40 protein-coding genes and 2 pseudogenes (2 of these 42 cut by a window edge) are annotated in these 57,671 nt (G+C 47.0%); 3 read left to right on the forward strand and 39 right to left on the reverse strand.

Translation table 11 applies throughout. The annotated features are described in order from the left end of the window. From P364_RS0117490 to xylA, 10 genes and pseudogenes are all read right to left on the reverse strand, one after another. Positions 1-3,636: the 5' portion of an LPXTG cell wall anchor domain-containing protein gene (locus tag P364_RS0117490; RefSeq protein WP_024631381.1), read on the reverse strand. 819 nt of this gene lie to the left of the window's left edge; only the first 3,636 of its 4,455 coding nucleotides appear in the window; it begins with the start codon at positions 3,634-3,636; its stop codon lies beyond the left edge, outside the window. 177 nt (positions 3,637-3,813) lie between these two features. Continuing rightward, a complete protein-coding gene (locus P364_RS0117495; protein ID WP_024631382.1) occupies positions 3,814-4,941 on the reverse strand; it encodes a transglutaminase domain-containing protein in 1,128 nt (375 codons plus the stop codon). A 203-nt stretch (positions 4,942-5,144) separates the two neighbouring features. Next, on the reverse strand, positions 5,145-7,544 hold the full coding sequence (locus P364_RS0117500) for a YcdB/YcdC domain-containing protein (RefSeq protein WP_024631383.1): 2,400 nt from the start codon (positions 7,542-7,544) through the stop codon (positions 5,145-5,147). 202 nt (positions 7,545-7,746) lie between these two features. Further along, complete coding sequence (locus P364_RS0117505; RefSeq protein ID WP_024631384.1) at positions 7,747-8,697, reverse strand: alpha/beta hydrolase; 951 nt, start codon at positions 8,695-8,697, stop codon at positions 7,747-7,749. Positions 8,698-8,858: 161 nt separating this feature from the next. Beyond that, positions 8,859-9,491, reverse strand: a pseudogene (locus P364_RS35430) (bifunctional 4-hydroxy-2-oxoglutarate aldolase/2-dehydro-3-deoxy-phosphogluconate aldolase). A gap of 290 nt (positions 9,492-9,781) precedes the next feature. After that, positions 9,782-10,852: a glycosyltransferase gene (locus P364_RS38745; RefSeq protein ID WP_029881061.1), complete on the reverse strand. Its 1,071-nt coding sequence runs from the start codon at positions 10,850-10,852 to the stop codon at positions 9,782-9,784. A 423-nt stretch (positions 10,853-11,275) separates the two neighbouring features. Then, positions 11,276-11,842: pseudogene (locus P364_RS38750) on the reverse strand (hypothetical protein); the annotation flags it as partial. Beyond that, complete coding sequence (locus P364_RS0117520; RefSeq protein ID WP_024631386.1) at positions 11,766-12,482, reverse strand: glycosyltransferase family 2 protein; 717 nt, start codon at positions 12,480-12,482, stop codon at positions 11,766-11,768. The pseudogene P364_RS38750 and the gene P364_RS0117520, both read right to left, overlap by 77 nt. Before the next feature lie 309 nt (positions 12,483-12,791). Further along, the gene (xylB, locus tag P364_RS0117530) at positions 12,792-14,285 is read right to left on the reverse strand and encodes a xylulokinase (protein ID WP_024631387.1); all 1,494 of its coding nucleotides are present in this window, start codon (positions 14,283-14,285) and stop codon (positions 12,792-12,794) included. 422 nt (positions 14,286-14,707) lie between these two features. After that, entirely contained in the window at positions 14,708-16,024 is a 1,317-nt protein-coding gene (gene xylA / locus P364_RS0117535; protein ID WP_024631388.1) for a xylose isomerase, read from the reverse strand. Between the two features lie 200 nt (positions 16,025-16,224). On the opposite strand from xylA, the gene P364_RS0117540 reads away from it, so the two are divergent. Then, on the forward strand, positions 16,225-17,391 hold the full coding sequence (locus P364_RS0117540) for an ROK family protein (protein ID WP_024631389.1): 1,167 nt from the start codon (positions 16,225-16,227) through the stop codon (positions 17,389-17,391). Between the two features lie 145 nt (positions 17,392-17,536). After that, positions 17,537-17,734, forward strand: coding sequence for a hypothetical protein (locus P364_RS0117545; protein ID WP_024631390.1), 198 nt, complete (start codon positions 17,537-17,539; stop codon positions 17,732-17,734). A gap of 271 nt (positions 17,735-18,005) precedes the next feature. Here P364_RS0117545 and P364_RS0117550 read toward each other — a convergent pair whose 3' ends face one another. Both P364_RS0117550 and trxB read right to left on the reverse strand, forming a co-directional pair. Beyond that, positions 18,006-18,236, reverse strand: a complete 231-nt coding sequence (locus P364_RS0117550; RefSeq protein ID WP_024631391.1) for a glutaredoxin family protein — start codon at positions 18,234-18,236, stop codon at positions 18,006-18,008. A gap of 57 nt (positions 18,237-18,293) precedes the next feature. Further along, the gene (gene trxB / locus P364_RS0117555; RefSeq protein ID WP_024631392.1) at positions 18,294-19,235 is read right to left on the reverse strand and encodes a thioredoxin-disulfide reductase; all 942 of its coding nucleotides are present in this window, start codon (positions 19,233-19,235) and stop codon (positions 18,294-18,296) included. A gap of 253 nt (positions 19,236-19,488) precedes the next feature. On the opposite strand from trxB, the gene P364_RS0117560 reads away from it, so the two are divergent. After that, positions 19,489-20,220 carry a ZIP family metal transporter gene (locus P364_RS0117560; RefSeq protein ID WP_024631393.1) on the forward strand — a complete coding sequence of 244 codons (732 nt, stop codon included), beginning with the start codon at positions 19,489-19,491 and terminating at the stop codon, positions 20,218-20,220. Between the two features lie 147 nt (positions 20,221-20,367). On the opposite strand, the gene P364_RS0117565 is transcribed toward P364_RS0117560, so the two are convergent. The 27 genes from P364_RS0117565 to P364_RS0117700 all read right to left on the reverse strand — a co-directional run. Next, entirely contained in the window at positions 20,368-21,183 is an 816-nt protein-coding gene (locus P364_RS0117565; RefSeq protein ID WP_024631394.1) for an alpha/beta fold hydrolase, read from the reverse strand. 243 nt (positions 21,184-21,426) lie between these two features. After that, complete coding sequence (locus P364_RS0117570) at positions 21,427-23,439, reverse strand: heavy metal translocating P-type ATPase (protein WP_024631395.1); 2,013 nt, start codon at positions 23,437-23,439, stop codon at positions 21,427-21,429. 338 nt (positions 23,440-23,777) lie between these two features. Continuing rightward, entirely contained in the window at positions 23,778-25,085 is a 1,308-nt protein-coding gene (locus tag P364_RS0117575) for a homocysteine synthase (RefSeq protein ID WP_024631396.1), read from the reverse strand. 249 nt (positions 25,086-25,334) lie between these two features. After that, a complete protein-coding gene (locus tag P364_RS0117580; protein ID WP_024631397.1) occupies positions 25,335-26,180 on the reverse strand; it encodes a sugar phosphate isomerase/epimerase family protein in 846 nt (281 codons plus the stop codon). Positions 26,181-26,215: 35 nt separating this feature from the next. Beyond that, complete coding sequence (gene kduD / locus P364_RS0117585) at positions 26,216-26,968, reverse strand: 2-dehydro-3-deoxy-D-gluconate 5-dehydrogenase KduD (protein ID WP_024631398.1); 753 nt, start codon at positions 26,966-26,968, stop codon at positions 26,216-26,218. A gap of 83 nt (positions 26,969-27,051) precedes the next feature. Beyond that, on the reverse strand, positions 27,052-27,810 hold the full coding sequence (locus tag P364_RS0117590; protein ID WP_024631399.1) for a DeoR/GlpR family DNA-binding transcription regulator: 759 nt from the start codon (positions 27,808-27,810) through the stop codon (positions 27,052-27,054). Between the two features lie 267 nt (positions 27,811-28,077). After that, positions 28,078-28,917: a 5-dehydro-4-deoxy-D-glucuronate isomerase gene (gene kduI / locus P364_RS0117595; RefSeq protein ID WP_024631400.1), complete on the reverse strand. Its 840-nt coding sequence runs from the start codon at positions 28,915-28,917 to the stop codon at positions 28,078-28,080. A 173-nt stretch (positions 28,918-29,090) separates the two neighbouring features. After that, entirely contained in the window at positions 29,091-30,074 is a 984-nt protein-coding gene (locus tag P364_RS0117600; RefSeq protein WP_024631401.1) for a zinc-dependent alcohol dehydrogenase family protein, read from the reverse strand. Positions 30,075-30,450: 376 nt separating this feature from the next. Next, on the reverse strand, positions 30,451-32,094 hold the full coding sequence (locus P364_RS0117605; protein ID WP_024631402.1) for a glycoside hydrolase family 13 protein: 1,644 nt from the start codon (positions 32,092-32,094) through the stop codon (positions 30,451-30,453). Positions 32,095-32,129: 35 nt separating this feature from the next. Beyond that, positions 32,130-32,828 (reverse strand): beta-phosphoglucomutase, encoded by a 699-nt coding sequence (gene pgmB, locus P364_RS0117610; protein WP_024631403.1) that lies wholly within the window; start codon positions 32,826-32,828, stop codon positions 32,130-32,132. 19 nt (positions 32,829-32,847) lie between these two features. Continuing rightward, the gene (locus tag P364_RS0117615; protein ID WP_024631404.1) at positions 32,848-35,049 is read right to left on the reverse strand and encodes an alpha-L-rhamnosidase-related protein; all 2,202 of its coding nucleotides are present in this window, start codon (positions 35,047-35,049) and stop codon (positions 32,848-32,850) included. Between the two features lie 56 nt (positions 35,050-35,105). Then, positions 35,106-35,948: a carbohydrate ABC transporter permease gene (locus P364_RS0117620; protein ID WP_024631405.1), complete on the reverse strand. Its 843-nt coding sequence runs from the start codon at positions 35,946-35,948 to the stop codon at positions 35,106-35,108. 14 nt (positions 35,949-35,962) lie between these two features. After that, positions 35,963-36,859, reverse strand: coding sequence for a carbohydrate ABC transporter permease (locus P364_RS0117625; protein WP_024631406.1), 897 nt, complete (start codon positions 36,857-36,859; stop codon positions 35,963-35,965). 59 nt (positions 36,860-36,918) lie between these two features. Continuing rightward, on the reverse strand, positions 36,919-38,205 hold the full coding sequence (locus tag P364_RS0117630; RefSeq protein ID WP_024631407.1) for an ABC transporter substrate-binding protein: 1,287 nt from the start codon (positions 38,203-38,205) through the stop codon (positions 36,919-36,921). Positions 38,206-38,232: 27 nt separating this feature from the next. Next, entirely contained in the window at positions 38,233-40,563 is a 2,331-nt protein-coding gene (locus tag P364_RS0117635; protein WP_024631408.1) for a glycoside hydrolase family 65 protein, read from the reverse strand. Between the two features lie 156 nt (positions 40,564-40,719). Next, a complete protein-coding gene (locus P364_RS0117640) occupies positions 40,720-41,736 on the reverse strand; it encodes a LacI family DNA-binding transcriptional regulator (protein ID WP_024631409.1) in 1,017 nt (338 codons plus the stop codon). A 201-nt stretch (positions 41,737-41,937) separates the two neighbouring features. Then, positions 41,938-42,267, reverse strand: coding sequence for a cytochrome o ubiquinol oxidase subunit IV (gene cyoD / locus P364_RS0117645; protein WP_024631410.1), 330 nt, complete (start codon positions 42,265-42,267; stop codon positions 41,938-41,940). Further along, entirely contained in the window at positions 42,268-42,894 is a 627-nt protein-coding gene (cyoC, locus tag P364_RS0117650; RefSeq protein ID WP_024631411.1) for a cytochrome o ubiquinol oxidase subunit III, read from the reverse strand. It abuts the gene before it with no gap. After that, the gene (locus P364_RS0117655; protein ID WP_024631412.1) at positions 42,895-44,865 is read right to left on the reverse strand and encodes a cbb3-type cytochrome c oxidase subunit I; all 1,971 of its coding nucleotides are present in this window, start codon (positions 44,863-44,865) and stop codon (positions 42,895-42,897) included. Positions 44,866-44,886: 21 nt separating this feature from the next. Further along, positions 44,887-45,852: a ubiquinol oxidase subunit II gene (gene cyoA, locus P364_RS0117660; protein WP_024631413.1), complete on the reverse strand. Its 966-nt coding sequence runs from the start codon at positions 45,850-45,852 to the stop codon at positions 44,887-44,889. A gap of 317 nt (positions 45,853-46,169) precedes the next feature. Continuing rightward, on the reverse strand, positions 46,170-46,433 hold the full coding sequence (locus P364_RS0117665; RefSeq protein ID WP_024631414.1) for a hypothetical protein: 264 nt from the start codon (positions 46,431-46,433) through the stop codon (positions 46,170-46,172). Positions 46,434-46,781: 348 nt separating this feature from the next. Continuing rightward, positions 46,782-48,131: a GH1 family beta-glucosidase gene (locus P364_RS0117670; RefSeq protein WP_024631415.1), complete on the reverse strand. Its 1,350-nt coding sequence runs from the start codon at positions 48,129-48,131 to the stop codon at positions 46,782-46,784. A gap of 16 nt (positions 48,132-48,147) precedes the next feature. Further along, positions 48,148-50,529 (reverse strand): glycoside hydrolase family 95 protein, encoded by a 2,382-nt coding sequence (locus tag P364_RS0117675; RefSeq protein WP_024631416.1) that lies wholly within the window; start codon positions 50,527-50,529, stop codon positions 48,148-48,150. A gap of 269 nt (positions 50,530-50,798) precedes the next feature. Continuing rightward, positions 50,799-52,496, reverse strand: coding sequence for an extracellular solute-binding protein (locus P364_RS0117680; protein WP_442952279.1), 1,698 nt, complete (start codon positions 52,494-52,496; stop codon positions 50,799-50,801). Between the two features lie 328 nt (positions 52,497-52,824). Next, positions 52,825-54,525, reverse strand: a complete 1,701-nt coding sequence (locus P364_RS0117685; RefSeq protein WP_024631418.1) for an ABC transporter substrate-binding protein — start codon at positions 54,523-54,525, stop codon at positions 52,825-52,827. Between the two features lie 393 nt (positions 54,526-54,918). Further along, positions 54,919-56,607 carry an ABC transporter substrate-binding protein gene (locus P364_RS0117695; protein ID WP_024631419.1) on the reverse strand — a complete coding sequence of 563 codons (1,689 nt, stop codon included), beginning with the start codon at positions 56,605-56,607 and terminating at the stop codon, positions 54,919-54,921. 184 nt (positions 56,608-56,791) lie between these two features. Continuing rightward, a protein-coding gene (locus P364_RS0117700) for a carbohydrate ABC transporter permease (protein ID WP_024631420.1) crosses the window boundary here: on the reverse strand, positions 56,792-57,671 show its 3' portion. The gene runs 23 nt beyond the window's last position; the window shows 880 of its 903 coding nt (coding positions 24-903); the start codon falls outside the window, past its right edge; the stop codon is at positions 56,792-56,794.

The following is a 57,671-nucleotide window of genomic DNA, read 5'->3' on the forward strand; positions in this document are numbered from 1 at the left end:
TACTGGTTTGGTAATCGGTACAGCCGTTTCAGGTTGTTCAATAACGAAACCTTCTGCCTTGGTCTCTACCAATGTATAGGGGCCATACGGCAAGCTGTCAAACTCAATCACTCCGTTAAGATCCGTCACTTTTTTGGCAATCACATCCGCGTTACTGTCACGCAGTTCAAATTCAATTCCGCTTAATACGGACTGATCCTTGGCATTCACTTTTGTAACGACCAGCTTGCCACCCGAGCCCTGCACATTCGTATGAGATAGGGTGAGTATCTGGGTTTGATTCGCTGCAATTGTAAACGGAACTGGTGTTGCATCCAATTGATAGTACGCAGGCGCTTCCGTTTCTATCAATTCATAGTCCCCTGGTTCGAGATTTCCTTTGGCGATCCTTCCATCATCACCTGTCGTTAACTCCGCAATTTTATCTCGGGACAGACCATTCTTCAAATACAATTCAAATGTTGCACCTTTCAAAGTCTTCGATGAATCCACAGAGTCCACTTTCGTTAATTCGAAGCCCTGTCGAATTTTTTCATTTTTAATTTCAAAGCGTTGATCAGGGTCTTTGAAATCAATGGTTTTCCCTGTGGAAGCTCCATACTCTAGATCAATTAAATAGCCATTCGGTGCTGATACTTCCTTTAACTTGTATGGCAGACCATTGGTTTGATCGTTAAATCTGTATTTTCTGGAGGTCTCGACCTCTCCATTGACATCTGTTGGTTTCAACGTTTCCAGAAGCGTCGTTCCGGACGCATTATAGATAGCGAATATCGCTCCCTCAAGCGGAAGACCTGTATCATCTACTTTATAGATCTTCATTTTACCGACACCTGTAGATGCCCCTCCGCCTGCTCCAGCCATGGAAACTCGAATGCCTGTCTGATGATCTGACCCCGTTACCGACGAAGACTGGCCTGCGAATTCAACTTTATTTCCTATTCTTTCCCCGCTATCGGCATTAATAAAGGATTGATACTCCAATATAAAAGCGGTCTTCATATCATTCTTAAAGGTAAAAATAAATGTATTGCCTTCCACAATCAGTTCATACTCACCAGCATCAACCAAACCAGCCTTGGTAGACACATTCCCTGAGTTGTTCGCAGGCAGATCGGTCATATATAGCTTTAACGTATCTGCAAGCAAAATCTGATTATCTGATAGCGTATCCGTTAATACGGAACCTGCGGCTATATAAGATTGGCTTGGGTTGATATTTACAGTCCAGGAAGCTTTATCACTTGAACCTAGTTGCTGTCCTGTTTTGTGTACGTAGACGCCACCGTGTTCAGGTATGACCGACACTGACTTTTCAAAACGTACCGCTCCCCCCTCACCATCCGTCAAGACAGCATGATTGGAATACGTACCCTCTACTGCAAAATTCCCATCCAAACTGGTTTTATACACAACCCGATAGGCAGCCTTTCCAATGTTTCCGAGGTTTAATGCAAAGCCTTTACCGTCCGCGTTCAATTGGAATTGCCCAGGTAACAGTGCAACTTCGTCACCAATGGCAATGACATTATTCGCTCCCGCTAGTGTAAGCTTATTTACTTTCAAAGAGCCATCTACATAAGATTGATTACCTGTGTACGCATCCTTAAGAATAGCGTTCTGGATATCATATAAATTATAATTCACATCAATCGTCCAGGTAATCGTCTTGTCCTTCGCGCTGTACTCGCCCTTCTTGTTGCCGTTCTGTATCGTATAATCTTGCGGTTTGACTACAGCCGATTTGGTAATCGAAGCTTGTGGTACATTCGACTCCTTCCAATTCAAAGTAGCCTGGTTACGATATTCATTGTTGGTTGGCATACCTGCCGTTGGATCAAAGCTGGTCTTATAAGTGATCACATGCTCTTTATTGATCATACCGTCAGCCTTCAATTGAATAGAGAACCCTTCTTCAAAGTTCATATCATTTGGATCAGCTACTGGCTCAAGTTCAAACTGATCCCTTTGATCCCCACTAATTTGAAGACTGCCCGGAATGAGCTTCATATGTCTTCCAGCGTAATTGTCCGTAATGACGATATCCGTCATCTCCTTCAAATCACGGTTCAGAACAATCTTCCACTCGATCTCCTTGGTATTAAAATTTTCACTTTGAACACTTTTCGCAAAAATGATTTCCTGAATGTCCTTTTTGCCTTCTTTTTCTGTACCGTCATACATATTGACCGTATTCGTTACCGTAGCATCTGTATAGACACGATTTATCGTTTTGGTTTGATATTCAATTTCATAAGCCTTGGTGATGTCATTTTTAAATTGTAATTTAAAGCCATCATCAAAGCCTGTGCTCACTCCTGTGAGTGTATATTCATTGGAATTCACTAAAGTAGTACCCACTGGCTTGCCATCACTGTCGATGTCTACTTGATGTACTTTTACCGAACCATCAACCAACTCATGTTTCGTTGTGTCAAAATGATCTTCAATCCATGCGTTCGCCTGCGTAATCTCTTGTTGATTGTAATTGTATTGCACTTTCCATGTGATCGTCTGGGTCACTGGATTGTATGCACTCTCTTGTCCGGATTTTTTCAAAGGCTCATTAAAACTCACCCTCACGCTACCGATGTCAGTTTCATCTTGTTCGCTCTGATCACCTGTAAGAACCACCTTATTTTCATACAAAACGTTCGTAAAAGGTGCAGTTGTTGGTGCTTTGATACTCGTTGTATACTTCACGCGGTATGCCTTATCGATATTCCCCAAAGCGATCGGAAACTGAGTTTCTGTTCTAACTGTACTTCCTTCTTTGACAGATCCGTCTAGTTGAATATGCAATTCACGAATCTCAATATTCCCCTTAAGTGGACCTGCCGCGAGCGTATCATTCAGAACGGCATTGTTAATGCCCTTCTCTCCCTGGTTGAAATCGACAGTCCATTCAATCTCATCCGAGTTGAAATTGTTCTTATTTGCGATCCCCGATTTCGTGAGTTTATCTATAGCTGTATTCTGAAAATGCACATTAATGATGCCTTGTCCAACGGAACTAAAGTCTATTGGCTGTTTCAAGCCGCCATCCATCTTGCTCTCATCGAACTTGATCCAAACGTAGAAATTCCCCTCCAGCTTCTCACCTACGATACGGTCATTAAACGTAAACGTGATCTCTCCATCCGGATTGACGACATATTCCCCAACTCCACCATCCAAATTCCCTTTTAGTTGCGATCCAATTTTGAATTTGTCTGGTAAACGAAAAGTAAAAGTGGAACCATCACTATAAGCATGGGCATCGTTTGGAAGCCCCCATGTGAAGACCACAGCCACCTCATCCTTAACGCTAGGTCGTATATCTTCGATACGCTCCCCTTTTATATTCATATTTCCATTTCCATCGTACTCCGGTATTTGATTATACATTTGAACACTTGTAATTAAATTTTCCTTTATGACTTCCGCAGATTCATTAGACTCGGGAGAATCCATTGACACTCCATTATCACCATTCCCCGCGACAGGCTCAACAGAACCTTCTTCTGATGCTGTATCCATAGTTACAATTGCTGTCATATCATCCTGAGCATGCATGGTTGGTGTAAACATCCATCCTTGCATCATTTGCGTGATCAGCAACAAAGCTATGATCACCATGCTCACTTTTTTGTTCATTTTTTGCAATTCCTCCTCTTGCATAATGTTGGCATACACCAACAAAAAGAATAACAAAGAGACATATACAAAAAATAGACAACGCCCTAATCGACGTTCTTCTAACACAAAAAAGAACGCTTCTCAACGAAGCGCCCCTGTCTTAAAACACATATAAATTCATCATTCCAGCTGCTGTCACATGGTCCAGGTAATCTTCACACGCAGATCGACGGTATCCTGCATGTTGGACACGTAATACGATATCGACTTCATGCCAAGCTGATACAAATCCTGCAAATCCTCTACTAGTCCTGTTTCAGTACCCTTGTATCTGAAAGTCAGCGAGGTTCCGCCATCCTTAAGCACACTCTGAACTTTTGTTTTCAGCGCGGAATGACCACTAATCGCATCGCTTTCGTCGTATAGCGAATATTCCAGCGCATGATACAGCTTCTGATACGCGGTTGCTTTGCTGCCTCCTGCCTTCACCAACGTTTGCAAAGCTTCACGATAGGGGGCAGATGCAGCAGGATACTTGCCTTTAGCTGTCCAGACATGGTCACGTGCCATCTCATTATCACTGAGCAAATAATAACTGTGACTTACCTTCCCTTTGCGATCAGGAGTAGGATCATCCCATGTCGTGTCCATATGGTACCACTTGCCGTCCAGCTTGACGAGATTCCAGGCATGTAATTGATCACCAGCCGTTCCTTCCACAATCCGGTTATCTATACCCACCTGCTCCAGCATGCGATAAGCCAGCAAAGAATACCCTTGGCATACGGTGCTGCCGGTAACAAGTCCATCGTATGCAGTATATTTCTGCAAGGATGTATCGTAGGAAAGGTTAAGCACAATCCAGTCATGAATGGCTTTGACCTTCTCATGATTCGTCATACCCGGCACAATAATTTCTTTCAGCACATTGGTCACCTTGCGGTTCACAAAATCGGTCTGTTCTTTGGTTTCCCGATATGCCAGCTTCACATGTACCTCTGCGGATACATTGGAGCCTTTATAGTTAAATGCGTAACTTTTAACGGTATATTGAATATAGGGATCACTGGTCATTGCTTCGTCAATGGAGCTCTGCAACTGTTTCTTGAGGCCTTTCACATTGCCTTTGTATGTAAAAACAAGTTCCTCCGTTCGCTGGGACATCGCGGTAAGCAACGTCTCACGCAGATCCGTATTCGTGGATATGTCCGATGTTCCCGACGCCGCGTATAGCTGATCCAGATCGACCGCATGTGGCAGTGCCACAGCGACGAGACAGCCAGCCAATAGCAGGGTTATCACTCGTTTTCCGTGCTTGCCCATGAAAGGATACCACCTCTCTTTGCAAAGTTCTCATGCCTCATTGTATCACAAAAGGGATTGACGGCAGGCTTCTAGTTTTGTCGAAAAGCATCAAAAGAGACCCTCCGCAGAAGGTCCCTCTGTCTTCAGAAAATAAACCTAACCTACCCGTTATTCTCATCATATGACGCCTCCGGGTATTTATGCAACAAAACAAACTCTGCTCAATATAAGCGATTGCCGCTCATAAAGGTATCCGTCTTGCCCTGAAGCTTGGCCAGACGCTCCAATACCTGAGCCGCTTCCGCAACCGTCACTTTACGTGCAGGCATGAAGCGACCTTCAATTGAAGGCAGTAATCCCAGCTTGATGCTAAGGGAGACAGCGCCTTTGTTGTTGACTGCACTGGCATCTGCCAGGTTGGGAAGGTCCGATGGCAATGTGTAGAATCCAGCTAATTTCTCATAGCGCAAAATGCGCACGAGCAATACTGCTAACTCTTCACGAGTCATCTCTTCTTCAGGATTTAGCTTCGTTTCAGGGTCGGCACCCGCTAACCATCGCTGATCGATCAATGTCCGCACAGCTTGGTAATAAGGGCTCTCCGGAGTGATGTCAGCATATAGATTGCCATCCCCATCACCGCTATAATACACATCCATATTCGGATTAACTGCTCTTGCCAAATAGGTAAACCAGTCTCCCTTGGTGATGACCCGATCCGGGAATACTCGTCCCTGTTCATCTGCAAGAAGTACACCATGTTGCACCATGTTCTGCAGAGGTGATTCAGCCGCGTGCCCCGTAATATCGCTGCTTGTAACTTGAACTGCTCCAGTCATACTTCCGTACATCGACTTCCATTCTCCCGTGTTGGCATCAAGCACTTCATAGGTCATGCCAGTCAACGGACTGTCCGTACGAGTAGGCATATAGGCTAGCTTGACACCCGCAGGAACGGCTTCACCGTTCCCCATGCCGAAACCTCCATAACGCGAGTAGGCCAGTACCAATTTGAATTCTTCAAGGTAGGTAGCTCTGGCTTTCTCATAGCTGATGGCTGGTTTGATATCCGTCGGCAGTTGCTCTGGCGATGCAGCAACCATCGAATAAAATTCGTTGATCGTTCCATCATTCGAAATTTGTACCTGAACCGTATCATCCTTAACCACAATTCCGTTTAAATATCGCTGGAATATAAATGTTCGTGCATCGTCCAATTCAAGCACCGTTGAAAGTCGGAATTGCTTACTTGCATCCGGCACAAGTGAGATGATTGTATTGACAGCCAGCTTCTCGGCTTGAGCTTTGGTTACGGTCTTGCCTTTTACTTCCGTCTCCGACTTTTCCTGCTCCATGCCCGGCATCATGCGCTGATAAATGTTCACACTGTAGATCTGTCCGGTTGCTGCATCAACCTGAGCCGAAATGTCTCTCATAAACATGTAAGATACACTTGCATTGCGATTGCTCCAGCTCAGGCTCCAGACCTGATTGTTTGGACTTGCAAAACTCCCTTTGGTTAACTGGCTATAATCCAATTGATAACCTTCCGGTATAGTAAAACTCTTTTTGACCAGCTTCTCTGCCTGCTGCGCATTCAATTTCGATCCAGTATTCGGTGTAAAAGCAGCTACACTGCCTTTCAGCGGTTTGTCCTCTTGGGAATCTTCCTGGACAATGGCTTCACCTGTCATGCTGTTGATTCGATCCAGTGTATTCGCATCAAGTGGCGTAACACTTGAATTCTTCGGCGTATACCCCAAGTAGTACTTCGGGCCTTTACGAGAAGAATAACGATCTTCGCTAATATAGGCCAGCTGAATATCGAACTGTTCCTCGAACTTCTGCTGTGCCTGCTGCGCTGAAATTGCCGCCTCAGATGTTGGATATTCAGCTCCAATGGTAGTTCTTGAATATCCCGTCACTAAACCGCTTTGATCCACACTTATGTAGGCTGTTTCCGCCTCGGAGACCAAGCCTTCATGCTTCATTTGGTAGCTGTAAGTATATTCTGTTCGGCCAAACAGGGATTGCTGCGCATTGTTTACATACCGATCATCAACGGCAACAAAACCACTTTCCTTCAAATTCGGAATCGCCTTGTACAAGAACTCATCTGCCTGCTTTCTCGCTTCGGTTTTCGTTAATTTCGTCTCCGAATTCGAAACCTGCTTTTCCAGCAACTCAGAAGGCAAATGTACACTCAGCACTTCCCCTGTAACCGCATGTACCGATGCGCTGAATCCAGTGGAACGGTTTCCTTCACGCAGTTCAAATCCGATATCCCACGCCTTATAATCCGGTGGTGGAAAAGAGTTCGGTGAATCAAATCGTGCGGATGAGATCGTCGCCTTTTTTAGCAATGGAAATAATTTCAGTATATTCTCGCTGGCTTGCTTGGAGGAGATTTTGGCTCCTTCAGGCACCTCGTTGTCTGTTACTCCAAGTTGTTGTTCCGTTTCCCCCGCAGCGGATTCTGTTACCCGTTCCGCTGTCGCTGCCGACGCGCTGCCTGCAAACCCTGGTGTCTGTGATGCCAGAAGCAATGTTGCCATGGCTGCTGTAGCCGCTTTGGCTGTGAACATTTTGAATCGTCCATTAAAATTCCAATCAAAACTCAAATCTGGACCTCTCCCTTCAATTTCATACAAGGATGCATGCAAAATAACCTCGCATGAATATTGCCAGTCTATTCTATGATACCATAAGCTTCCTTTTTAATCGTCATTTTCCCAACAATTTTACAAATGTGAATTTCTGCATATTGTATAGAAAAAGCAAAAAACGCCAACCAGGTTGGCGTTTCAACGATCAGCCGGAGTATTAAATAGGCTGAATTTTCTCTATATTGACATTCGGTAGAACAGATTCGTTGGACTGAGCCTGCACCTGTACATGATTTTTCAAAAACGGAATCACCGTATTCCAGAACGCAGGATCTTCTTCTGAGCAGCTATGCCCTCCGCTATTGACCCATAGATGCTCCACAGGCGGATCCGCTTTGGACATAAAATATTCAAGTTCGCTTGGTGGAATAAAGTTATCCCCTTTGGAATGTACCATAAGCATCGGCAGCTGCATTCCCTTGCGCCGTTCATTCAGCAGCATCACGGGATCGCGCTGGCGATACGTTTTCAGAGATTCACCAAGCCGCCAGAACCAGATTCGCGGAATCAGCTGGGCCAGCGGAAATAAAGGCAGACGACGCCGTCTCAGCTCCGCACTGACGATAACCTCGAATTGGGATGGCATGGAGTCTGTAATCACCGCGGATACAGGAATGCCCTCCGTCACAGCAAGGATCGTCCCTAAACCGCCCAAGGAGTGTCCAAGCACACCGATCGCCGCAGAATCAATTTCCGGCCGTGACGATGTATATCGCAAGGCTGACAGCAGATCGTCGCGGAACAGGTAAGCTGAAGCCGCTTTAACCGGATCGCTGGCTCCATGGCTTCGAACATCGTACATAAAGAGAGCATAACCTGCTTCCCAAATGGGACGTGCATAACGGAGGACACGTGATCGGTTGGAGCCCCAACCATGTGCAATAATAACCAACGGCCAAGGCTTCGGGACATGAGCTCCGGCCGGAATGAACCAGCCATGAACTCTCCTGCCTCCGCTCTCGAAGGTTATATCCTCAAATGGCATGGGCGGTGTGAGCGTAATCGGAATCTTTTTGGGGGTCTGGCTATTTACGGCTGCCTTCCATAAACCACCCGCAGTTACCGCGGCAACAGCAATCATCCCGCCAATCATCGTTTTAGCTTTCACTGGTGTCACTCCTCTCCGTTTTCTGGCTAACTCCATCATACGGCATCAAGATCAACAGGACGTTAATCCACATCACTTCTTATATTATCTATGGATACAGAATCTCTCCTTACATATATCCCGATGAGTCTGGTCCACTTCCGTTCGGTTGGTTTTCTGTTTCAATCTTCGATTTTCGCTATGTCCACAAATGCACGTGTGCAAGCAGCAATCTGCTCATCATTCCCTGCTGCAAGTGCTTCTCGTGGCAGAAGTGCACTTCCAAGGCCCACTGCTGCTGCACCCGCAGCATAATAATCTGTAATGTTATCCAGAGTGGCTCCTCCTGTTGCAAGCAGCGGAATATGATTCAGTGGAGCCTTGATTTCACGTAGATATGGAATGCCTAGACTGGCCATTGGGAACAGCTTCACCACTTTGGCTCCTGCTTCATATGCAGCCACAATCTCCGTTGGCGTCATCGCCCCGGGCCAGATCTCCACTCCATGTTCTACAGCATATTCAATAACAGAAAGATCGACATTCGGAGACACGAGAAATTGGGCACCCGCTGCAACGGCTTCTTTTGCCATCTGCACATTCAGTACCGTACCTGCTCCAATATAAGCCTTACCCTCATGTCATTCGCGCCAATCTGCAATAATATCGTGTGCACCCGCTGTGTTTAGCGTCACTTCCATCAGACGGATTCCCCCATCTGTCATCCCCTGCCCTGCTGCCTGAGCAGATTCCCTGCTAATACCACGAACAATGGCTACCAGTCTCGATTCTAATAATACTTCCGTCAGATTCATGCCAACTTCCCCTTGTTTCATAGATTCGGCAGCCGAAGACAAGTATTCGTTATCACCGCTTTTCCGTTAGTCACTATTGTAAAGCATATCGTCCCCTGGATGAAATCATTTGATCCAATTTCTTGTGAGAGAGAGTGCATCAAAGTCTCCGGTTTTTACAGTGAAAAGAAAACGAAAAAACCTCTCCAAGGAACAGGGTGTAAACCACACCATCCATTCCGTTAGAGAGGTTCTATGTTCTACATATCCATTAGATCATTTTCAACTAACCTTGAATTTACATATAAACTCTAAGCCTTTTCCAGCACACTATCCTTCTCCAGATCCTTAAAATACTTATCATTGTACAACATGCTGGGATGTGTCGGATGATACATCAAAGCAATATCATTATGCTCTTTGGCTTTTGCCCGATTGCCCATCCGGTCATAACATACACACAATTGTAGATGCGGCATCCATGTCCAAGCAGCTTCGTTCAATACGACCATCGGATCCGTCGGGCGTATGGCGCGGGTAGCCTGTTCATACCAGTATAATGCTTTGCGATAATCCGTACGGTCTGCAAAATATCCACCCAATCGGCAGCAAATCTCTGCCCTCGGCAAATCAAAGGCAAAGGACCTCAGCAATGCCGAGACTTCCTTTTCTGAATGTTCAAGTGCTGCCTCGCAATCCGCTATCTTCTGGCATGCTGCAATCTGATCCTCCACCCATCCCAGCCCGGTGTCCAGGAATTTCCCGTAGTAGTTCACTGCATCCTCAAAATGCCCGTGGTCTTTCAGTTCATTGCCAAAATAATATAAGTCACGCGGGGAGAATTCCTCCCCTGCCTGTTCGCGTTTGCGATAAATCTTTAGATTGCGATCCGTGTATTCCTTATCCTTCTTATGCGTGACAGCCACATCACTATGCAGCAGATGACCGGCCACTTCCAGATATTCATGTACTGCACCAATCCAGCGATAATTCCGATCCCGGCGCACCAGTCGGTTCCGCCGCAGACGGTATGCCACCTTACCCTCCGCCGTAAAGGACAGATGATAATCCATTGTGACACTGTCCACAGCAGGGTCCAGGGAACGCTTCAGTTCAATAAGCTTCAACCTGTCGTCCGGTTCAAACACATCATCTGCATCCAGCCATAATATATATTCACTTGTTGCCTGTTCAAAGGCAAAGTTCCTTGCTGCCGCAAAATCATCCACCCATTCAAAATCGATGATGCGTTCCGTATAACGAGCTGCAGTCTGGCGTGTCTGGTCCGTGGAACCTGTATCCACGATCACAATCTCGTCAGCGATTCCGTTAACCGAGTCCAAACATCTGGCGAGGGAAGCCTCTTCATTTTTGACAATCATACACAGCGAAATACTGATCGATTCCTCTCCGCGTATAGCTCTGCGATTAAAAGCAGCTACTCCAGGCAATTCCGATAGTCGATAGATGTGATAGGCCGGAAAATGGGTGTCCACGTATAAACGGAAGCCCAGTGCCTGAGCACGAATGCAAAAATGGCGATCTTCCCCCCAGAAAGATACATTGGGAATCTGGTCATAGGAAACCCCGGCCGCCAGAACGTTCCTGCGAATAAGGGTGCACGCGCCAAGTCCTCCCACTTCATAACAACCCGGTGTACGCAATTGCCTCAGAAACGTATCCGTTTGTGTACTCTCGTCCTCCACTTCCGCCCCTGTAACAGGTTTACCTCTCTTGCGGAATAGCGCGTACTCATCCTGCAACCAGACTTGCGGCATTTCCCTTGTGCCCGGCTGCCATCGTGTCCAAAAGATATTGGAGACAATTTCCTTCCCGCTGGATACGAGTTGTTCCAATGTCCGAGGGTGCAGGACGAGATCGGAATCAATCAGAAATACAGCATCGTACTGCTGATCACGGGCATAGGCCAATATACGATTTTTCAAACCTGCTACCCGCCAGATCTGTTCGTCCCGCCAATAATGCCCACCCTCGTCCTTGTTGTATATTCCTTTCCCCTGATTGGCATCCGTTTCCTTCACATCTGCATCGATAAGGCTCCCTTCATGCTGGAGTACAAACTCACGGAGCATATTGGATGCTGCTTCCTCTTCATTGTCGTTCACAAACAGATAGTCTGTCGTTACCGTCTTTCGCTCAAGCGATTCCAGGGACTGAAGAAATTCACGGAGTACCGCAGCCGTCTGCCGAACAGGACTTGCGATAAGAATCTTTTCCTTTGGCTCTTCTTTACCTTTTTCTTTTTCCTTCTTCAAATGGATTGTCCTCCTTCCCTTATTCCGACCATTGCAGGAGTCTTGGCTCTGTATCCAAAATAGATTCGTACTGTTCCTTCCAGCCATACCTCGCATCCGGGTCCAATGCCTGGTAACGCTCGTATTTACGAATTCGGTCCTCTGCACGTGCCCAGCCATAATGCTTCACCCGAGGGGAGTGGCATCCATAGGCAAAATGCTGAATAGTTAGTGGAAAACGGCCGCAGTGCTGCGGGGTTTCCTTCCATTCATAGCTCCATTCCGGGCGGTATCGCACCAGAAATGGCCGATAATACGCATGAGCCTGCCAATATTCGTCATCCCGGTAATGCGTCTCGCTCCACATATCAAACAACCTGAAATAAATGGCGTCCTCGGTCCCACCCAACAGTTGATTCCGAACAATGCCAAAATCGGTCGTCAGAATTTCATCCGCGTCCAGGTTCAAAATCCATTCCGGTCCGGTAGCCACCGTGGTCTCCCACTGCTGCTTGCGTAAACTCACCTCATCTGCAAACAGGGAGGCCGGGTTCACAATCAACGTAAGGGGAATACCCTCCAGCATTTCCTGGCATAAAGCAACGGTATTATCCGTACTGCCGTCGTCAATAATCACCGCACGATCAATCCACGGCCGGTGAGTCTCCAACGCCTGTCTGAGATACCTGTGTTCCTCATTGCGGACAATCATGGACAAGGTGACATGCGGCCTCGTGGTTCCTTCACAATCTTCCAAATCCCCACCTCCAGGCTGAGTCTGTCACGCGTTATAACTGATGTGATATGGCTGTTTAATTTGGCTGAACCCCTGTTAAGCTCAATATCTAATCTATGCACGTCTGGAAGAGGGTTATGTCTGGCATGGAGACCTTTCATGACGTTTAAGAAACTTGAGCATATGATATGTGCCTCTTCACGAGCAACAACAAAAAAGGCACCCGCTTCGGCAGGTGCCTCCCTAATAAACTATTTCATTGGTTTAATATTTAATGATCTATTGAGATGTCGATCTGGTGAGATGTCGATCTGGAAAAAGTCTGAATAATCAACGATATGCTGCCAGTCGATCATTCAGGCTGCGTGTTTGCCCATATACATCCTGATACAATGCAAACAGTCCATCATATACGGCAACCGTTTCCGGATTTGGGGCATAGGATTTGGCTGGACGAATGAACGCCGCCGCACATTCCTGCAAGGATGGGAACCAGCCACAGCCATAAGCTGCCAGCATCGCCGCGCCCATTGCTGGTCCCTGTTCACTTTCCAATTTCACAATAGTTGCATTGAAAACATCGGCCTGCATTTGCAGCCATGCTTCATTTTTGGCGCCTCCACCAATGGAGATCACTTCATTGACCGTTTTGCCAGCATTACGCAAAATATCGATGGACTCACGCAGCGAGAACGTAATGCCCTCCATCACAGCACGTCCAAAATGCTCCAACTTATGTCCGGCATCCATGCCGATAAAGCTGCCGCGAATGTTTGCATCTGGATGCGGCGTGCGCTCACCAACGATATAAGGCGTGAACAGCAATCCGTTGCTTCCAGCAGGAATCGCATCAATGCCCTGCAAGAGTACATCGAATGATTTGTCAACAGCAAATGTATCTTTGAACCAGGACAGGCTGTACCCAGCCGCAAGGGTTACCCCCATAATATAGAAGGCATCTTTCTCGCCGTGGTTAAAAAAGTGCACTTTGCCTTCGAAATCGAGATCCTTGCGCTCTTCATAGGAAAGCACAACCCCGGACGTTCCGATGCTGCACATCGTCTGTCCTTCACTCAGAATGCCTGCGCCAATGGCTCCGCATGCATTGTCCGCACCACCTGCAAATACTTTGGTTGCCGCTGCAAGTCCTGTTTGATCCGCAATCTCAGGCAGCAATGTGCCCACTTCCTCAAATGACTCTACAAGACGTGGGCACAAGGATACCGGCAGTTCAAAAGCTTCCGAGATCTCTGTGCTCCACTGCTTGCCTGCAACGTCCAGCAGCAATGTGCCCGCTGCATCCGAATAATCCATGGCATAATCACCTGTCAGGCGATATCGCACATAGTCCTTCGGCAACAGAAACAGGGCCGCTTGTTGCAGCAATTCCGGCTCGTTCTCCTGTACCCAAAGGATTTTCGGCAAGGTGAATCCTTCCAGCGCACGGTTACGAGCGATGCTCAGCAGTTTGCCATCCAGTACTTTCTCGATGCGACGGCACTGAGCGGTTGTCCGCGTATCGTTCCACAGAATGGCATTACGCAGCGGTTTGCCCTCGGCGTCCACCAGCACCAATCCATGCATCTGCCCGGAGAAGCTCAGTCCTTCGATTTCCGAAGGCTGTACACCGGACACTTCCAGCAATTTGCGTAGCGAAACAATCGTCTGCTCTACCCAATCCTCGGGATTTTGTTCACTGTATCCAGCCTTGGGCTGGTACAACGGATAAGCCTCGGATGCTTCAAACGCTACTTTCCCATCACGGTTAACCAGCACAGTTTTAACTGCGCTTGTTCCGAGATCGACACCAATTACGTAACTCATGGATATCCCTCGTTTCTTTCATGGTTGTATAAATGAAGCTTGTTTAGCATGAAGTCACTCCGTGATCAGAAAACCCTCGGATCGCCGTTACCCCCGGATTTCCTTTATCCCCTTTAGCAAGGTTGAAATCCGGGGATAAATGCGACCGCTTCGCTTCCTCGGGTCCTTTCTGCTCACTTCGTTCTGCATGCAAATAATTCATTTATATCAAAAATTTAAAAACCGTTTAGTTTGTTTAATCAAAAAACCGTCCCCGTCTTCCCATGGGAAAGTCGGGGACGGTCCGAATGTCATGCTTGTTCAGGCGTTCCGTGGTACAAGCTGGTCCCGCACAGTGCAGGCGAAGATCTGTTTCAGCCACACCCGAGTATTCTTCTCAGGTAGGCTGATATCCCTTCATCCTGCATTTTGCTTGACTTCTATTAGTCAGCCAGGATGTATTGGTTGAGTTTCGCTCTCAGCAATTCCTGACGTCCGGATTGGTTTTTGCGTGGGCTTTCGTTGTTCAGCGCGTACTCTGCAAGGGAAGCCAGTGTTGCTTTACCCGCAACCACATCTGCACCGATACCTTCGCTGAAGCTGCTGTAACGTTTTTCGATGAAGTCATCGAATACGCGATCTTCAATCAATTTCGCTGCCACTTTCAGACCTTTAGCATACGTGTCCATACCTGCGATGTGTGCCAGGAACAGATCGTCTGCTTCGAAGGAACCACGACGTACTTTGGCGTCGAAGTTCACACCACCACGGCCGATACCGCCGTTTTTCAATACTTCATACATCGTCAATGTAGCATCGTACATATCCACCGGGAATTCATCCGTATCCCAACCGATCAGCATGTCGCCTTGGTTGGCATCGAGGGAACCAAGCATGCCGTTTGTGCGGGCAACGCGGATCTCGTGATCGAAGGTGTGACCAGCCAGTGTAGCATGGTTAGCTTCCAGGTTCAGTTTGAAATGTTTGTCCAAACCGTATTTTTGCAGGAATGCAATGGAAGTTGCTGCATCATAGTCATATTGGTGTTTGGTTGGCTCTTTCGGTTTAGGCTCGATCAGGAATTGCGCATCAAAGCCAATTTCTTTCGCGTAGTCTACTGCCATGTGGAACATGCGGGCAATGTTGTCTTGCTCCAGCTGCATGTCTGTGTTGAGCAAAGTGTCATAACCTTCACGACCGCCCCAGAACACATAGTTTTCTGCGCCCAGACGTTTACCCACTTCCAGACCTTTCTTGATTTGCGCTGCAGCATGAGCGTACACGTCTGCGTTGCAAGTGGAAGCTGCACCAAACATAAAGCGCGGGTTGGAGAACATGTTCGCTGTGTTCCAGAGCAGTTTTTTGCCGCTGGATTTCATGTGACCTTCAATCAGGTCTACGATTGTATCGATGTTGCTGTAGAACTCACGCAGGCTGTTGCCTTCTGGTGCGATGTCTACATCGTGGAAACAGAAGAACGGGAGATTCATTTTTTCCAAAAATTCAAATGCCGCTTCCACGCGTACTTTCGCGAGGTCCAGACCGGAGTATTTATCCCAAGAACGAACAGCAGTTTCCGCACCAAACGGGTCACTACCGCCCGCTGTTAATGTATGCCAGTAAGCCATGCCGAAACGGAAGTGCTCTTCCATTGATTTCCCAGCGACAACTTCTTCCGGATTATAATGTTTAAAAGCAAATGGATTCGTGGAATCTTTACCTTCAAATGCAATTTTATTAACGGATTCAAAATAGGCCATGTAGAATGCCTCCTCAATAGTTTTAAAAGTAATCGTTTACAACGTTATCCTATCACATCGGTTATACTTTGTCTATTGGTTAAACAAAGTAAAAATAAAAATGTTTTTTGCGCGTTTGTTTACGCTATAATAGTCGAATAGCTTGTTTACGGATAACGGGTCTGAACCCTTTTATAGAAGAATAGGAGTGCCTTATGGATATGAAAATTACCGGAGACCAGATGCTGGTCAAAAAAATAAACAAGTCGATCGTCCTGGATACGATTCGTCGTCATGCCCCCCTCTCCCGTGCTCGGGTATCCGAAATTACAGGACTGAATAAAGCCACGGTATCCAATCTGGTTGCCGATCTGATCAATGATGAACTCTTGCAGGAGATTGGGCCTGGGGAATCCAGCGGTGGACGCAAACCTTTGATGCTGCTATTTCGTGGTACAGCGGGATATGCCGTAGGTTTGGAGCTCAGCGTGACCCACTTAAAGGGTGTGCTTACTGATCTGGAAGGTCATATTATCACAGAGTACGCCGTTAAGCTGGAACATCATGATGTGTCCTCTGTATTTGAACAGTTGAAGCTTGCCGCAGAACATCTGATACATGCGGCCCCTCCCTCCCCTCATGGCGTGATCGGCATGGGTATTGGAGTGCCGGGTATGGTGGACGAAGATGGAACGGTGCTGTTTGCACCCAACCTGGGGTGGGAGAAGGTCCCCCTGCGGGCCATGCTGGAAGAAGCATTCGAACTGCCAGTGACAATCGATAATGAAGCCAATGCAGGTGCGCATGGAGAATTAAATTTTGGTGCAGGCATCGGAGTACGTCATCTGATTTATATCAGCGCAGGCATCGGGATTGGTTCAGGCATTATGGTGGATGGCGAGCTGTACAAAGGAGCCTGGGGATATGCGGGAGAAACAGGCCATATGTCCATTGAAGCAGAGGGCAGACCTTGCTCCTGTGGCAATCGTGGCTGCTGGGAGTTATATGCTTCGGAGAAAGCTTATGAGCACCCCGATCATCAGTTGATTTTGCCAGCACATACTACACGGGAATTAATTGATTATGCACAGCAAGGCCATGAAGATGTATTGAAGCTGTACCAAGAAATCGGTCGTAAACTAGGCGTGGGCATTACCAATATTGTCAACAGCTTCAACCCGGAGCGTATCATTATCGGTGGTCCTCTTTCTGAAGCAAGACCATGGATTGAAACGGCGCTCAAACAAGTGGTGGAGGAGCGTACGTTGCCCTATCATCGCCGCAGTTTGCAGATTGAATGGGCAGCCTTGGGTAGTCGGTCCACACGTGTTGGTGCCGCTTACTCAGCCATTTCCCAATTTTTAGGCAAAATAAGAGTTTCCGTCTAATAATCGATGAAAATTGACATCATTTTGCCCCATTTCCTCCCTTTTTGTTAAAGAAATCCAGAGGTATAATAGGGTTATGTGATTTTTGTCATCGCGGCATGAATGTCGCTGTGTTAATTCCGATAACGAAACGGAGTGAAAATTCGTGACCTACGTGGATACTTCAGATATCTCGGCGCAAATGTTTGTCACCGTACTCCTGTTCCTGATCGTGCTTGCGCCGCTGTTCAGCCTTGGCATACTTCGATTGTTTCAGAGCAAAAAGAAGGCTGGTTTCATGTACATGCTGTCAGGCGTACTGGTGTATGTTGTATTTCAGACCATTATGAGTATCTTTTTTTAGATAAAATAGGTATGGTTTTAACGTCAAATCCCCTTTCACAGCCACAAACAGAAGTTCATGAAACATGCACTCTGTTGTAGCTAATGGAAGGGGATTTTTCATCATACAGACGGGTTGAATTTCACTAGACCATTCAGTGTGATGAACTACCTAATTCAAATAAAAGAAGCCTTAGTCCAGATCTGGACCAAGGCTCCCCCAATATATATTCAAACGGCTCGCGCGAACCGGAATAGCTCCATGTGACTTGAACTTACCCTATGAGGGTAAATTAAGCGTCCAGCGCTTTGGCAAATTGGGTTTTGTTCATACCCAGAATGCGGTGTTCACCAATAACAGTCAGAGGCACGGCACGTACGCCCATATCCCATACTTGTTGAGCGAACTCGTCGCTTGTCTCGATATTGCGCTCTTCATAAGAGATGCCTTTGTCAGCCAAGAAGCTTTTTACCGATTTGCAGTTTGGGCAGTTGGTTGATGTGTATACAATTACGTTCTCCATGTTTATTCACCTCATATTTTTTTATAGACTAATCTATTGATATATACAGTTCTTCCCTTACAGGACTACTGCGCTGTGCTCCAAGCTTTCAATATATTTCTCTGTATCCATCGCAGCCATACATCCACTACCTGCTGCTGTAATCGCTTGTTTGTAACGGGTATCCTGTACGTCACCACAAGCAAATACGCCTGGGATATTCGTCTCGGATGTTCCCGGTGTAGTCAGAATATAACCGTGCTCATCGGTTGTGATCTGTCCGCCCAGGAATCCAGTGTTTGGTGTGTGACCAATCGCTACGAATACACCACTAGCCGGAATGATTTCTTCTACACCTGTTTCGTTGTTCAGTACTTTCAATCCAGTTACGCCGTTGTCGCCAGCCAGCACTTCAAGAGGGGTACGGTTCAATGCCATCTCCACTTTCTCGTTGCTGCGTGCACGATCCTGCATGATTTTGGAACCACGCAATTCTTCACGACGGTGTACCAGGGTTACTTTGGAACCGAAACGGGACAGGAAGCTCGCTTCCTCCAGCGCGGAGTCGCCACCGCCAATAACGATGATTTCTTTGTTGCGGAAGAAGAATCCGTCACATGTCGCACAAGTGCTGACACCACGGCCCACATTCGTTTCTTCGCCAGGAATACCGAGGTATTTAGCAGAAGCACCTGTAGACAGGATCAAGGTTTCCGATACAAGCTCACCCATGCCTTCAACCTGAACCTTGAATGGACGCTCGCTCATATCGATGTTGTTTACCCAGCCTGTACGGAATTCTGCACCGAAGCGTTCTGCTTGTTTGCGCATATTGTCCATCAGTTCAGGACCCATGATGCCGTCAGGGAAACCTGGGAAGTTCTCCACTTCGGTTGTTGTTGTCAGTTGGCCACCAGGTTGCGGTCCTTCAATAACGAGTGGATTCAAGTTGGCACGTGCCAGATAGATTGCTGCTGTCAGCCCTGCAGGGCCTGTTCCAATAATAATTGATTTATACATGTATAGTTCCTCCCCCGGGTTCTGCAAAAAGGTCAGGCTCTCCGGCATCAAAAGCAATTGCTTTTGCATACACTAGAACAAAAGCCTAGATCATGTCCACTTGACCTGCCTATTATGACAATTAACCTATGCAGAAACGGAATTCTAATTTATAATCATTCTAATCTGTTGTTCATTATGAGCGCTTTTATGTACGGTGTCAATGCTCGGCAGCGATTATGAAGAAGTCTTCATCAGGAGGGAAAATGGAAGCATGAACGATGCACTCATTGGCAGCTTTATCTCAGCCATGTCTACCGGCCTTGGGGCCATACCTATTCTATTTATGCGCAAAGTAACCCACCGTCTGCGTGATATTTTGCTTGCTTACGCAGCAGGCATTATGACCTCTGCCTCGGTGTACAATCTCATTCCGGAAGCGCTCGGGCAATCCAATCTGTTCGTACTAGCCCTCGGTATTATGCTCGGCAGCATGGTCCTGCTTGTGCTTGAGATGAAGATTCCACATGTGGATCTTGAAAATCCCGAGAAGATGCCTTTCAAAATTGAAGCCAAAGCCTTCATGATCATTGCAGCCATCACCATGCATAACCTGCCCGAAGGGCTATCAGTAGGTGTCAGCTACGCGAGCAGTGACGCAGGACTTGGCAATCTGATAGCCTTTTCCATTGGATTGCAGAATGCACCGGAAGGATTCCTGGTTGCCCTTTTCCTTGTCAATCAGAACATCAGTCGCTTCAAGGCGCTCGGCATCGCCACGCTGACGGGTGCAGTGGAGATTGTTACAGCCATGATTGGTTACACACTCAGTAGTCTGGTATCCGGTCTGGTCCCTTATGGTCTTGCCTTTGCAGCGGGTGCAATGATGTTCATCGTGTACAAGGAACTGATTCCCGAAAGCCATGGCGATGGCAATGCGCGGGCAGCAACGGTTTCCTTTTTGCTCGGACTGATCACGATGATTGGCCTGACTGAACTTTTCTAATGAAGGAACAGCCCTCACATAAACACAACGATGGACGGCAAAAAAACCTGAAAGGACAGCGGCTCGCTGAACTTCCAGGTTCTTTTTTTGTTCACAAATGAAGATTGAATGAAATCGTTGGAACGATCTGTAAAGGTCGGTTGACCATTACAATCCGGATTTGATAAATCGAATCAATTCGGCATTGAATTTTTCCAGTTCATCATAGAATGCCCCGTGACCGCTCTCCTCAAAAGCAATCAATTGAGAACCGGCAATGCCTTTATGCATCTCTTCGGCGAACTCAAACGGACAAATCTCATCCTTTTTCCCGTGCAAAATGGCTGTTGGCACCTGAATCGAACTCAGATCCCCGCGCAAATCCTCATCTCGTAGGGCAATTGCGCTGTTAATCGTGCCGTAAGATGAGGCTTCCATGCCCAAAGCGTGGAACCAATCCATGAACGGCTGGCTGTGCTGCTTCGCGAAAAACATACCTCCAAACGTCTCCAACAGCTTCGGACGATCTGCGAAGATCGGCTCGATAATCTGCTCGGTCAGCTTCGCCGGAGGCAATCCATACGGATAACCTTCGCGCTGTGTGAACACCGGTGCCGCTGCTGACAATAGCGCCAGCTTGGATACACCATGTCCCGCATGGCGGGCCATATAATGCACGGCAATCGCTCCACCCATGGAGAAGCCTGCAAGTACAGCGTCCGTCAGTTGCAGGTCATCAATCACGGCACGAACATCGTCCGCCATGCGGTCATAATCATACCCTGTCGAAGGCTTATCCGATTTGCCGTAACCTCTGAAATCGATGGCAATCGCACGAATACCCTGATTCGGCAATACATTTAATTGATACTCGAACATTTTATAATTGACGGGCCAGCCGTGCAAAAAGATAACCGGTGTTCCTTCGCCAATATCTTCAACATATATACTCACATTCGGTTCCACTTGTACGTAACGCCCCATATTGCACAGCTCCCTCATCGTCATATTGTTACAGCGGCATACGGCCAGTCTGTACGGTTAAAATTTTATATGGTTAATCTTCAATAGAATAAACGCTCTATAAGTCTGGTTCCATTCAGTACGCCCATCTGGACTCGTCTCTACGAATCATTACCCATTGACTTGAGGTTCAAACGCTGAATTAAGCTTCATTCAATGGAGGAAGCAACGTCCCAGACGTAAACTTCTTCTTATCTCTTCTCATTAGCGCAGCAATCTCAACCCGTTCAGAATAACCAGAATTGTGCTGCCTTCATGGCCTACCACACCCAATGGCAATGCAACGTCCTGCAGAAAATTGCCCGCAATCAGCGTAAGAATAACCGTAATGGCAAAAAACATATTCTGCTTCACCGTCCGCTGTGCCCGGCGAGCCTGCCTGATCACCCAGGCGATCTCTTCAATATTGTCATTCATCAGCACCACATCCGCCACTTCCAATGCCGTGCCACTACCCGATACACCCATGCCCATACCAACCGTTGCCGCCGCAAGTGCAGGTGCATCATTTACGCCATCCCCAACCATCAACACTTGCCCATACTGTTCACGAAGCAAATGCACCTGTTTCACTTTATCTTCGGGCAGCAAACCTGCATATACCAGGCTCACGCCTGTTGCACGAGCGATCACTGCTGCTGATTCAGGGCGGTCGCCTGTCAACATCGCTACTTTCACGCCCATGGCTTCCAGCCTCTTCACCGCGGCGGTCGCTTGTGGCCGAACCGTATCCCTCAACGCAATTAGTCCTGCCAATTCCCCGTTCGCTGTTACAACCGACACCGTTTTGCCTTCTCCCTCCAGACGGGAGCGAATATCCTTCCATACAGAAGAGTCTTTCACCGCTTGCCCGCCTAATCCATTCTGATTGTCGTTTCCGTATATCACATTCTCCGACCCCATTGAATCAATGACGTCCGTTTTGCCAATTTTCCAGAGAACACCGTCTATGTTTCCCTCAATTCCCCAGCCTGTCAGAGCCTGGACCTGTTCGGCAATCGGGTGTACGATGTCCTCTTTGGTCGCTTGTTCCACAATGGCACGAGCCAGCGGATGCATCGAAAGGTTCTCAATGGCGGCTATCGCACCTAGCAGCTGTGCCCGGTCATAGCCTTCTGCGGTTACAATGTCTGTTACCTGTGGTGTGCCCATCGTCAACGTCCCCGTTTTATCAAAAGCAACCACCCGGGTCTGGGCCATGTTCTCCACATGAGCACCACCCTTGAACAGAATACCGCGACGCGCACTGCTGGACATGGCTGATAACATGACCGGCATTATGGAAGAGACCAGTGCACAAGGTGAAGCCACCACCAGAAAGACCATGGCTTTGTAAAATGCGTCATTCCATGTCCAGCCAAGCAATAACGGCATTCCCCCAATGACCAACAACGTTACAGCGACCACAATACGGGCGTATATCCCCTCGAATCGTACAATAAAGCGTTGGGAATCTGGAACTTCCGTCTGCGCCTCTTCCACCAGTTTAATGATTTTGCCAAACAACGATCCTTCAGCGGATTTAGTTACCTCCACATACAGAGCACCTTCGCCATTCACAGTACCTGCAAATACTTCGTCACCAGCGGCTTTATCCACCGGTAAGGATTCTCCTGTAATCGAGGCCTGATTGATAAAAGAGCTCCCACGAAACACCACGCCATCTGCCGGAACTAACTCGCCTGGTTTGACCAATAACAGATCGCCAGGCTGCAAATCTTCAATGGATACTAGATTCATGTTCCCGTCCTCAATCCGCAGCGCCGTTTCCGGTTTGAGCGCCAGCAGCGAAGAAATATCCTTGTGACTGCGCTCCGTTGCATAACTTTCCAGTGCACCACTTAACGCGAAAATAAAGATCAGCATGGCACCTTCATTCCAGTAGCCAATGGCTGCCGCTCCGAGCGATGCTGCAATCATAAGCAGATTCACATCGAGGTCACGATCCTTGACCAATGTCTCTATGCCTTCTTTGGCCTTGGTCCATCCACCTATCGCATAAGCAACAATATATAACACTACAGATAAGGGGTCGGACCACGATGCTGTTGCCCACGCGATGAGCATCAAAAGCCCACTGCCCAGAGCAGCTTGCATTTCCTTGTTGCGCAGCATGGCCCGAAAGTCCGGTTTGCGTCCCCGGCCTGGACCGGGTGTATTCGCTGAACGTTGTTCTGCTTTTGCTTTCGTTTGAACGGGTTGGTGTACCGCTTGCATATGAATCACTATCCTTTCTGAATATGGGGTTGTGGACTGCATTTTAATGCAGCCATGTTCCCTGAAATGTTGTCGTATTGAGAATGAGAGCCATTGTTAATGCCCTAAAAATGGCACATGCTGCTGCGGGAATCCCGCAGCAGCATGGCAATCAAATGAGAATGATAATCATTTTTGTACTTATGCAATTATTTTTACCCAATACAACTTTTTCTTTATTATATGCCTGTGCTTTGCATTTGTAAATGGGTATTCCCCACCTTCGGTATAAAATAAAAAAAGCCACTCGTCCATAAGGACAAGCGGCCCGTGTGAATTTAATTTATTAACGTTATGAATTAAACACTAACGCTTGATTGCTGACTTGCCTTAATGGCTTGCTCCAGATCGTAAAGAATATCTTGAATATTCTCTGTACCCACAGATAAACGAATCAGCTCCGGATTAACACCTGCTGCGGTCTGTTCATCTTCTGTCAGCTGTTGGTGCGTCGTACTTGCCGGGTGGATAATCAATGACTTGGAGTCACCCACGTTAGCAAGGTGAGAGAACAGTTTGACACTCTCAATTAATTTGCGACCCGCGTCCACGCCGCCTTTGATACCAAAGGTCAGAATGGCTCCCTGGCCTTTCGGCAAATACTTCTGTGCCAGCTCATAGGAAGGGTGACTTGGCAGACCAGCGTAGCTGACCCATTCCACATCCTCATGCTTCTCCAGATATTGTGCCACAGCCAATGCGTTGCTGCTATGACGTTCTACACGCAGATGCAGTGTCTCCAACCCTTGAATGAGCAACCATGAATTGAAAGGTGAGATCGTAGCACCAAAGTCACGCAGCAATTGCACACGAGCTTTGATAATATATGCAATCGGTCCAACGGCTTCCGTATACACCACGCCATGGTAGCTGGAATCCGGTTCTGTCAGTCCCGGGAACTTACCACTCGCTTTCCAATCGAATTTGCCGCTGTCAACAATAACACCACCAATGGATGTACCGTGACCGCCAATAAACTTGGTGGCCGAATGAACGACAATATCAGCTCCATGCTCGATTGGACGAAGCAGATATGGACTTGGGAATGTGTTGTCCACAATCAAAGGAATGCCATGTTCATGAGCGATAGCTGCCACGGCTTCAATGTCCAGTACGTTGCCTTGCGGATTACCGATCGTTTCAGCGTACAATGCTTTGGTCTTATCCGTAATCGCCGCCCGGAAATTTTCAGGATCGCTGGAATCTACAAACTTTACATCCAGGCCAAGTTTCGGTAGTGTGGTTGAGAACAGATTGTACGTTCCCCCATACAGACTTGCTGCGGAAACAATCTCATCTCCGGCACCTGCGATGTTTAAGAGGGAGAACGTAATCGCTGCCTGACCGGAAGCAGTAGCCAAAGCACCAGCGCCTCCCTCAAGCGCAGCGATACGTTGTTCGAACACATCCGTGGTCGGATTCATCAGACGTGTATAGATGTTGCCAAACTCTTTCAATCCAAACAGATTGGCTGCATGCTCCGTATCACGGAATCCGTAGGATGTTGTTTGGTACAACGGTACAGCACGGGCATGGGTGGTCGGATCAATCTCCTGGCCTGCATGAATTGCCAATGTTTCAAATGAAAGCTCACGTTCGTTTGACATAAATCTGTTTCCTCCCTTAACTTATACGGTTTGGCAAATCCCTAGATGTCATGGCATGGTGGCGTATGTTTTCCATATTCTCTCACAAGATGTCGCTTTTGAAAAGAATTATTTCCGATTTTTCCGATGAGAAATGTTAATTATGGATAGCTTACGAACGCTATACCAAAAAAACCTTTGCAGGAGCAAAGGTTTTCCGGATTTTTTTGCAACTATCACCTGCTGGACTGATGTCCCACTCATTACCGTTTATACCCGAACCCCACTCCATATCTCACGTAAATGCTTGGCCGCTGGAACAGCTTCTTCCGCCGTTACCCCTTCTAATGAAATATCGATGTGTGGTTTATAGGTCTTTAACAGTTCAAAAAATAACGGATAATCCAAAATGCCCTCGCCGGGCACAGGATTGAACTTCTCCCCTTGCGCATTGAAAGCCACGTCTTTGGCGTGAATGACAATGATGCGCTGATACAGGGATTCCATCACTTCACGCAGGAATGCAGACTGGTCAGCCACATGCGGCTGTTTGATCAGATTACACGGATCGAACAGCATGCCCAGATTGGATGAAGGAATTTCTTCAAACAGGCGGATCATATGTTCACGCGTATGCAGCGTATGGGTTGACACTGGCTCAATCGCCGCATGAACGCCCCACTTTTCTGCCTCTTCCGCCAGCTCCTCTACCGTCTCCCGCAGTACCGACCACGCCTTTTCTTCATATCCATCTGGATGAGTATCGCGATACGTATCCAGGCCGCCGGTCTCCGTTGCCACCATGCTGCAACCAAAATCCCGGGCATAGCGCAGATGCTCCTTGAATCGATCCATGTCTGCACGACGGGCCACCGGATCAGGATCAATCGGGTTAATGTAGCAACCCAGTACTGCAATCTTGACCCCGCGCTGTGCGAATTGATCGCCGATCTCATTCGCCAGTCCAGGGCTCAGCTTGCCATTGGCTGAATCCACATCCGACAAAGCCTTGGCTAATGCCAGCTGTACCGAATTAAATCCGTTATCCGCGATGGTCTGTGCAAGCTGTGCTGTAGGCTGCTTGCCAAACGTATGCGCAAGAATACCAAGTTTCATGTCACTGCCTCCTTTGCAATCAGACGCTCGCAGGTTTAACGAGCCATCCAGCCGCCATCCACATTCAGTACGTGACCATTCAAATAATCCGAAGCCGCCGATGCCAGGAATACCACCGGTCCTTTCAGATCCTCAGGTGTTCCCCAGCGACCAGCCGGAATCCGTGCCGTGATGTCACGGTAACGATTTTCATCGGCGCGAATCTGAGTCGTATTGTCTGTTTCCATATAGCCTGGTGCAATCCCGTTAATCTGAACGCCTTTACCTGCCCACTCATTCGCGAGTGCTTTCGTTAAACCGGCTACCCCATGTTTACTGGCCGTGTATCCCGGTACGTTAATTCCGCCCTGATAGGACAGCATGGATGCAATGTTGATGATTTTGCCGCTCCCGCGTTCAATCATATGTCTGCCTGCCAATTGGCTCAGGAAAAATACCGTATTCAGGTTAAGACCAATGACATCATGCCAATCCTGTTGTCCGTGGTCAGCTGCAGGCGTGCGACGAATAATCCCCGCATTGTTGACCAGGATATCGATTCTTCCCTGAAAGGCTAAGGCCTTCTCAAACACCCCGGTCAGTTCATCCTCACGGCTCAAATCAGCTTCAATCACATAGGCTTTACGTCCGAGAGTTTCAATGGCACGCGCTGTTTCCGATGGATTGGAGTAAGACACCAGCACAACATCTGCCCCGGCTTCAGCAAGGCCAATCGCCATTCCTTGCCCCAGTCCTCCCGATGTACCAGTGACAAGTGCAACTTGTCCGCTTAAATCAAATGGGTTCATGAATGATTCCTCCGCATGCTTAATTGGTATATAAACCCTGTTCTTCAGCTTCGGCAGTCACGTAACCACTGTGGAACTGAAGGTCAGCTCTGATAATCCACTTCGATGCCATTTTGCCTGTATAGGGCTGCTGTTTCCTCATCCAGGAGACTGTCGCTGATGATGCAATCCAGCTCCGAACAGTGTGCAAAGGTCCGAAGGGCAAATTGTCCAAATTTATAATGATCCACGACGCCATAGACCTGCTGAGAAGCAGAAATCATTGCTTTTTTCAGTGGAACCAGATCTCCTGTATATATAGAAAGTCCAAATTCCGGATGAAGTGCCGTCGTTGAGATAAACGCTTTATGAATGTTAAGTCCGGAAATGAAGGCCGCCGTATCGTCTCCCACCAGCATATTGCGCACTCTCGCTCCGCCGGGCACAACCAGCCGCACCTGTTCCTTTTTGGTCAGCTCCGCAATGATGAACAGATCATTGGTAACCACAGTAATGGGTTGATTGTCCAGGCGCTTCGCCATCTCCAGTGTGGTGCTTCCGCCGTCCAACGCAACAATATCTCCTGGGCGGATATACGCAAGGGCTCGCTCGGCAATCTCCGTTTTCTCCGAATGATGCTTTTCCGTAGCCCCGCGACTTGTAAGGATGCCATACTGATCGTTCTGAGCCAGCATCGCCCCTCCATGGACACGTACGAGCAATCCCATGCCTTCCAGCTTATCGAGATCCTCCCGTACGGTTTTGCCCGTCACCTGCAGCAGCTCACTCAGATCACTGACGGTGACTTCCTGCCGTTCCAGCAGAGCCTCCATAATTTTTTCATGTCTTTTCAATGGATTCATCACAGATCAACTTCCTATACATCTTTATTAGGGTGAATAACAAGTTTAACACGTAACACTTCGGGTACAGAAAACCTTCCGATCGCTCTTATCCCCAGATTTTTTTGATCCCCTTCTTCAAGGGGAAAATCCGGTGATAAAGGCAAGCTTATGCTTCCTAAGCAGCTTTCTTTCCAGAAAGCTTTTAGCTTCGCTTCTTCAGGTCCTTTCTGTCCCCTCCGTTCTCATGTCTTCTTGAGTTCAACTTAAAAAGATATTTGTAATTTATTATTTCAGGTCCTTCATCGCCACGCCGTCCATATCCTCGAACGTCTGGTTTTCACCAGCCATTGCCCAACAGAAGGTATAGCTGCTCGTACCGACACCACTATGGATGGACCAGCTTGGGGAAATGATGGCCTGACGGTCACGTACAACCAGATGCCGTGTTTCGTTTGGCTCGCCCATCATGTGGAATACGACGCCATCTTCCGGCAGGTTCCAGTACAAGTATACTTCGGAACGGCGGTTGTGGGTATGTGCAGGCATGGTATTCCACATGTTGCCCTTGTCGAGTTCCGTAATGCCCATCACCAGCTGGCAGCTCTGGATACCGCCTTCTCCCTGGTGGATATAACGATAGATCGTCCGTTCATTGGAGCTTTCGATGCTGCCGAGATGGTTCGGCTGAGCCTGCTCCTGGGTTGCCTTTTGCGTAGGATACGTATGGTGCGCAGGTGTGGATACAAAATAAAACTGGGCCGGCTGTTCGTTGCCGTTGCTCTTAAATACAACTTCTTTTACACCTCTGCCGATGTACAGACACTCTTTCGCACCAATTTCGTATCCTTGACCGTCAGCTGTCACGGTTCCGTGGCCTCCAACATTAATGATACCGATTTCACGACGCTCCAGGAAAAAGTTCGTTCCGATATCTTTCAGGTTCACTTCAAGTGCAATATCCTTGCTCTGAGGTACAGCCGTTCCTACAATATAACGATCCACATGGGAGTATACCGTCACCAATTCATCTGTTGCAAACAGCTGCTCCATCAGGAATTCCTCGCGCAGACGGGCAGTATCATACGTTTTTACTTCATTCGGGTGTGCAGCATATCGGTTTTGCATCATTTATCCATTCCTTTCGTGAGTCAGATAATGTTCATATAAGTTCATTTTAGTTCATTATGTATCTTTTGTGTACCTTTTTTTTCATAAAAAAAAGGCTAACCAGTAATTAATGGCTAACCTCATTTAATACGAGCAACATTCAACGCTTCATTTTTTTACATTTGACCCCATTAACTTAATAGAAGAACCTTTCCCTCGATGCTCGATTCAGCGGTTGCAATGGCCTGTTTCACATTTTCCAGCCCAAACGTTGCTCCAATGTTTGCCATAGTTAATCGCCCTTCCCGAACTAACTCAATCACATCATTAAATACCTGTTCCCATCGTTCTTGCGAACATCGCTCTACCCAATGCTTTAGCCAAAAGAGTTTAACGTTAACTTGCGTTCCTCGGGTCATCTCATGCCATAAAGGGGTGATGCCCGAGAGTAATCCGACGCTTATTACCGTGCCATGCGGCCTTAAACAACTCACGAGCTGCTCTCCGTCTGCCCCTCCGATGCAGTCGACGGCCGCATTAGCGCCAACCCCCTCCGTTAATTCTGCAATTCTCTCCTGTAGCAGCTCTTCCGTCGTATTCACGACAGATACTGCCCCAAGGCGATATAACTCAGCAGTATGGCGATCATTTCTTGTGAGCGCAATCATACGAAATCCCAGAATCTTCGATAATTGTGCAAATATTCGCCCAATCGCGGAACCACCCGCATTGACAATTAAGGTATCGCCGTACGTAAGATGAAGCATATCTGTACAAATCAGCCAAGCTGTTATCGGGTTAATGTAGATCTGACTTGCCGATTGATCAGGAATATCATCAGGCACAATAATCGCATGTCGATCCAAAGTCTTCACTACCTCTTGCCACGTGTTCTCACCTTTCAGTGGCAGGACACGCCGACCCAACATTTGATTGGATACTCCCGGCCCTACTGCCTCCACTACACCCACTCCCTCGAACCCAGGAACAGCTGGCAGCAGGGTCCGATGCGGATATGCTCCTCGAACAGGAATGACATCTGAGGGATTAATCGGCCGAGCGCACATCCTCACTGCTAATTCACCGGGGCCAGGGGGTACTAACTCCTTCTCCTCTATACACAGCACTTCGTTCGGCTCACCGAAACGATAATAACGTACAACCTTAGTCTTCATTGCTGCATCTCCTAAAATCATTTTTCTTAGATAAAAATAAAAATATAAATATATTATGTAATAAAATAGATAATAAACAAACGTTGCTAACCCCAAAACAGGGATTGATTTGAAAGAGAAATACTTTTCAGTAAAAAAGCTACCCTAACACAATTTCAAAAGAAGATCTCTCAAGCAAAAGATTACTCTATTAACGAATTTAGTGTAAACGTTATTACTGAGAAAGAAGTAAAGGAAGTTTTGCACATAACCGTATACCGTACAATGGATTACTTTATAAAATATAAAATTAGTGTCCCAATGTTGGGGTGGGGTTGGGACAAATCAAAGAACCTGACGGGGAAATCCCCGCCAGGCTAAGTTAACTTGCGATGGTTTATAAGGCGTAAATAAGCGCCTCGTAAGGAAGCAAACGAAGGGTGCCAGTACTAACCTCATCCGAGGTTGACCGATCCAGATTGCTAATGATCAAGCGGGCATTCGAAGTTCGATCAGCGAATGAAGCAGGCATACGATAGGACTGCTCCTGGTCCGAATGATTGAGAATAACAAGCCATGTCTCTCCATCCAGACTGCGGCTATAGGCATATACGTGCTCTTCCCCTGCCGATTGGTCACGATAATCACCATAGACCATAACCGCGTGCGTTTTACGCAGGGCGATCAGTTGCTGATAATATGCAAATATGGAGTCCTGCGCGGCTAAATCCCGCTCCACATTAATTTCTTCGTAGTTGGGATTCACCTGCATCCAAGGCTGACCTTCGGTAAACCCGGCATGATTGCTGCTGTCCCACTGCATCGGTGTGCGGGAATTATCCCGGCTCAGCGGCTGAAGACTGCGAAGCACTTCATCTGGCGCACGGCCTTTACCGAGTTCTTCCTTATACTTGTTCTTCATGGCAATATCATGATATTCATCAATGGAAGAGAACCGGACACCCGTCATGCCGATCTCCTCTCCCTGGAAAATGTACGGTGTGCCCGGAAGGGTATGAATCATGGTCGCCAATTGTTTGGCGGATTCCACACGGTATTGTCCATCATTGCCGTACCTTGAAACCTGTCGCGTGTGATCGTGATTGTTCAGGAACTGGGAGTTCCATCCTTCATTGCGGAACGCTTCATACCAGCTCTCCTGAATTTCCTTGTACCGTGCCAGATCCCATGTAGGCATGTCATCTGCCACCTGGAAATGGAATAATGTATGCAGCTCTTTCCGGTTATCCCCCACATACAGAAGGCCATCCTCTGGTGTGACAAACGGAATTTCCCCCACAGTCATGATGTCATAATGCTGGAGAACCTCCCGGTTCATTTCCTGCAAATATTCATGAATGCCCGGATTATTGCCCAGATAATCAATATGCTCCGGGTGCTCCGCATCCGGGAAGCCTTCCAGCTTGGCCAGCAAATTAATGACATCCATGCGGAAGCCGTCAATGCCCTGATCCAGCCAGAAACGCATCATCCGATAAATCTCCTGACGCAGTTCACCATTTTCCCAATTCAGATCAGGCTGCTCCTTGGCAAAAGAATGGAAATAATACTCCCCTGTCCGCTCGTCATAAGTCCACGTCGACGGTTCGAAATAGGAACGCCAGTTGTTCGGCGGGCCATCCGTCTTACCCGGCTTCCAAATATACCAGTCCCGTTTCGGATTATCGATGGATGAACGCGATTCCTCAAACCATGCATGCTGCTCTGATGTATGATTGACCACCAGATCCATAATGAGCTTCATGCCCAGTTCATGGACCTTGTCCAGTAACTGCTTAAACTGCTCCATCGTTCCGGCTTTCGCCATAATGCGGTAATAATCAGCGATATCGTACCCGTTGTCTTTATCCGGCGATTCATAAATGGGATTAAGCCAGATGACATCAATACCTAGACTTTTGATATAGTCGAGCTTGAGCATCAAGCCTTGCAAATCCCCGATGCCATCCCCATTCGCATCCAGGAAGCTCCGCCAGTAGACCTGGTACACAACGGCTTCTTTCCACCACGCCCGGTTCATGCTGCATCTCCCCTTTCTCGCATTACTTTACTTCATTAAACTTCTTTCAGCGAGTTCTCTCTCAATGTGCTTTCCAGAAAAGACAGCGTTAGCTGTGTCGTATCCTTCAACACCACGTCCGCCCCGGAACCTTTGAGCACAGCTTCTTCGCCAATACCTACTGCAATCATGCCTGCGGCTTTGATGGCCTCAACGCCCGCCTGCGCATCCTCGATGCCGATGCAAGCCTTCACGTCAGCACCCACTTCTTCCGCTCCTCGCAGGAACAGATCAGGTGCGGGTTTGCCGTGTGGTACGGAATCCGGATGTACCACATAGCGGAACAGCGAATCCAGCTCCAGCGCCTTCAAAATTTGGGGTGCATTTTTGCTCGCAGAGGCGATAACTGCCGGAATGCCGGAGGCTTGCAGTTCAAGTAACAACTCCCGAATTCCAGGGTAGGTGTGCTCCGGTGTCAGCGAGTCCAGCAGCGATACGTAATGTTCATTTTTACGGCTTGCGAATTCTTCCTTTTCCTCTGCCGAATACGTATTTTCTTTACCACCCAGACGCAAAATGCGCTCCAGCGATTCCCCGCGGCTAATGCCCTTTAACTGCTCGTTGAACTCGCGGTCAAACGGGATGTCCAGCTCTTCGCCAAGCTGCTTCCATGCAACATAATGGTACTCTGCCGTATCGGTGATGACACCATCCAAATCAAAAATAACGGCTTGAAGTGCTCCGTTCCCTTTCATTTACCCGTTCCTCCCCATGTCATTGCTCTAGTTGCCATTCAATTCGTTTCTCGTTGCTTTCCCGTCTCTCACCCTTCCAGTCCAGAACGACCGTCCAGCCCGATTCGTTGGAAATGCTCGTAACCCGTTTGCCCTCACGGGATTCAAAATGAATATCGAACTCCGCATCGCCTACCATCAGATGCTCCAGACTGCACTTCTTGTCAGCCCACGCCTGTGGCAATACAGGTGATATCGTCAACTGGCGCTTTTGTGCTTCCGGCTGAACTCCGAAGAAATGCCGTACTACAGGCACGGCAAATGCATAGATCGTCCATGCCTGCACTACACAGCCGTAGTCCGGGGACATCTCCGAGAACGAACCCGGCAGTACACGTGAGAAGCTTTTCCCCATCCGGCGCAGCAAATCCAGCGCGTGATCCGGATGCCCGTAAGCCGCTTCGGCAACCGCATGCGCTCCCGTAGAGATTGTCATCGTGCCCTGTTGATACATGGCAGCAAGATAAGTACCGTATTCACCGATGAAGTTCCGGTTTCGCATCGCTTCCAGAGCACGCTGTGCTTTATCCTGATCGGCAATTCCCGCTTCTATCGGCGTAACAATAACCCAGTTTTTGTTCAGCAGCCAGCCACGATCATTCTGATCGTCTCCCGCATCCGCCAACAATCCTTCCACATACTCCCGGTAGTCGGTGATCCCCTGCTTTTCAGCGAGAGAAACCATGTAATCCACCTTGGGCACAATATCGGAAATAGGTGCAACCGCATCTGCATAGAGGCTATCTTTTTCGGACCAATACACATCATTCACCGCGCGTACCGCTTGTTCCGCCAGTTTTTGATAGGTCTGGTGCCGCTTCGTTTCACCCAAATAGAGACTCATGTGCTCTAGCGCCTGAAGAGCCTTCGCTGTATATACGGCACTATCAATCAGTTCCATATTCAACCCGGCAATCTCGATGATACCGTAACCGGAAGGGAACAGATCTCCGTCCGGGTCCATCTCGTCCAGCAGCCAGTCGATGCCCTGAATACAGTAGTCGTAATGCTCGCGCAGCAGTGCCTCGTCCCCGGTCCACAGGAACATTTCCCATACAAAAGCGATATAGTGTGCCGTCTCCTGCGTGTTTCCGCGATTAGATACGGCTCCGATCGTAGTCACTTCATGCACAAAACGTCCATTACCGTTTGCTTCTTTCGATTTCTCCAGCAACAAATTCAGCGTATCCCGCACCAATTGATGGTCTCCCGTAGCAAGCACACCCTGAAGCGCATACGTACTATCACAGCCGAACCACCACGGATACGTGGGCCCGCCGGCCGTCAATCCGCGACCGATTCCGTCCACTTGCTGTACCAGCCACTGATTATTGCGCTTCACCCAGGCAAATTGCTCGTTCAGCTCATCTTCACCTTCAATGGTAAGCACTGAGCGCTGATCCAGCTTGTCGTAGAACTGCTGCTTCTGCTCTTTCAAACGAACGTGGTCACGTTCAATGACTGCATAAGTCTGCTCACAAGCTTCACGGGACGACTCTGACCCGGCAACAAATAACCGGAAGCGGAACACATCCTTCTCCTCCAGCGAGCACTCAGTTACAAAAGAAATCCCTGTGCCTTTGCCTGCCGTCAGTTCCGGTCCATAAATTTCAGGCCCAACTGTCATATCCGTTCCCGGCAGGTCACTTCCAATCATGGCGTACCAGTCTTGGGCGTCATCTTTTACGATAACCTTGCGTGAAGAAATGGCTTCTGCCGTTTCACCCGCTCCGGGAACAATTCCGATCTCATCGGAGTACCAGACCGGACGTAGATCGGTACGTGACAGCAGTTCCAGCTTGAGCCGGGTTGTTCCTTTGCCGTAAGCGCTGATCTCATATTCTGCGACCATGCCTTTTTCATAATCAGGCGCAAATTGACTGCGTTCGATGGATACCGGAATGTGACTCAAACCATGATCATAATCGAAACGGCTTCCACCCCAAGATTCACTTGTAAATCCGTCTGCCCTTGCCCATACGGCAATGTTGCGATCGAGATCGGTTACCTTCAACCAGAAACCGTCCAGCAGCTTGATTGGATGAAGCCATACACCGCCCATTTCGTTAGCCATATGATGCCCAAAATCGGGAAAGTATCCGTCCTGGGTACCGCAAATTTTTACGTATTCACCTGCGTTATAATACAAATTAAATGGATGTCTGCTTGTTAATGTGGCCATGGTTGTCCTCCTCTGCGGTTTGACTCACCGCTTATCTCTTCTTTTAATACAGACTATTAGCCCTTGATTGCAGAAGAGATGGAAATGCCTTCAATAAAGTATTTTTGTGCAACAAAGAATACAATAAGTGGTGGAAGCATAATCAGCATCGTCGCAGCCATCAGCATGTTCCATTCCACGTTATAAAGCCCTTTGAACATGGACAATCCGAGAGCCAGCGTATATTTCTCACTGGAGTTCAGATAAATGAGCGGTCCCTGGAAGTCATTCCATACGCCCATAAAGGTAAAGATAGAAACAGCAATCAGCGGCGGCATAGACAAAGGCAGCATGATTTTGGTAAAAATCTGCATTTTGTTGGCTCCGTCCACAAAAGCGGACTCATCGAGATCCCGCGGAATACCGCGCATGAATTGACGGATCAGGAAGATGTTGAACGCTCCGCCCCCGAAGAATGCAGGAATAATGAGTGGTAAAAATGTATCAACCCAGCCGATTTCCTTGAACATGATGAACATCGGAATCATCGTTACCTGCGAAGGCAGCATCATCGTCGCCAGCAGCACCAGGAACAGCGTGCGTTTGCCGCGGAAATTAAACCGGGCAAAACCATACGCACATAGGGCAGACGAGAATACGGTACCGACTAATACCGGAATCAGAATAATCAGCGTATTTTTCAAAAATGTAAAAAACGGGATGGCCAGAACGGCATTTTTATAGTTGGACCACATCCATACAGCCGGGAAAAAATCATCTTTGAACACCTCGGCAGGCGTTTTAAGAGACGTTGCAAACGTCCATAACAGCGGGATCAGCACGACGGCCGCACCAGCGAGAAGCATGAGCATAGAGAATAGTTTCGAGTAGACCGGTTTCCGTGTCGTTGCTTGATTCATCATTTGTCCTCCTCTCAATCCTTTTCGTTATCGCCCTGGTAATAGACCCACATCGAAGAACTGCGGATGACCAGCAACGTAAACGCCAGAATGATGATGAACAATACCCAGGAGAGTGCCGAAGCATAACCCATTTCAAAATCGGTAAAAGCTTTATTGTACAGGTACAAGTTGTAGAACAGGGTCGAGTTAAGCGGTCCCCCGTTGGTCATAACAAATGCTTGTGTGAAATACTGGAATCCGCCGATGATACCCATAATAACGTTGAAGAACACCGTTGGAGAAATCATAGGCAATGTGATGTTGAAGAACCGTTGAAATGGTCCCGCCCCATCCAGATTGGCAGCTTCATACAGCTCTTCGGGAACCCCCTGCAAGCCGGACAAATAAATGATGATCGTGTTGCCGACGCCCCACAACCCCATGACAATCAGTGCACCCAGTGCATAGCTCGGGTCTTGAAGCCAAGCCGGCCCCTGTACGCCGAAAAAGCCAAGCGCACGGTTCAGAATCCCATATTCCGGATTGAAAATCATAATCCACATCATGGATGCCGCTACAGCCGGAATAACAGATGGCATGAAATAAATCAATCGGAAAAATTTCATGCCTCTGTTCCGCATATTCAGCAGCAAGGCGATTAGCAGAGAAGCTACTTGATACAGCGGTACGGATACCAACGCAAAAATAAAGGTAACTTTCAACGATTGGTAGAACAGCTCATCATGGAACATCGTTTTGAAGTTATCCAGACCGACCCATTCGATCGACTTTACGCCGGTAATAATATCCCATTTGCTAAAAGCCAGCAGCAGGGAAAACAACATTGGACCAATGGTAAAGAGCAACAAGCCTATAAGCCAGGGCAATATGAACCAATACCCGGCACGCTCGGATTTAGAATTACGCATAGCTGCCTCCTTGATGAAGAGGGTGAATCAGCATGGCCGCCGACTCACCCGCATGGTTTTTACTTGATTTTGCTGTCAACATTCTTCGCAGCTTCATCCAGAGCGCCTTTGACATCCTGTTTGCCAAGCAGCACTTTTTCCAGTGCCTTGGTGAATTCTTCAACAAACACAGGTCCGTTTGTAGAACGCATGGTTACCGGTTTTTTAGCATAATCCATCATTTCGATGACCGGTTTGTCTGCTACTTCTTTGGCTTTGACTTCATCCAGTTCTTTCACAGTTGCTGGCAATACTTTACCGTTCGCAGAGCGAAGCTTCTGTGCGTCTGTACCCGAGAGCCATTTCACCAGTTCGTATGCAGCTTCTTTATTTTTACCAGCTGCATTGATCGCCCAACCCGCACTTGCGATGATGCTTGAACGAGTACCGTCCGTATTTTGTGGAATCAGTGCAGAACCATATTGAACATCGGATTTGTCGAGATCACCCTTGATCCAACGACCTGTAATCATCATGGCGAGCTTGTCTGTCATGAACATCGATGAATCTCCGCCAAGTGTTTCGGAATCCAGTGGTGTCGGGGATACACGGCTATCTCCTTGAGACCAGGAAACGTATTGATCCATTGCCGCAATCGTTTTGTCACTGTTCATGTAACCTTCAGCAGCCGTTCCATCCTCATTCGCGATGTCTGTACCGTAATCCCAAAGGTACGTATAGATCGGATATTCCCATTTACCAGCATTGAATCCGAATTGCGTATATTTATTACCATCTTTTTTGGTCAGTTTTTGTGCAGTTGCGATCATGTCATCCCATGTCCACTCATCTGTTGGATAAGGGATTCCTGCTTCGTCAAACATGCGTTTGTTGTACCACAGGGCAAGTGGGTTGAAATCTTTAGGCAAATAGTATTGCTTGCCTTCGATTTTCATATTTTCAATCAGATCCTTTTGGAAAATATCCAGATTAAAGGACGTATCTTTGCTCAGATAATCATCAAGTGGTTCAATTACACCTTTATCAACGTATTTGTAGTAGTCGCCTTCACCAACCAGAAATACGTCTGGTGCTTGACCGGCTGCCAGGGATGTAGTGAGCTTCGTTCCATAACCTTCACTTGGAATTGGCTCAAACTTCACTTCGATATCCGGATGTGCCGCATTAAACTCTTCAGCGAGCTTTACTTCATCCGCACCGGAGTTGACATCTCCCCAAACCGAGAAGGTAAGCTTCACCTTTTCTGCTTTGCCTCCCTCCGCACTGTTGCTTCCACCTGAAGAGCAAGCAGACAATACCAAAACCAAAACAAGCATCATGACCAAACTTGCGGACCCTTTTTTCATTTGAATGACCTCCCACATGGATTTATATTAAACCAAGGTTTGAAACCGTTTGCTGAAAGTAACTTGCTGACCGGACAGAAGGAGAGAAATTTCTTCCTCTGCATCACTCTCGATTAGAATACCCTCGGGCGTGATTGTGATATGCAACAACTGGTTTTGCCAGTAGAGCGGGAATTTCAGACTGCTCCAGGACTCAGGCAGCTTTGGATCGAGGTGAAGCTGACCATCCAACATACGAACTCCGGCAAATCCCATCACAACACATTCCCATATTCCGCCCAGAGAAGCGGAGTGGATGCCTGCATCTGAAGAGTGCATATGCGGTCCCAGATCAATCTCGGACGCCCGACGGAACAGATCGTAAGCGAGCGGACGGTTACCGAAGTCACTGGCAAGGATACTGTGCGTCGACAGGGACAATGAGGAATCATGCAACGTTTTTTCCTCGTAGTAATCGTAGTTGGCACGTTTGATATCCGGTTCAAATTTATTCTCAAGCAGGAAGAACAGCATCATGATGTCAGCCTGCTTCGAAATTTGCATTTCACCAACCTGATCCAGGTTGTAGTCATTGAAGATGCTGGCGACTTTGGTCTGATTTTTATAAGGAGTAAGATCAATGACTTTCTTCTGCAAGTAAGTATCATCTTGTGGAATAAGTCCTTGCTCATTTGGCCCTGGCAGATACATCTGATCCAGCTTGTTCCATGCTTCCCGAGCGGATGTCAGATCAAGCTTCGCAGACAATGCCTTGAGCAACTCTGGTTTCTCCTGTTGAAGCTTCTCAAAATATTGAATGGCCAGCTCCATATTAAAGTGAGCCATATGGTTAGTGAATGCATTGTTGTCCACATGTTCCTTATATTCATCCGGTCCAACAACCTCATTGATGTGATAGCGGCCCTTGGCCTCATCCCACTCCAGACGGCTGGCCCAGAACGTTGCTGTGTCAAAAATGATCTCGTAACCATATTGATCCATAAACGCTTCATCGCCGGTAGATTGCACATAATGCCAAACGGCATAAGCAATATCGGAGGTGATGTGCTGTTCAATGAAGCCCGACCAGATTTTCGTCTGTTCGCCGGTTACGATATCTACATCTCCCCATACCGGTGTAACTTCGCCATCTTCGATCCAGGCAGCTTCCCATGGGTACATGGCTCCTGCGAATCCGTTCTCCTTGGCTTTGCTTCTGGCTCCATCCAACCCCTGATATCGATATTCCAGCAAGAATCTTGCGATCTTGGGGTTGCTGTAGATGAAGAATGGAAGGATGAAGATTTCCGTATCCCAAAAGGAATGTCCCTTGTACCCTTCGCCACTTAACCCTTTGGCGCCGATTCCCATGCGATTATCATGAGCAGGTGTCATAATGACGAGGTGATAGATGGCGAAACGAATGGCAAGCTGGTCATATCCGCTTGTGCTGTCCACCTCAATGTTGTACGTGGACCAGGTATCTGCCCAGGCGTTAGCGCTTTCACGAAATAGCTGATCATACCCTTTTTGTGATTCCTGCTTCAGCTCTGTCAGCGCCGATTCACGCATCTGCTCCAGTGAATATCCACCGTCTCTGTAAACCAGATCACGGCTGGTATGCACATTAGAGATTTTCTCCAGTGTCACCGATTGTCCGGCTTCCACGGTCAATGTGCCTTCAATGCCTACCTTGCGGCGTCCCATCGTTTGACGCAATTCCGGCTCAACCTTTTCACCATTCAGCTGCCAGTGGTGCACCGTATTGGTTACAAAATCAACTGCCGATTGTGTCGTCGTTGACGTCATTTGAATATAAGTCTTTTCAAATATCCGTTTCTCGCCTTCCGTGAAATGCTGCGCACCCGAGTTCGTCCATTGTCCATTAATACCGGACGCAATGTGAACACGCGCTTGTCCATCCAGTGGTTTGATGCTTACGGATGAACCAACCAGATGACGGTTGCTCAAGGAAACAAAGCGGCGGAATTGAAGTTCAAAGCTTTCTCCTGTCGGGCTCTGCCAGACTACATTACGGGTCAGCTCACCGTTCTTGAGGTTCAGTTGACGACTGTAGCTAATCGTTCTTCCTTTTTCCAAGCTGAAGGTTTCCCCATTAAGAATGATTGCAAGCTCCGTCACATCTGCTGCATTGGGGAGTTCTGTTACTTCATGCTCGTCAAATTTATTGAACGTTCCAGCCACGAACCAGTTCCGTACCTGTCCAACATAATTCTCGTCCGTTGCGGAGCGAAGCCCCATGTAGCCGTTTCCAAGTGAAAGCACAGCCTCGCCTTTCCCTTGATGAGCCGGATCAAATCCCGTTTCAGTTACCAGCCAGTTACTACATTCTCCTTGTCCTGCATCGTATTTCAGCAATTTGTATTCCCCCTATGTCTATCTTATGTTGTATCCGAAACGTTTTGGATTTGTGTGAAAATAATACCGAAACGTTTCGGATATAATAAAACATTTCGGTGCTCTTCTCATCTCGTTTCATTTTGCAATACCTCGCGAACGTATTCTCAGCTAAACTCAGCGACCTGGTTTGGCTGTCGAGGATCTCAAAACCAATTCATTTTGCAAAATATTAAATTTGGGGCTATCTTCCGATTTCAGCATGCCCATCAGCAGGTTTGCAGCCTCATGTCCCAACTGATACATATTCTGTCCGATGGTCGTGAGTGGTGGTTGAAAATAAGCGGCTGTTGGAATGTCGTCAAATCCAACTATAGACAATTCATCCGGTATAGAGATGCCTTGTTCATTCGCAGCCTTCATTACTCCCAGGGCCATCATGTCGCTTGCACAAAAGATTGCGGTAATTTCCGGGTAAGCCTTTAACAATTCAGAAGCTTGTTGCTGTGCTTCCTCTTCCGTAAAATTCCCGTTTACAATCCATTCAGGCTTCAGACTCAATCCTGCATTGCGCATTGCATCGGAATATCCTTCATAACGCTCCTTGGATACAAAAGCCTCGGGGTAACCGTTCACCATGGCAATCTGCCGATGACCCAAACCAATAAGGTGCTCTACAGCAGCCTGTGCACTTTGTTTATGATTCGTTGATACAAAACCAACGTACTCACTGTGAATGGGTATATCAATCAATACACAAGGAATGTCACTGTCCAATACTTCCTGCAAATATGGATCATCCGTTTTCACACCCTGAAGAATGACGCCATCCACTTTTCGTTCCCTGCACAGCTGTGTGTACGTTTTCATCTTTTGCTTCGCTGTATTCGTGCTAAACAAGATCAGATCATAATCTGAGTTGGCAGCGCTGTCATTAATACCGCAAAGCACTTCGAAAACAAAGTTGTTATCGATGTTTTTGTACGTCATGCCTGATACGAGCAACCCCAGCGTTTTGGTTTCCTTCATGACCAGGCCTCTCGCTAGACCATTTGGACTATAGTTCAGGGTTTCGGCGGCTTCCTTAATCAGTTTGCGCGTACTATCGCTGACGTCCGAGTACCCATTCAAAGCTCTGGATACAGTCGTAATCGAAAATCCCGTCTTTTGTGATATGTCTTTAATTGTAGCCAATTGCTTTCCTCCAAAACGTTTCGGATTACTTATATTTCTGAGTATACGGATTCGTAAAAAAAAATCAAGAACTATTTTCGACATCATTTTTAATTTATACAAATTACCCTGTGGACTTTTTTTAGTTTTAATAATGCTCCTGATTTTATGACAAAAAAACTCCCGACCTCAAGCCAAGGTCGGGAGTTTTCCATTCTAATATTAATGTGCAACTGTATTGTTCAACATGATCCAGATGGAACCAATAACGATGGTCAACATGATCAACAGACCAAAGATCAAAGCCATTACATTCCAACGCGGCTTCTCCGATTCACGGATATGCATGAAGAAGAAGAGTTGAACCACAAACTGAAGTCCTGCTGTTACCAGAACGACAATCAGCGTTGCTGTTCTGCCCATCATGTCATTCAGAACCACTACCAAAGGGATAATGGTCAGGACAACGGACAGAATGAAGCCGATGACATAGGACTTGAGTGAACCATGCTGTTCGTGGCCATGGGACTCATGTGAGTTATGCTCTGCCATCTACATCACCCCCATCAGATAGACGATCGACAGGAGGAAAATCCAGACGACGTCCAAGAAGTGCCAGTACAAACTGATTACGTTGATTTTACCGCGAGTTACATCGGTAATTCCACGTTTTTTCAGTTGAAGCATCAATCCGATCATCCAGATCAGACCGAGCGATACGTGAAGTCCGTGAGTACCCACCAGGGTGAAGAATGCACCAGAAGATGCACTCGTTGTATAACTGAACCCTTCATGAATCAACTCAACAAACTCCGTTACTTCCAGGACGATAAAGCTCGCACCCAGAACAGCTGTAACCGCCAGCCAGCTGATCAATTGCTTCACCTTGCCTTGGTTCATGGCAAGAACCGCAAGTCCACTTGTAAATGAACTTGTGAGCAAGATAAATGTTTCGGCAATAACGCCAGGCATTTTGATCAATTCAGACAACACCGGTCCGCCCGCCGAATTGTCACGCAACACAATAAAGGTTGCGAACAATACGGAGAACAGGATAACGTCGGAAATCAGGAAGAACCAGAATCCGAGTATTTTTAATTCTTGCGGGTCATGGTGACCATGGTCATGGTCATGATCATGTGCATGGTCATGACCGTGCTTTGCGGCTGCTTGAGCCATTTATACCGACCCCCTTAACGACGCTTCGGTACGCTTAATTTCGTCAACCGGAATATAATAATCCGTATCGTATGAGAATGAACGAGCGATCATGCAGATCCCTACGCCAGCGAGTCCAAGAATTGCCATCCACAGCCATCCGAATACAAAGCCGAAACCGGCGATGAACCAGAATATAGACATGATGAACGGAATCGCGGAATTTTTAGGCATATGAATCGGCTCAAGCGGCTGTTCAGGTGGATAGATGCCTTTAGCACGACGTTCTTTCTCTTCCCACCACTCATCAATATCATCTCCGCGCGGTGTAATGGCGAAGTTATATTCAGGAGCAGGTGAAGGAATTGACCACTCGAGCGTACGACCACCCCATGGATCGCCAGATGCTTTGAGTGATTTGTATTTCCGAACGCCGTCTGCGATTTGTGCAACCTGGAACAAGAATCCGACACCCATCAGGAATGCCCCGATTGTGGATACAAAGTTCAGTTCCCACCAGCCGGTATCCCAGCCATAGGTGCTCAGACGACGTGTCATCCCCATCAAACCGACAGCGTACTGCGGCATGAAGCAGACATAGAAACCGATATTCCAAGTCCAGAAAGCCCATTTGCCCAGTTTTTCCGGGAGTTGGAATCCGAACATTTTAGGCCACCAGTAGTACAGACCTGCAAAGTATCCGAATACTACGCCACCAATCAATACTTGGTGGAAGTGAGCAATCAGGAAGTAACTGTTGTGGAACTGGAAGTCAGCAGGTGCAACGGACAACATAACCCCCGTCATACCACCGACGATGAAGCATGGTATAAATGCCAATGTCCATAACATCGGGGTATCCATGCGTATCCTACCCCTGAACATCGTAAACAGCCAGTTAAATATTTTAACCCCTGTTGGTATGGCAATCAACATCGTTGTTATGGCGAAGAATGCATTGACGTCCGCTCCCGAACCCATCGTGAAGAAGTGATGCGCCCATGTAAAGAAGGACAGGAAGCTAATGATCAGCATCGCAAATACCATCGATTTGTAACCAAACAATTTTTTCTTCGAGAATGTACTTACAATCTCGGAGAACACACCGAATGCCGGCAAGACCACGATATATACCTCAGGGTGACCCCACATCCAGATCAAGTTGATATACATCATCGGATTACCGCCCAAATCAAGTGTGAAGAAATGCGCCCCCGCAAACCTGTCGAGGAAGAGCAAAGCAAGTGTCACTGTCAAGATTGGGAATGCAAACAGAATGATAATACAAGTGGAGAATACCGACCATGTAAACATCGGCATTTTCATCCATTTCATGCCTGGCGCACGCATTTTAATGATGGTAACCAGGAAGTTGATACCGGTAGCCAGGGAACCGATACCCGAAATCTGAATACCCCATATATAGAAGTTCTGTCCCACCCCCGGGCTATGCGATAGCTCCGATAAAGGCGGATAACTGAGCCAGCCTGCGTCCGGTGAGCCACCGATAACGAAGGACAGGTTGAACAGCATTGCTCCCAGGAAGAATAACCAGAAGCTCAATGCATTCAGGAACGGGAACGCAACGTCCCTTGCCCCGATTTGAAGCGGTACAATAACATTAAATAAACCGAACATAAACGGCATCGCCATGAACAGGATCATGATCGTACCGTGAGTCGTAAAGACCTGATTATAATGCTCGGGATGTAAGAAATCCATGTTAGGCATAGCTAGCTGAAGACGCATCATCAGTGCATCCACACCACCACGGAAAAGCATGATAATGGAAGCAATAATATACATAATACCGATCTTTTTGTGATCGACGGTAGTTAACCAGTTACGCCAGAGCCAGCCCCATTTTTTGAAATAAGTCAGCACCGCTACGATGGTAATCATCGTAATTCCGATCGCCACGTCCGCACCATAAATCAGCGGATCACCGGTAACGAAAAACTCCGATGCAAACTCCTTAAGTCTCTCTAACATTGGGGGCCTCCTTTCGAATCTTTAGTTAGCACTCTTGTCCACGCCGTTCGTAGTAATTTCTTTGGTACCTGAAGCTTCATCCGAACTTCCACCATGTTTGCTGTGGGCACTTTGACCGTCAACAACATACTTGGTCACGATGTCCTGGAACAGCCCTTCTGGGAAGGAAGAATAATAAGCTACATTGCTTGTTCCCGGTTCCGCCAGAGTTTTATATGTCTCTTGCGTCAGCGGTTGAGATTGCTGCTTCACTTCTTTCACCCATTTGTCGAAGTCTTCTTCCGAAGTAGCATTGACATCAAAGCGCATTTGGGCAAAGTGTTCCCCGGTAAAGTTGGCACCTGAACCCCAATATTGACCTTCATGATCAGCTTGCAAGTACAAGGTCATCGCCATACCCGACATCGTATAAATCTGTCCACCAAGCTGAGGGATCCAGAACGAGTTCATCGGTGAATCCGCGGTGAGCTCAAATTTTACGGGCCGGTCTGCCGGGATATTCAACGTGTTGACCGTTGCAATACCTTGCTCCGGATACATAAACAGCCATTTCCAGTCCAGTGAAGAAACTTGAATGGTAACCGGTGCTTTCTCGGAAGCCAATGGCTTCGAAGGTTCCAGATCATAGGTGTAGCGAATCGTTACAACCGCCAGCAATCCAATAATAATAATCGGAACGGTCCACCAAATTGCCTCCGCTTTTGTGCTATGAGACCAGTTAGGCTCATATGCAGATTTATTGTCCGGTTTGTCGCGGTAACGCCATACAATTACTGCAGACAAAATCAATACAGGCACAATAACGACTGCACACAGAATTGTCGAAATGACAATCAAATCTCTCTGCGAAGCGCCAACAGGCCCTTTCGGATCCAGAACAACGTACTGCCCGCCTGCCAGCATTGGCCAGACAATCAATGCAATTGTAACCAACGTCAGGACAACCGGAATGATTATCCGAATTAGCGACCTAGGTTTCTTGTTCATCTTGATCCCCTCTCCTTAAATTCGCTCATACTGAAAAAACAGTATACTACTCTCTTCCTTCTAAAGATATCAGAAATGAGCAACTTTTTTGTTCATGTTAACAAATTTGTCGATTTTACACCTTAAATGTGTGAATTTTTTCTCACAAATCACTTGCATACTTGATATTTCCTCATTGTAATCTTTACACTTCAAGTCACAAAATAAAACCCTTTGCAGTCCCGTTGAACATGATCAACGAATCCGCAAAGGGCTTTATTGACTGGGATTCCGGGTGCTCATCCAGTCTTATTATGAACGAATTAACGCAGGATTATTTAATCGGCGCCTTCGTCTTCCCGGCGTGTATGAACAAGTCCAATCGATTTGGCAATAACATAAATAAATACACTGCCAACCAAGAAACCGATACCGACCATTAATCCGAGGTTACGATCATTAAAATCATTCAGGTTGATCAGGCACATAACTACTCCCGTAATAAGAGCAATCCAAGCCAGAACTGTCATCGTTAACACCGCACGCCGCATATTTTTATCTTTGCGCTCCAATTGGCTTACCATTGCTGTCTTCGATGCCATAGTAAACACTTCCTTTTCCCTTTTTGTAAGTGCTTTCCTTATACCAATATACCACATCAGTATGATTTTTAGTCAACAAATGTTCAAATTTATTTCGCAATTTGGACACTTTATTTGTATTTTGACTGTTGACAAGGATCAGATCACTTCTACTTACTTCTTATAACCCAAAATCGCTCGTCTCATAACATGAAACAGTCCAGACCTTATGAAACCTTTATGAACATAAAGAGTCTTTACTGAAATAAAATAAAAAAGGACGGTGCATCGGATTTTTCCGAAGCCACCGTCTTTTTTCTGATTAAACATAAATACCCTGCATCTAACAATTAACCAAATGTTATTATTTCATTTAATTCGAGTTTCCAACCAATTATTTTTAATGACGTTCTGATACCAATAGAAGCTTTCTTTGGGTGTTCTGACCAAGGAACGGTAATCCACGTGCACAAGACCAAAGCGCATACGGTATCCTTCCGCCCATTCAAAGTTATCCATCAAAGACCAAGCCATGTAGCCTTTCAGGTTGATCCCGTCGTTGATAATCCGATGAATTTGCGCCAAATGCTGCTCATAATATGCAATTCGGCGATCATCATTTATTTTACCGTTCTCCAAATCATCATTGATGCAAGCACCATTTTCTGTGATGTAAACATCCACATTTCCGTATTTTTGCAAATAGTGCATGAACTCATATAATCCGCGTGATTCCACAGGCCAACCGATATCGGTCTTGGTAAGTCCCATATCGACCTCTTCGGATTGCAATGCACCCGCCTCGGGATTGAAACGATTGATTCCCATGGTGTAGTAGTTAATTCCTAGAAGATCAATGGGCTGCGAGATAATTTCCATATCGCCTTCCTGAATCGGGACAGTCGCACCAGCCTTTTCAAACCAGTCAACCATAAATTGTGGATAAGTTCCTTTGTAGATCGGATCCAGGAACCAATCTGTATTCAGAGCAATCGCCCGATCACATGCTGCCTGATCTTCCGGAGATTTGCTGTAAGGCTCAGCCCAGCATACATTGGGAGCAATACCAATCTGTCCTGTTGTTCCCAAGCGACGGAACGACTGAACGGCTTTACCATGGGCAACCAGCAGTCCGTGCGCAACATTAATCGATGTTTGCAGGTCCTTATTGCCAGGAGCATGAATACCGAGCAGGTTGGACAGAAACGCAATACACCAGGGTTCGTTGAAGGTTAGCCAAAAATTGATTTTCCCGGAAAACTCCTTGAAGATGACTTCAGCGTATTTGACAAATGCATCCACCGTCCTACGGTTGCCCCAGCCTCCAATATCCTCCAGCGTCTGAGGCAGGTCCCAATGATACAGCGTACAGAAAGGTTCGATTCCCGCTTCAAGCAGCTTATCCACGAATCGATGATAGAAGTCCAGACCTTCCCTATTGATCTCACCGTCTCCATCCGGAATAATACGCGGCCATGCAATGGAGAACCGATAGGTATTGATCCCAAGCTTTTTCATCAGCTCAATATCTTCCTCGTAGCGATGGTAGCTATCACAAGCCACATCACCATTGTCTCCATTAAACACTTTGCCAGGCGTACGAGCAAACGTATCCCAGATGGACACCCCGCGCCCGCCTTCCTGCGCTGCACCTTCTATTTGATAAGAAGCTGTTGCTGTTCCCCAGCGGAAATCTTGTGGAAATTGAAAAATTGTCATCATTTACTCCTCCGTCTCATGATGACACGCGGATCATCTGTCCTGCGGTCATGGTTAAAATAACTACATAATCACCTTGAGGTGTAAGCTGCGTCTTGGCCTTGTCGTTTCCTTCCACATGCAGTGGAAATGCGCTTCGAATGGTTACCGAACCATCGTAATCAGCCTTAATTTCGGCGCTTGAGAGTCTGCCATCTGTCCACTCGATTGCCACTGTGTATGAACCACGTGCTCTAAGCCCCTTCACACTGCCACTGGCCCAGTTCTCAGACAGTGCTGGCAGCAGATGTAATTCTCTCAAGTGGCTTTGTAACAACATCTCGGCAATACCGGCAGTACCACCAAAGTTGCCATCAATCTGGAACGGTGGATGATCATCGAACAGATTGGGATGCGTGGATCGGGCCAGCAGCGTACGGACAAACTGATGCGCCAGCTTGCTATCCAGCAGCCTCGCATACAGATTGATCAACCAGGCACAGCTCCAACCCGTATGCCCGCCACCTCGTGCGATGCGACGTTCAAGTGACACTCGTGCTGCTTCCACCAGTTCCGGTGTATCCAGTCGATTGATCTGCTCCCCCGGATACAGACCATACAGATGGGAGACGTGACGATGCCCAGGTTCAGATTCAGCAAAATCCTTAAACCACTCCTGCAGCTGCCCCTCGCTTCCGATACGGAATGGATAGAGTTTGCTGCGTGCCTCGCTCCACTCATTCGCCAGTTGATGATCCACTTCGAGCAGTTGAGCTGCCTCAATGCATCGATCGAACAACTCACGAATTAAAGTCATATCCATCGTCGAAGCCATAGAGATGCTGCGAGCTTCACCATCCTCGGTGAGGAACTTGTTCTCTGGAGAGGTAGATGGAGCTGTAACCAGATATCCATCCGGTCCCTCTACCAGCCAGTCCAGACAGAAGAGTGCCGCTTCCTTCATGATTGGATACGCACGTTCTGCGAGGAATTGACGATCACGAGTAAACAAATAGTGCTCCCATAGATGTGAAGTCAGCCAAACACCGCCCATCGGCCAGAACGCCCAACTTGCGTCCCCGCCTGTAGGCGTGGATGTCCTCCAGATATCCACATTATGATGGGCTGTCCAGCCGCGCGCTCCGTACAAGATGCGTGCCGTTCTTCTCCCCGTATCGCTTAGATCCTCCAACAAGCCAAACAGTGGCTCATGGCATTCGCTCAAGTTGCTTACTTCTGCCGGCCAGTAATTCATCTCGGTATTGATGTTAATCGTGTAATCACTGTGCCAGGGCGGCTCCACCTGATGGTTCCAGATTCCCTGCAGATTGGCAGGCTGGCTTCCTTTACGTGAACTACCCATTAACAGATATCTGCCGTATTGAAAATAAAGGGCCTCCAGACCGGGATCATTAGCTCCAGCCTGATAAGCTCGCAGCCGCTCATCTGTAGGTAATTCTTCATTAGCTGATGCACCGAGATCAATAGATACTCTTGAAAATAAAGCACTATGATCCATCACATGTCGCTCCCGAAGTGCTTTCATGCCATGAGTCATCGCTTTGCTGATTACCTCTCTGCATTCCTGTTCCAGCAGCACGTCATCCTTCACAGGCGCCACATCGTAGCGTTCAAAGGAGGTCACTGCTGCCAGGTAAAAAATAACCCGATCGGCTCCCTGAATATGAAGTCTCCCGTCCTTAACCGACACTTCGGCTTGCTTGCCCGTCGCAGTCGCGGACAATTGCACAGCATAGGCCGTTCCCCGATCTTCTTCGTAGATGACAGACTCTGGATGATCCCTGAAATAATTTGATTCAACATGACTCGGACAGCGACTAAACATTGTAAGTCCATCGTCCGAAGTCTGCACGTTATACGGATGTGGACTGTCCAGCGTAACGCTGACATTAACAGCTCCCTCACGATCGGCAGTGATGGTACAGACCATGAGGTCATCCGGTGCACTGGCATATACCTCACGTACATAACGAGTCCCTTTATATGAATATTTCGTCGTTGTAATTCCGGTGTGGAGACTAAGCTCCCGCTCAAATTCATCGTATGGGATCTCATCCAGTTCAGCGTGCTGCAGCTTAAAGTGACCCATCGGCTGATACGCTTCCACATCTCGTCCAAGCATTTCGCGGTTCAGCAATTCTTCAGCTTCGCTATATTGCCCGGACATGATTAGTTCACGGGTCTGTTTCAGGTAACGCTGACTGCTGTACTGAATGGTGTCACGTGGAAACCCGGACCACAATGTATCTTCATTTAGCTGGATTTGTTCATCTGCTGCTCCGCCATACACCATACCTCCGAGGCGACCATTCCCGATAGGCAGTGCCTCTTCCCAGCGAGTGGCAGGCTGGCGATACCACAGACGGTTTTCTTTTGTTCTCTCATTGAATGGGGACATAGATAACTCCTGTTCATAAATCAGCTATTTTTTGTTTGGTAACTAAAACGTTTTCGTAACAAGTAATAAAACACATCTTTTCCGATTAAAATTGGCCTGAACCTGTGTTAAAGACATGACCAAAGTGTCAATTATCTGAAAGTGCTTACAGTAAGAAAATTATATTGGATTTCGAATTTTGCGTCAATGTTAAACATCACATGAACAGCAAAAAAAGACCCTTGGTCAGGGCCTTATTTTGTATATCAATCTAGTTACTTAAACTTCTGTTAGTTTACGTCTTTTCCTGTCCACAGGGACACACGATCCTTAACCCAAACGGTGTACTGTTTCTCCATTTCGACTGCACCTGCTTTATCCAGTTCAGTCAGGAAACCATCATATACTTTATCGAAGTCTTCTGGCTTGGAAAGAACAGCTTCAGGAATACGTTTGCGCACGATATCCTGTGTTTTTCGGAACGTTACTTCATATTCTGTGCCTGAAGGTACAGGCATGTTGTATGCTGCGCCCCAGTCTTTCAGTTGCAGATCATCCTCAGAAGGATAGAATTCTTTCCATGTTGTAATGCCATATGCTTTCAACGTTTCTTTCTCTGCCGCAGTATAACCAGCCTGGATCTGCTCAGGGAAGTTCGTTGTGTAATAGTTATCCGTGGAATCTTTCACGCCATCACCATATCTCGCACTAAACACGCTATACATTCCGATTCCTGTTTCTTTGGTGAAGTTAGAGTTGTCATTGGTTTTACGATCCTGGATGTCTTGAGGGATGACCCGTTGACCGTTTTCTACATTGTAGTGTTCGCCTTCAATACCCCAGTTTCTCAGCACCTGACCTTCGTCCGAAGCGAGCCAGTCCATAAATTTGATAATGCGAACCGGATCTTTAGCAGAAGTTGTGATGCCGATGCCATATCCGTCAAATCCGGTTGGCTGGAACGTATGGTCCACAATATCCTTGTTCAGAGATACAGAGAAGTGAGCATATGTGCTGTCATCTTTGCCTGCTGATTTGAGTGCATTTTCAGCCTCTTGGTAGTTCCACTCTTGGTCAATCAGACCGAGTACACGGCCACTTGCAATTTTGGATTTATATTGGTCATCCTTTTGGACAAATGTATCTTTGTCCAGCAGTCCTTCATTGTACATATGGTTCAACCAGCGGAAATATTCTTTCTCCTCTGGACGCTTGTAATGGAGCGTAGCTTCATACGTCTCAGGATCAATGTAATATTCTCCATCATCCGGTGCTCCTGTTGCTTGGAAGGCCGGGTTCGTTACTGTAATCATAATCTTCCAATCATCTGCATTCAGCGTCAATGGAATGGTCGGCTGCCCGTCAATCGTTGGGTGTTTTTTCACATATTCTTTCAATACATTCTCGTAATCCTCAAGCGTTTTTACTTCAGGGTATCCGAGCTCTTTCAATACTTTTTGCTGAATTTCGAATCCACCTGTTGCGTCAAACGCAACATTATCAACACCCATATTCGTTGGGATTGTATAAATGGCCTGATCCTCCGAACTGTATTTCAGCCGGTTCATCTGGTCCCCATATATTTTTTTCAGGTTTGGAGCATGCTCCTCAATCAAATCCGTCAGGTCAATCATTGCCCCTGCATCTACTAGTTTAGACAAGTTACCTTTTGGGAAAACGATATCAGGGTACTCGCCGCTAGCCGCCATAAGTGCAATTTTCTGGTCTCCACCATTGTTTACATCATACTCCGCTTCAATCGTAACGCCTGTTTGCTTCGTAATCTCTTTACCAACTGCATCCTGCATCTTGTTCCAGGTTGGACTTGCATCCGCACCAAAGAATGTGATGGTGACGGGTTCGGTTCCGCTGGACTCGGAGGCTTCTTTACTTCCCGAATTTCCGCAGCCAGCTGTAACCAGCATTGCACTTGCGAGCATCAACATTGCAAACGTCTTGGGTGTATTGCCTTTCATTTTGCCTCTCATTGTCTAGTCCCCCTATTATTATGAAGGTTTTATCTGTATAACAGGCTTTAGGCCTGAGGATACCGCCGTAAGACACATTTCTGTATGCGCTTACTAAAAATTAAATTTGTACTCTTTTTTATCAAAACCTAAACTCATGAAAACTCTCTTCTAACATCCGTAAAACGTTTTCGGAAAATAATTTAAAACGCTTACTGAAAGTGCTTACATTAACGATTATATGCTATTCACCCCCTTTCGTCAACAACAAAAAAGGCCCCTTTATAGGGGCTTTAAAGGGACCCATTTTGCTTTGAAAATGATCGTTTATCCTGCCTTGTTTTCAGTATTATTTCACGTCTTTACCTGTCCAGAGAGATACACGTTCCTTGATCCAAACGGTATATTGTTTCTCCATGTCTACCGCACCTGCTTTATCAAGTTCAGCCAGGAGATCATCATACACTTTGTCGAAGTTCTCAGGTTTGGCAAGGATGGCTTCAGGGATACGTTTACGGATAATGTCCTGCGTTTTCTGGAACGTTACGTTATAATCCGTATCGGAAGGTACAGGCATGTTATATGCTGCGCCCCAATCTTTCAGCTTCAAGTCGTCTTCAGAAGGATAGAAATCTTTCCACGTTGTAATGCCATAGGCTTTCAATGTTTCCTTCTCTGCGGCAGTATAACCTGCTTGGATCTGCTCAGGGAAGTTCGTTGTGTAGTAGTTACCTGTGGAATCTTTGACACCATCGCCATATCTAGCGCTGAAAATGTTGTACATTCCGATACCAGTTTCTTTGGTGAACGCCGAGTTGTCATTGACTTTGCGGTCCTGCACATCAGCAGGGATTACACGGTTGCCATTTTCAACGTTGTAATGTTGGCCTTCAATACCCCAGTTTCTCAACACCTGGCCTTCATCCGAAGCGAGCCAATCCATGAATTTGATAATACGTACAGGGTCTTTTGCCGTTTTCGAAATTCCGATGCCATATCCATCAAATCCAGTTGGTTGGAACGTATGATCCACAATATCCTTGTTGAGGGATACAGAGAAGTGAGCGTACGTATTCTCGCCATTGTTAACGGATTTCAAAGCATTCTCAGCTTCACCATAGTTCCATTCCTGGTCAATCAGCCCCAGTACCCGACCGCTAGCGATTTTGGATTTGTATTGATCGTCCTTCTGCACAAATGTATCTTTGTCGAGAATGCCTTCATTGTACATTTTGTTCAACCAGCGGAAGTATTCTTTCTCCTCTGGACGTTTATAGTGCAGCACCGCTTCATACGTTTCAGGGTTAATGTAATATTCACCGTCATCCGGTCCACCTGTTGCCTGGAAGGCTGGATTCGTTACCGTAATCATAATCTTCCAGTCATCTGCATTCAGCGTCAGTGGAATGGTTGGTTGTCCGTCAATGGTTGGATGTTTTGCATAATATTCTTTCAGAACTTTCTCGTAATCCTCAAGCGTTTTCACTTCTGGGTAGCCGAGTTCTTTCAATACCTTTTGCTGAATCTCGAATCCGCCTGTAGCATCAAACGCAACATTATCTACACCCATGTTTGTTGGGATCGTATAAATGGACTGATCTTCTAAACTGTATTTCAGACGGTTCATTTGGTCCCCATAGATTTTTTTCAGGTTTGGTGCATATTTGTCAATCAGATCTGTCAGGTCAAGCATCGCATCTGCATCCACAAGCTTAGACAAGTTACCTTTAGGATAGATAATATCAGGGTATTCACCGCTGGCAGCCATCAAAGGTATCTTTTGGTCGCCACCATTATTCACATCATACTCCGCTTCAATTGTAACACCTGTTTGTTTCGTAATTTCTTGGCCGACTGCGTCCTTCATGTTGTTCCAGTTTGGACTTGCGTCAGCACCAAAGAACGTAAAAGTAATTGGACTGGTCGTATCCCCTGTATCCGTTGGTGTCTCTGAAGCCGTAGTTCCTCCTCCGCCGCTGCAACCTGCTGTAATAGCAAGAGCGCTGGCTAACAGAAGCATTGCGAATGTTTTTGGTGTTTTGCCCTTCATGTGTAATCCCCCTTATGGATAAAATGAAGCTTAAAATGAAGCTATCTATTGTAGAACAGGCTGACCTGCACATACCGATATCGGGTGATTCTGATTGTAAAACGTTTGATTTTATAACATAAAAAGCGTTTTCTAAAATGAAGTGAAAAACCACACTCTATTCAACAGTTCGGGATGCTATTCCTTGCCCATTCTGACTGAAGAGATTCATGTACAAGTCCTGACAAACCAGTAATGAAAGTGCTTTCATAATTGAATAATAATCCCTCTAAAAGTCCTTGTCAATAGTGAATTCACAAAATTGAAAACGTTTTTCGGAAAACGTTTTAGGTATAAAAAAGAACCCAGTTTCCTGGGCCCTTTCTTTCAAAAAAATCAGTCTGCTAAAACGCATTATTTGCTCTCTTCACCGCTCCACAATTGAACACGGCTTTGGACAAGTTCAGTGTATTGTTTTTCCATGTCCTCTGCTCCGGCTTTGTTAAGCTCAGCAATCATCCCATCATAAATGGCATCGAATTGTTCAGGGGAACTGAGGATCGCTTCTGGAATCCGTTTACGGATAATATCCTGAGTTTTTTGGAAAATAACGTTGTAATCCGAGTCACCTGGAGTCGGCATATTGTACGCTGCTCCCCATGGTTTAACCGGGAACTCATCTTCACTTGGGAACAGATCTTTCCATGTTGTTGCTCCGTATGCTTCGAGTGTCTCTTTCTCCGCATCGGAATAGGCCGCTACAATCTGTTCTGGGAAATTCGTTGTGTAATAGTTATCCGTTGAATCTTTGACACCATCTCCATAGTGACCAGACATATTGGTGTAGAGGCCAATACCTGTTTCCTTCTGGAATACGGCAGCATTGTTCGTTTTTTGGTCCAGCACATCCGCAGGAATCACACGTTTGCCATCTTTCACTTCGTACTGCTTGCCTTCAATACCCCAGTTCATCAGCACTTGACCTTCCTCAGAAGCCAGGTAATCAAAGAATTTAATTGTACGAACCGGGTCCGGATTCGATGTTGTAATCCCTACACCCCATCCAGATACAAAACCAGGGTCCTGGAAGGAATGATCCTTGATATCTTTAGACAGAGTTACCGGGAAATGTGAATAGGTAGCTTCGTCTTTACCCGCTGCTTTCAATGCGTTCTCCGCATCGGAATAACCCCAATCCTGGTCAATGACGCCCAGTACACGTCCACTTGCAATTTTGGATTTGTATTGATCCGTTTTCTGTACAAAGCTGTCCTGATCGAGCAGTCCTTCTGCGTACATATGGTTCAACCAACGGAAATACTCTTTCTCTTCCGGACGTTTGTAATGCAGACTTGCCTCATATGTCTCAGGATCAATGTAGTACTCGCCATCATCGGGCGCGCCTGTTGCGAAGAATGCCGGATTCGTTACGGTAATCATGATTCTCCAGTCATCTGCGTCCAGAGATAACGGAATCGTTGGTTGTCCGTCAATCGTTGGATGTTTCTCCTTATATGCCTTCAATACATTTTCGTAATCTTGGAGCGTACGTACTTCAGGGTATCCCAGCTCTTTCAATACACGCTGTTGAATCCCAAATCCGCCACCTGCATCAAAATACTTCTGGTCTACCGCATAATACGTAGGTAGTACATAAATCCCTTGATCTTCGTTGCTATATTTCAGCCGGTCCATGTAATTACCATACAGCTTCTTCAGATTGGGAGCATATTGCTCGATCAGATCAGTCAGATCGACCATGGCCCCAGCATCCACGAGCTTGCTTAGCTCTCCTTTGGGTGACACGATATCCGGATAATCTCCGCTTGCTGCCATCAAGGATACTTTATCCTGACCACCACTGACGGCAAATTCACCGTTAAGGGTTACTCCTGTTTTCTCTGTAAGGACTTTCCCCACTTCATCCTTCATACCGTTCCAGTTCGGACTGGGATCGACGCTAAAAAAGTCAAAAGTAATCGGAGATGTATCCCCGCTTGTGTCCTTAAACGACGTATCGCCGCTGTTTCCTCCACCGCAACCTGCGAGCAAAGACATCGCAAGCACTGGAGCCAGTGCAATCTTCATTTTGTTTCTTGCCATAATGGTAATCCTCCCGTTTCATATGTCTGTCTATTCGGGACTTTTTTGTCCCTGTCTATAGCTTCATGGATGCACTCCGCAGCCCTATACGGTGAAGCGCAGGCCTAATGGCTGCGCTTCGGGCATCCTGATGCTTCTTTTATAAATGTACGGCCGCTCTATGTGGCAACCTGTACAGACTTGCTTATGCTTTTACTGCACCCAATGTCATACCGCCCACAAAATACTTCTGCAGGAACGGATACACGATCAGGATTGGAACCGTAACAACAATCGTAATTGCCATCTTGATGGATTCCGGTGAAATCTGTGTCATCTGCTGAGCCATGTCATTGGCATTTCGTCCGGCACCTGAACCTTGCTGTGTACTTTGCAGTACTTTCATCAGCTCGTACTGGAGCGTAGTCAGATGAGCCTTCGAACCATTATACAGGTACGTATCGAACCAGGCATTCCACTGGCCTACAGCCAGGAACAACGCGATGGTTGCAAGTACCGGTTTACAGAGCGGCAAAATGATTTTGTAATAGATCTTAAAGTCATTCGCGCCATCCAGCTTCGCAGATTCCTGCAATGCATATGGCAGGCCATCAATGAAGGAACGGATGATGAATACGTTAAACGCACTGATCATACCTGGCAATACATATACCCAGAATGTACCGATCAGGTTCAGGTCACGCATCAGGATGTAAACCGGAATCAAACCACCGGAGAAATACATCGTGAGTGCAAGTGTAGTCGAAACAAATTTTCTCAGTTTGAAGTCAGGCCGACTCAGTGTAAATGCGATCATTGAAGAACTGATCAAGCCGAGTAATGTACCTACAATGGTACGCAGAATGGAAATCTGCAAACCTTGCAGCAATCCTTCGTATTGGAAAATGGTTTTATAGTTCTGCAATGTGAATTCGCGAGGCCACAAGTAAATTCCACCACGAACGGTATCTGTCGAGTTATTGAGCGAGATAGCCAGTACGTTCAGGAATGGATACAGTGTTACAATCAGCACCAGGGTCATCGCGAGGATGTTGAATATATCGAACAGCTTATCGCCCCGAGTA

It is taken from the genome of Paenibacillus sp. MAEPY2 (genome assembly GCF_000499205.1).
GTDB classification, from domain to species: Bacteria; Bacillota; Bacilli; order Paenibacillales; family Paenibacillaceae; genus Paenibacillus; species Paenibacillus vandeheii.

Coding starts and splice junctions, on each gene's coding strand:
- P364_RS0117495 (WP_024631382.1), bottom strand. CDS start 4,941: ATGGGCAAGCACGGAAAACGAGTGATAACCCTGCTATTGGCTGGCTGT.
- P364_RS38745 (WP_029881061.1), bottom strand. CDS start 10,852: ATGATTGTCAAAAATGAAGAGGCTTCCCTCGCCAGATGTTTGGACTCG.
- xylB (WP_024631387.1), bottom strand. CDS start 14,285: ATGAGTTACGTAATTGGTGTCGATCTCGGAACAAGCGCAGTTAAAACT.
- xylA (WP_024631388.1), bottom strand. CDS start 16,024: ATGGCCTATTTTGAATCCGTTAATAAAATTGCATTTGAAGGTAAAGAT.
- P364_RS0117540 (WP_024631389.1), top strand. CDS start 16,225: ATGAAAATTACCGGAGACCAGATGCTGGTCAAAAAAATAAACAAGTCG.
- P364_RS0117550 (WP_024631391.1), bottom strand. CDS start 18,236: ATGGAGAACGTAATTGTATACACATCAACCAACTGCCCAAACTGCAAA.
- trxB (WP_024631392.1), bottom strand. CDS start 19,235: ATGTATAAATCAATTATTATTGGAACAGGCCCTGCAGGGCTGACAGCA.
- P364_RS0117560 (WP_024631393.1), top strand. CDS start 19,489: ATGAACGATGCACTCATTGGCAGCTTTATCTCAGCCATGTCTACCGGC.
- P364_RS0117565 (WP_024631394.1), bottom strand. CDS start 21,183: ATGGGGCGTTACGTACAAGTGGAACCGAATGTGAGTATATATGTTGAA.
- P364_RS0117570 (WP_024631395.1), bottom strand. CDS start 23,439: ATGCAAGCGGTACACCAACCCGTTCAAACGAAAGCAAAAGCAGAACAA.
- P364_RS0117575 (WP_024631396.1), bottom strand. CDS start 25,085: ATGTCAAACGAACGTGAGCTTTCATTTGAAACATTGGCAATTCATGCA.
- P364_RS0117580 (WP_024631397.1), bottom strand. CDS start 26,180: ATGAAACTTGGTATTCTTGCGCATACGTTTGGCAAGCAGCCTACAGCA.
- kduD (WP_024631398.1), bottom strand. CDS start 26,968: ATGAACCCATTTGATTTAAGCGGACAAGTTGCACTTGTCACTGGTACA.
- P364_RS0117590 (WP_024631399.1), bottom strand. CDS start 27,810: ATGAATCCATTGAAAAGACATGAAAAAATTATGGAGGCTCTGCTGGAA.
- kduI (WP_024631400.1), bottom strand. CDS start 28,917: ATGCAAAACCGATATGCTGCACACCCGAATGAAGTAAAAACGTATGAT.
- P364_RS0117600 (WP_024631401.1), bottom strand. CDS start 30,074: ATGAAGACTAAGGTTGTACGTTATTATCGTTTCGGTGAGCCGAACGAA.
- P364_RS0117605 (WP_024631402.1), bottom strand. CDS start 32,094: ATGAACCGGGCGTGGTGGAAAGAAGCCGTTGTGTACCAGGTCTACTGG.
- pgmB (WP_024631403.1), bottom strand. CDS start 32,828: ATGAAAGGGAACGGAGCACTTCAAGCCGTTATTTTTGATTTGGATGGT.
- P364_RS0117615 (WP_024631404.1), bottom strand. CDS start 35,049: ATGGCCACATTAACAAGCAGACATCCATTTAATTTGTATTATAACGCA.
- P364_RS0117620 (WP_024631405.1), bottom strand. CDS start 35,948: ATGAATCAAGCAACGACACGGAAACCGGTCTACTCGAAACTATTCTCT.
- P364_RS0117625 (WP_024631406.1), bottom strand. CDS start 36,859: ATGCGTAATTCTAAATCCGAGCGTGCCGGGTATTGGTTCATATTGCCC.
- P364_RS0117630 (WP_024631407.1), bottom strand. CDS start 38,205: ATGAAAAAAGGGTCCGCAAGTTTGGTCATGATGCTTGTTTTGGTTTTG.
- cyoD (WP_024631410.1), bottom strand. CDS start 42,267: ATGGCAGAGCATAACTCACATGAGTCCCATGGCCACGAACAGCATGGT.
- cyoC (WP_024631411.1), bottom strand. CDS start 42,894: ATGGCTCAAGCAGCCGCAAAGCACGGTCATGACCATGCACATGATCAT.
- P364_RS0117655 (WP_024631412.1), bottom strand. CDS start 44,865: ATGTTAGAGAGACTTAAGGAGTTTGCATCGGAGTTTTTCGTTACCGGT.
- cyoA (WP_024631413.1), bottom strand. CDS start 45,852: ATGAACAAGAAACCTAGGTCGCTAATTCGGATAATCATTCCGGTTGTC.
- P364_RS0117665 (WP_024631414.1), bottom strand. CDS start 46,433: ATGGCATCGAAGACAGCAATGGTAAGCCAATTGGAGCGCAAAGATAAA.
- P364_RS0117670 (WP_024631415.1), bottom strand. CDS start 48,131: ATGACAATTTTTCAATTTCCACAAGATTTCCGCTGGGGAACAGCAACA.
- P364_RS0117675 (WP_024631416.1), bottom strand. CDS start 50,529: ATGTCCCCATTCAATGAGAGAACAAAAGAAAACCGTCTGTGGTATCGC.
- P364_RS0117680 (WP_442952279.1), bottom strand. CDS start 52,496: ATGAGAGGCAAAATGAAAGGCAATACACCCAAGACGTTTGCAATGTTG.
- P364_RS0117685 (WP_024631418.1), bottom strand. CDS start 54,525: ATGAAGGGCAAAACACCAAAAACATTCGCAATGCTTCTGTTAGCCAGC.
- P364_RS0117695 (WP_024631419.1), bottom strand. CDS start 56,607: ATGGCAAGAAACAAAATGAAGATTGCACTGGCTCCAGTGCTTGCGATG.